This window comes from Ignavibacteria bacterium (assembly GCA_025612375.1).
Classification (GTDB): domain Bacteria; phylum Bacteroidota; class Ignavibacteria; order Ignavibacteriales; family SURF-24; genus JAAXKN01.
The window spans coordinates 1-57,671 of sequence record JAAXKN010000025.1 but is presented as its reverse complement, the minus strand read 5'-3'; the positions used below and the strand labels follow the sequence as shown (position 1 = coordinate 57,671).

The following is a 57,671-nucleotide window of genomic DNA, read 5'->3' as shown; positions in this document are numbered from 1 at the left end:
AGGGATCTGATAACGTATAGTAGTGACAGGGTTAAAGGGATTCGGGTAATTCTGCGACAAAGAATATTTTGAAGGTTTTACAGATCCTGCCACTTCCTGTACATCTGTTGCCCCGAAGCTTACATAAGCCCGTATCATATATATGGCCACAGAATCATTATTAGCCCCGTCCGACAGGAAATACCAGTTGGCAGGGTTTTCAGAAGGAGTAAAGTATGTGTAGCTATGGTACGGATCGGTCCCACTGTGCCTGGTAATCATCACCCCGGGTGCACCGGGATTATCTCCAAAAACAAATCCAACCGCAAACGGCTTGTCGGTTGATATATTCTTCTGCCTTAAGTCAACTCCTCTCCAGTTAGGCCATGGAACAGGATAGGGAACAGAAGGTGATAAGGTGGTAGATGCAGTAAGTGAGGCCAGCTTTTTTCCAAGCGGCGTGGGCCTTGACTTACCTGTTGACTCCCACACTCCGCCTTCTATGGAACCGGCTTTTCTTAATGCAACTCTTATCGAGTCCAGGTGTCCGCCCAGTACTGCGTCAAATGTGACACAGACTGTATCTTTTGGGCTGAATACATAGTATCCGGTCGGTTCTTCGTCATCCCACTTCAGCTCCATTTGGGAAGCGGCCGATCCGGTGGAAGTGTAAGAATAATTTACGGAAGCTGAGTTGTCACTGCTTTCAATAGGATTTATTACAGCAAATGTAACAGTCGTATACCCGGCTCCAAACTGGGGCTCACTGAATGGCGTTCCTAAGGCAACATTCTGAATTCTGCTGCCTGATGGCCCCGATTCGAGTGCCATAACTTTCAGGCTGCTGTTTGAGGAATTAAAAGTGATATTCAGATTCCTGCCGTTATTGAACGTTAGGTATTCTCCTGCCAGGTAGTGCAGGCTGCTGCTGGAGGAGACATTCGGATTGGCAAAAACAGTTCCTGTTGGCTTTGGCAGGTTTGGATAGACGTAACCATAAGCCGCATTCAGTGACCTGTTGTCAACAATATTGGCCATAATAAAATTCGTAAAGACGTCTGAAAGCTTAAGAGCTGATCCCATCTGTGCAAATGCATCGTTGAAGCATGCTGAGCCAACTTGCTTTGAATTAACGATCTTCTTAAAAATCCCCATCCCGAACTGATCTCTCAGGTAAAGGAAAAACCTGGATGCGCGCGAATAATCGATCAGCGTATTGTCATCATCTACTCCACGCCAGCCCATAAGGTAGTAGTTAGTCTCGTTGTTATAGCCGTACTGCCCGCCCTGTCCTCTTGCGGCAAAGCCTGCGTTAATTTCTGCAAGCATTGAGCAGCCTTCGTTTATAAAAGTGGGCTGCTTCGTGCCCTGGAGATGCCAGAATATCATGTGCTGGAACTCGTGCGCTGTTGTGGAAATTGCCTGGTAAATCCCCCCTTCGGTTGATAGGTCGCCAGGGTTTCCGTCCAGATAGTACATCTCGGCGCGGTTACTATATGTCATCCCGGTTTCATTTAAACTTGTGAAGTAACCGGCAATATAGCCGCCAGATCCATTGTAGCCGTCCTTTATGTCCTCAATTAGAATAATTATCCTTGGATCACCATCAACGTCATATGGGCTGCCGAAGGCAGTAGTATCGCTCTGAAAAATTCCCATATTGGGATTAGCCGGGGTCTTCTTGTCAAAATAAAGAGCTACAGAGTCAACCGCCGCCTGATTTACGCGGCTGTTCCAGATTGCATCCTCAACGAAAATATAGCAGTTTGTTCCTACTTTGCGGCATGTGGAAGGAACCTGATAGTAGCTGCCGTTGGGTGCGAAATCCTGCGACCACCAGGTATAATGTGAGTTTACAGTGAAGTTCCAGGGGCCAGTCTTGCTGAGCCTCATCTTTGCCATTTCATCGGGGTGCTGCTTAATGTATTCACTTACCATCCGCTCCTGCTCTTCAAGCAGGTGTGTCCCGTCTATCGGATAGCTCCCGCCGGTGTTCCTTTCTGACATGGGAAGCCTGACCTGGGCAAAAACAGGGGAAATAGCTAAACTGACCAACAGAAATAGTGTCGAAAAAAGTCGCATGTGTACCTCTTTGTCTGGGTTATAAATAGATGTAAATAATCACACAGCTGTATCCGGGTATAAAACATAATTATCGGCATTGTTCTCAAATTAACTAGACGGAACACCTTGTCTCAATCAGGGACTTTTTGGGGAAGCAGGCTTGCTCCTATGACTTTTAACGCCTTTCCATCCGGTGTCTCTACGGTACCGCTATAGGAAACTTCCGCAAAGTTTCCCTGGTGTTCCGACAGCTGCTTCTGTATATCCTTGCTGCAGTCAAGAAGGTAGACGGTTGTGGAATCAGTCTGAAGTGCCATATGTGTAAAAGGAGAATTTCCAACCACGAAAACCCTGCCCTTAATTGTCTTTACTTCCCCCGCGGCAGAGTCTTTTGACGATGAACACGAAGAAAAAATTATAAGAAGCACAAGTATAAATGCGTTAAATATTTTCATGACTTAAGCCCTGCTGCATAAAATTTCTATCTTAGAGACAATATAAAAAAAACAACTCTGAAATCCATATGGCGGGGATCAACATTTTTTCTATTTGTAGGAATTATTTTGCTTCCTGAGGAGGTCTTCTTTTTGGGAAAAAAGGCTGCCCTAGGCAGCCTTTTTTGTTTTTAAGGTGTCTGTTTTAATCTGTTTATCCTGTCTATCTCATCTTTAATTGATGTATCCCCGGGATAATAATTCTGCAGCCTCTGGAGGAGATTTACAGCCTTATCGTAATTTTTAAGGCTTACGTATAAGTCCTCCAGGATCCTGTAAGCCTCTATTGCCGCCTGAGGATTGGATGACTGGAGGTCAACTTCCCTGAGGGCTTCAGCTTCTACTTTAGCTGCCGTCTGGCGGAACCTGTCCTGTGCCCCGGCAGCCCTGTAAAGATTTGCTATATCGTAGAGGCTTCTGTAATCTATCTCAATTAAATCCTGCGGTATTGTCCTTTCCATCTCGTCCAGCGCCTTAATACACATAGGGCTGTTATGGGCAATGTTTGTGTAATAGTATGCCAGCTGAAGAAAAGGTATCCTGCAGCTTTGTATCATCCTCATGTGGGTCTCATCGTAGAATATCCCTTTTGTATTTATCCCGCGGAACTTAAAGCCCGGCTTGTAATCTTTTGAGAAAGAGGGATTCTGCTGCAGAAGCTGCTGTCGCATTACCGGCTCATTTACGGCTTCCATTCCCCTTAAGCCCCTGTCGGGCATGAGCCTTGAGGCCAGCCCTTCGGTCTGCAGGTAGTCGTCCAGCCCTATCTTCGCGTCTCTGGGCGTTGTGGCTGCAAAATATATCGGGCGCTGCCAGGCGTTTGAAGTAACGATGTCTTTTACTACAATATCCTGCACTCTAATTACCTTTACGCTGCCGTACTGAAGTGTATTGTTCATCCTGAAGGTGATTCTGCCTGTTCTTAACACTGATGTGTCTTTAACACCGTAGTCCTTAATTACCTGGGGGCTTACAGGTATTGAAACGTTCTGCGGCTGCCACTGCATAGGTTCAATGCCTTCAATCTGCTCGTCGCTAAGGCTGAATTTGACCTCCGGAGTTCCATAAGGCTTCGTGTGCTTCAGCTGCCTGATGTACCAGTCCGTATTTGCAAGGCTAAGGTTTACAATCCTGACGTCGCGCCTTATTCCTTCAACATACTGCAAAAACCAGAGGGGGAATGTATCGTTATCGCCGTTTGTAAACAAAATTGAATTAGTCTGACAGCTCTGAAGAAGGTTGTACGACATGTCCCACGGCACCCAGTCGCGCGAGCGGTCGTGTGTAAAATAATTTACCTGCAGCATACGCAAAGGTATAAACAAAAATGCCAGCGTTAGAAAACCGAACAAGGCTGCCTTTTCATACGTCCTGCCGCGCAGCTTCTCCCTTATTACTTCCATCACTTCTTTTACGCCTACAGCAATCCAAAGGCAGAAGACAAAAAGGGCTCCCGGATAAAAGTAATCTCTTTCTCTCGGCTGCGGCTCCTGCTGGTTCTGGTAGAATGCGATAAGGTAGCCCATGAAAATAAACAGTATCAGAAATGCCGAGGCCATTTTCCAGTCCTTCCTGAAATAAAAGTACAGGCCTAAAAGGCCAAAGATAAATGGAATGGCAAAGTAGTCTTTAACGCTTACGCCGGCATCCTGAATGTATGACTGGCGCCCGACAAAGTTCCATAAGAGGTACCTGTTATACATATGATTAATCTGGTACTTCCAGAGAAAATCCAGGTCACTCGAGTATTCGGTATAAATTGCCTGCTGGTGAGGCTCCGAAGAAAACCTCCTCTTAAAGGCAGGGAAGTCGCCATACTGCTCGCGCCCCAGATAAGAATCCAGCTCCCTGAAAGTCTCAGGGTCATTTTCATTCATCGGAGGCTCCTGTGTTGCCCTTATTATTATCATGGAATAGGTGGAAAAACCTATAAGGGCAAACAACAGGCACAAAGAGGACAGGTTTAACAGAGGCTTTTTGTTCTTAATTGTCCAGTACGAGAGGTAAGCCAGTCCGGCCAGAATAATTATATACACAATCATGTTAACAATCGGATCGGGCCCGAAAATCCAAAGCAGCAATGCCGGAAAACCTTTTACAATGCCCGGGTATGCGGCTGCCAGCACTACGGCTCCAATCATTAGAGGCATATAAAATGAGCTCCTGTTAAATATCCTGTCGCGGAATATGAACATGAAGATAACCGATATGCCGATCATGATCCATCTGAACTTTGAGTCGAATTCCTGGTAGGCTTCGGGCGAAGGTGCAGTTGTCCCGGTTTCAGATCCCCAGAGCCCGAGGGCCACAACCGTCATTATGGCCAGATGTATCAGAAGAATGTAGGCGCTTTTTTTATACATCACTTCATCTGTAACGTACTTTTTCATTACCACAACGCCTACAAAAGTTAAAATTGCCAGCATGCTCATCAGGTGCACGCCTGCTGAAATTCCTATTATGTAGGCCATCAGTATGATGTACTTCTCATTGTCCGGCGAATTGTATCTTTCATGCCAGAGCATCATAAGCCATACAACAAGAGAGTAAAGAAGTGTGCTTACGGCAAAGTAATTTGCCTCGAGCGCGTTGAACCAGAAGGTGTCGCAGAATGCATAGGCAAGAGCCCCAATGGCAGCGGGTATGTAGGTTAAAAGCGCCTCTGCCATATTCCTGTATTCCCGCCCCCTGTAGCTTTCAATTATCTTTACTGCAACCAGGTAAAGCAGCAACACGGAAAAACAGCTGGCAAGAACTGAAAATGAATTGATCCTTAAACCTATGCTCCCGGCAAAGGGGATCATAGAAAATACTCTTCCGATTATGAGCCACATCGGCCCGCCCGGGGGATGCGGAACCATTAGTGAGTACGACGCAGAGGCTATTTCTCCCGGATCCCAGAACGATACTGAAGGCTGTACGGTCAGAAAGTAAATTACTGCTGTAATTAAGAAAACCACCAGCCCTACTGTTCTCTGAAGTGTTTTGTTTTTCATTTGATTCACAGGATTGTGGTTTGAATTATGAATGTAAAATATTAAATTTAGCTGAATAAATCACTAATACCTTTTAGAACGGATGATTGAGCTTAGACAATTTACAAGGGAGGATTTCCACCAGCTTATAGACTGGATTACTTCCCCTATACTTTTATACCAGTGGGCCGGCACCATCTTTACCTTCCCGCTGACCACTTCCCAGCTTGAAAATTATATCCGCGAGGCTGAAAAGCCCGGCCCCCCAAGGCTTATTTTTACCGTCGGGGATGCTTTGACAAAAAAGAGCCTGGGGCACATTGAACTCAACAGCATAGACAGGAAAAACGGATCGGCCTGCATCTGCCGCGTGCTTGTGGGCCCAGAAAACTTCAGGGGAAAAGGGATCGGGCAGGAAATGATGAGAAAAATACTGGAAGTGGGCTTTGAGGACCTGAACCTGCATAGAATTGAACTCAACGTGTTCGACTTTAACACCTCAGCCATTGCCTGCTATGAAAAAGCTGGCTTCGTCCGTGAGGGATTCCATAGGGACGTGCGCAGAGTCGGCGACGAGTACTGGAGCCTCTACAGAATGAGCATACTTAAAGACGAATGGGAAAGAAGTAATAATTAACTGTTGAATAAAATCCCGTCCTCATTTACGTAAAGGTTTGAAAACTCGACATTAAACTTTTCATATTTCGCCTTTTTGTGCAGATTCTGCAGTATGACCCAGGCATAATGAAAGTAACCCTTTCTGAGCGCCTTCCTGTACTCCTTGAGCAAAAATTCTTTGTTCGTCATCTTTACTTTGTCTCCTGAAAAATGTCCCTGCCGGGCGGCTTATGCTGCCTTCAGGACATGATACAATCACTGTGTGGGCGACCCGGTCCTGTGTGTGTGTGGCGAAAGAGAAAACTTTCTGCAGCTTTTTCTTACTGACAAGGCTGCAAAATTATGTCCCGGTTTTAATTGAAGTTATAACAAGTTTAGTTTCTGGAGAGACTCCTTGAGCCATTTGTTCTGAAGCTCAAGATTGTAGTTCTCCTGCAGTTCACGGAAATACTGATTATGTATCTTTGTCTGTTTGCTGTTGAAACGTGCATAGACCAGTACTGCTCCCAGAACAAAGGAAATGACGACTGCCAGTATTAATGCTAAATACAGCATCTTGCCCTCCTTTTGTAATTAATGCATAAAATAAAAGTAATCGGTTCGGTATTCGTTCACCTGTGACGGAATTATCTAATGATAACAGATTCTGTACAATCAAAAATGTTTTATGCCGGATTCTGGCATCTTCTGCCAGAGGGAGAATTATGCTTCCGCGTGCCCTGTAATAATTATATAAAAAGATTTTTTGAAATTTCCTAATTTTTTTCTTATTCTGAATACTTTTATTATTCTCTTTTCACTCCTTAACAGCCCACGATGTCTCATCCTCATTAATTTATTTTCAGACAGAGGATTATTTGTAAAAAAATATTATCTTTCGGACTCAAAGAAAGCTTAAGAACCGATTTAATAAATTTCCCCAGTGTTTTTATGGAAGTGTTTTTATGAAAACAGAAAATACAGACATGCTGCCGGAATCCCAGAAAGAGGAACTGGAGCGTCTGCGTAAAAGGGTAAAGGATCTGGAAAATATTGAGGCGGAAAACAAGGTTATTCTCCAGGAACTGGCTTTTGAAAAGGACCTGCTCTTTTCTCTCATGAATAATATTCCTGATACTATCTACTTCAAGGATAAAGATTCCAGATTCGTAAGGGTAAACAGGGCCCAGGCACAAGTCCTCGGCTTAAATGATCCTGAAGAGGCTATCGGCAAGAGTGACTTTGACTTCTTTACAAAAAAACACGCCTCTGAGGCTTTCAAGGATGAGAAGAATATTATAGATACCGGCAAGGCCCTGATCTCAAAGGTCGAAAAGATCAGAAGGGCTGACGGCCAGTACCGCTATGTCTCGGCTACAAAGGTTCCGATTACTGACTACAGGGGCAACTATATAGGTATTGTCGGCATCTCAAGAGATGTTACAGAGGTCAGAAAGGCCGAGGATAAAATTAAGAAATATTCCGAGGAACTGGCTAAAAGCAATTCAAGCAAGGATAAATTCTTCTCAATTATTGCTCACGACCTCAAGAGCCCCTTTACTTCTTTATTGGGCATTTCGGACTTTTTGGCCTCGCACATAAATGAGCTGGCTATAGAGGAAGTTAAGGTCCTATCAGAAAGCATAAGCAAGTCTGCAAACGGGGTTTTCAGGCTGCTTGAAAACCTGCTCCAGTGGGCCAGGCTCCAGACCGGTAGACTTAAGTTCTCTCCGGAAATTCTTAAGCTTAACGATATCTTCTACTCGGTAATTGAGCTTTACCAGGACCAGATTCAGAAAAAAGAAATTATCCTGGAAAACCGCATCCCAGCGCAGATTATGGTCTTTGCAGATAAAAATATGACCGCTGCCGTAGTCAGGAACCTTGTTTCAAATGCCCTTAAGTTTACAAAGCCCGGCGGAAGAATTGCCCTGTTCAGTTCTGTGCAGAACGACATGGTAAACGTTTCCGTCTGCGACGAGGGCGTCGGTATACCTGAGGCAGTAAAAGAAAAACTTTTCCGGATTGATGAATGCGTCTCAACAGAAGGCACTGCAAAAGAAAAGGGCACTGGACTGGGACTGGTGCTCTCAAAGGAATTCGTGGAAAAAAACGGCGGAACCATCCGCGTCGAGAGCGTTCCGGGGCAGGGAAGTGAGTTTACTTTTTCTCTCAGGCTGGCCCAGGAATAGGGCCTCCCGTTTTTTTTAGTTTATTTCCTTCTGCATGGTGAAAATAAACCGGGATAAATTTATATTATATAACCACAATGCAGAAAGTTAAATGAAGGAATTCAGGCAGGGCTTTTTTATCGTATGGGCAGCTCTTAGCATTGCCGCGCTTTTTATACTGACTGTCCCCTTTGTTCTGCCTGAAAGCACTATATATAAAATTACTCCTGTATGTGAAAGTAAAAGGCTTGGCCTCGGGCAGTGCCCCTTGTGCGGCATGACTACGGCTTTTATAGAAATATCAAAGGGCGACTTTACAAACGCCTTTAATTCTAACCGCGCCTCTTTGGCGCTTTACTCTCTCCTGGTCTTAAACCAGCTAGTTTTTCTGGGGAGATTTGCTTTCAAAAAATTATATTTCAGAAAATTATTTATCAGACTCTGAAAAAACTAATAAAGCTTATAATTTATAAATGAGGTAAGAAATGCAGGTTATCAGTTTCGCATGGGGTGTTCTGGCTATAATCGGTTTCATAATCGGATTCTTCCCCTGTTTGGGTGCATTAAACTGGATCAATATCCCCTTTGCAATTATTGGGGGCGTTGTAAGTTATATTACAAGGAAAAATACAAAGCCCGGCCAGCCCAACCGCCCGGCAACTTTTGGATTGTATCTTTGCCTGGTGGCGGTATTCGTGGGGGCGATAAGACTTATTGCCGGCCTGGGAGTGTTTTAAGTAATTTTACTGGACCGGCAGTTACTTCGCTAATTTATACGCCATGTATCTGCCGGTTCTTAAAAACTGGTATTAAGGCTTCATCACGACTTTTACGCAGTTGTCCTCTTTATTTCTGAAAATTGCATAGCCGCGGGGCGCATCTTCAATTTTAATGCGGTGTGTAATAATCTGTGAGGGATCAATCTTTCCGTCTTCTATCATTTTTAACAGGGGAGCCATGTACTTCTGTACGTGTGTCTGCCCCATCTTAAGCGTCAGGCCCTTGTTGAATGCAGCCCCTAAGGGTATCTTGTCTGCTACACCGCCGAATACACCCGGAATTGAAACCACTCCTCCTTTACGGCATGCCTGTATTGCTTCCCTTAAGGCGGTTGGACGGTCACTCTCAAGACGCACTGCCTGCTTTGCACGGTCGTAAAAACCCATGAGTCCCGATCCATGCGATTCCATTCCCACGGCATCGATGCAGCAGTCAGGCCCGCGTCCGCCCGTCATATCTTTCAGCCTTTCAATTACGTTCTTATCCTCATCATAGTTAATTACCTCGGCCTTGCTCAGGCGTTCTGCCATCTGCAGCCTGTATGGCACCCGGTCTATTGCTATAACCCTGCCAGCACCAAGCAGGAACAGGCTCTGTATTGTCATCTGCCCTACGGGGCCGCATCCCCATACAGCAACGGTCTCACCCCCTTTTAATGCGCAGTTTTCAGCTGCCATGTAGCCCGTGGGGAATATGTCTGACAAAAAAAGTACCTGCTCGTCGGTAAATCCGTTATTGACCTTGATCGGGCCTACATCAGCATACGGAACCCTTACATATTCGGCCTGCCCGCCCGGAATTCCCCCGAAAAGGTGCGAATACCCATAGATACCGGCCGGGGAGTACCCGTAGACCTTTTCAGCCATTTTCCTGTTAGGGTTGCTGTTATCACACAATGAGTATTGCTGCTGCCTGCAGTAGTAGCACTCTCCGCATGAAATAGGGAAGGGGACTACAACCCTGTCGCCTACATTCAGCTTTTTTACGTCATTGCCCTTTTCTACAACCTCCCCCATGAACTCATGCCCGAATATGTCCCCCTTTTCAGTAGTTGGAATGTACCCATCGTAAAGATGCAGATCGGAGCCGCAGATTGCCGTCGAGGTAACTTTTATAATAGCATCTCCTGAATTCTTTATCTCAGGGTCCTTTACCACCTCAACCCTGATGTCTCCGGAACCGTGGAAAACAACCGCCTTCATATATTTCCTCCTTTATTCTTAAGACAAACGACAATTTATATTATTTAAGCCCGGTATGAATGGCAATTCCAATTAGTTTGCACCATGGGAAATGAAGATGCCGCTGTTTTTTGTAAGGCTATGCTGATAAGGTTGCCTTCAGGGAGTAATTGAAGAAATCCTGGAATATTCTATTAAAGCCGTGCCCTGCCGGTGTATGACTTTTTTTGTGGTGTTTTAAGGCCAAATTGGTGCTGCGGCTTTTTGCGGCCGGCAGCATCAACCGGACTTAATTACTTTGTGTCTGAGGATGTGGAAATGTTCTTCGGAATTGAAACCGATTTGCTCTTTGATGAACCTGAGCCATTGCCCTTGTTCTTATAGTCAGTCTGGTAGAATCCCGTTCCTTTGAAGATGGGACCTGCACCCGGGCCGATAAGCCTCTTGAGCTTGCCGTGGCATTGAGGGCATTCCTCAAGCAGACTATCTGTCATTTTCTGAAAATACTCAAATGAATATCCACATTCTGTGCATTTATAATCGTATGTCGGCATTATAAACCTCTTTTCAATATTTAATTACACGCAAAAATAGCGATTTTTCCCGTTCTATAAAAGTTAGTGAAAACAATTTGTACTGCTTATTGCAATAATATCCTAAATTTAGCTATTTTTGCCAATAACTTTTTTGCAGGATATATGAATCGTAAATTAATTGCGCTTTTGGTTTATACAACTTTATTTCTAAATGGTTGCCTTAATTATTATCAGGAAACAACCGTTAAAACTGACGGCTCGGGGAACATGTTCGTTCATTACTGGATGAAAACAACAAAAACACAGGATTCCCTCTTTGTCAAACAGGTCGGCATCTTCAATCCCGACTCCATTAAAAACGAATTTGCTTCAAAATACGCCAAAATAGATAAAATTGAGGTTTATGCAGACAGCTCCGATACAACTATCCATGCAAAAGTGGAATTTACATTTCAGCATCTGGACTCTCTGAACAATACCAAAGCCTTTAAGGACGCCAACTTTTCCATTAAAAACGGTGCAGCCGGACAGAAAATATTCTCACAGTTTATCCCTCCCGTGGCTACCGGCTTCGGCGTGGATGCAGGCTCCTTTACAGTGACTTATGTTTATTACCTTCCTGGCGACATTATTACACATAATGCCCAGGAAATCAGCAAAAACAGGCTTACCTGGCGCTATAAGCTCTCCGAAATCGGCATGGGTAAGACAATTACGGCTACATACAGGCCCTTCAAGCTGAAGGAAACCCCTGTCTGGATATATTCATTGGCATTTGCTGTTTTGCTAATTGTAATTATATTTCTTTTTAGAAAAAATAGATCCTAAAGTACCGGCAAACTCACACCGCGTGCCCGGATAGAAATATACACGGCCAAGGGGAATTCTAAGTCTTTGCGCAAAATTCATGCTCTATTGTTTTGTTGACTTACCCCGTGGTTTTCCGTATATTTAGAATTTCCTTTGTGAGATTTTTATAAACTTGACAGAAAAATGTCCGAAATAGAATTTAAAATATTCTCCGGAAGCGCCAACCCAAAGCTCGGAGAAAAAATTGCAGCTCATCTGGGAATGAATTTAGGCGATCTTGACCTTAAGAGATTCAGCGACGGTGAGATTTGGGTTAAATATAAAGAAAACATCAGGGGCCGGGATGTTTTCATTGTTCAGACAACTAACCCTCCGGCTGAAAACCTGATGGAACTGCTTATCATGATCGATGCTGCAAAGAGGGCATCGGCTAAGAGAATTACGGCAGTTATTCCATATTTCGGCTATGCACGTCAGGACAGAAAAGATCAGCCCAGGGTTTCAATTACTTCGAAACTTGTGGCCAACATGATCACTGTTGCCGGCGCCGACAGGGTAATTACAATGGATTTGCATGCGGCTCAGATTCAGGGTTTCTTCGATATCCCCTTCGACCACCTCTATTCTTCTCCTATTTTCTCCGGTCTGTTTAAGGAGAACAAGGATAACCTCGTGGTGGTTTCACCCGATATCGGCGGCATTAAAATGGCCCGTTCCTATGCCAGAAGGCTGAACGCCAGCCTCGTGGTTATAGATAAAAGAAGGCCTAAACCTAACTTTTCCGAAGTAATGAACATCATCGGAAACGTTGAAGGCAAAAATGTTCTGATAGTTGATGACCTGATAGATACTGGCGGTACGTTTGTTTCTGCCGTTAAAGCCCTTAAGGAGAAAGGCGCTCTCGAAATCTTTGGCGCTGTTACTCATCCCTTGCTTTCGGCTGATGCTGTGGATAGAATTGAAAAATCGGAAATTACAAAGCTCTATGTTACCGATACAATTCCTCTTGACGAAGCTGCGAAGAACGGAAGCAAAATTTCCGTGAGAACAGCCTCGGAAATCTTCGCCGAAGCCATTAGGCGTACCTATAGGAACGAATCAATCAGTTCGCTCTTTGAAATTGATAAAGGATAAGAAATTTTGAATTAATATCTTGGAGATGATATGGCAGAAATAACATTAAATGCCAATGAAAGACAAAAAAGTAATAAAGGCGCGAATAAACAGCTTAGAAGACAGGGATCAGTTCCGGGTGTGTTTTATTCAAAAGGCCAGGAACCTGTTTTAATCGAAGTGCCTGAATTGGCTCTTAAACCCCTTATCTATACTTCTGAGGCTCATATCGTCAGCCTTAAAGTCGGTGATAAAGAAGGACTTACATGCGTCCTTAAAGACGTACAGTTTGACCCTGTGACAGACAGAGTCGTTCATTTCGACCTGCACGGCATCAATACTTCAGATAAGATGGAAATCGAAGTTCCTATCCTTCTGGTTGGGAATGCTGCCGGTATTAAACAGGGCGGTGTCTTACAGCAGGTGCTCCATAAGCTGGACGTTGAATGTCTGCCTAAGGACATGCCTGAACACCTGACAGTTAATGTCGAAAAACTGAACCTCGGCGATTCAATCCACGTCAGAGACCTGAGCTTCGAAAACATAGACGTTCTTAATGCTCCTGATGCTGTTGTCGTTTCAGTAGTTACCCCGAGAGCTGAAAAAGAAGCTACCGAAGAGGCTGCTGCTGAACCTGAAGTTATCGCCAAAGGCAAGACTGATAAAGAAGAAGAGTAATTGCGGGCTATCTTTGCTATAGGAAATCCGGGGAGCCGTTATGAAAAGACCAGACATAACGTCGGCGTTATGCTCCTCGACTATTTCGCCCAAAAATTTGATCTCTCTTTTAAGGCTTCGAAGAAAAGCTATTATTTTGCCGAGGGGGAATTGAATGGCTCCCCCTTTATACTGATCAGGCCCAGCACTTATGTCAACTTAAGCGGTATTGCCGCAAGTGACTTTATTTCTGAACATAAGCTGGAGCTTGAAGATTTTCTGGTGCTTTATGACGACCTGAACCTCAGCCTGGCGCAGCTTAAGGTTAAGCTCTCGGGCGGCGATGGCGGCCATAACGGCATTAGTTCTGTTATTTATCATCTTGCTTCTGACAAGTTCCCCCGCCTGAGAATTGGCATTGGAAGGAATTTCTCTCAGGGGCAAATGGCCGATTATGTGCTGAGCACTTTCTCGGAAGAGGAATTTAAGGCTTTGGAGCCTGCCTTTATGACGGGAAGCATGATGCTCGAAGAGTACGTGAAAGGCGGCGTCAAAAATATGCTCGACTTTTACAGCATCCGCAGGCAGTCGGCCGATCCGGAAGGTAAGGACTCTGAGAAAGAAAATGACGCTCAATAGCCCCCTTTCCGCGAAATAAATTGTATATTGTATGAGTATTTAATAAAATTTATAGTTAACTAATTTAATAACTCCTGCTCTTGCCATAGGGGTGAGGGCCTTTAGTCCAAAGGAGGTGAATCAGGACAATGCAGAAGAATCATTACGAAAGCGCAGTTATTATTAACGCTGCCATCGAAGAAGAACAGATCGAGGCTACTATCAACAGGATTTCAGAACTCATCCGGGTAAACGGAGGAGAGATTCTTGAAGTTGAAAAGTGGGGTAGAAAAAGACTAGCCTATACTTTAGATAAGACAAAAAGCGGTTATTATGTGATCTTTAGGTTTACTGCACCAACAGATCTGATCGCAAAGCTCGAAAGAATGTACCAGCTCGATGAGTTTGTACTGAGATTCTTAACGATCGTTTTGGATAAGTTCGCTCTGGAATATATTGAGAAAAGTAAGGCCGCTAAGGCTCAGGAAGCTGAAACTGCTCAGGCAGAACAGGCTCCGGCTGAAGAACCGGCTCCCGCTAAAACTGAAGAAAAAACGGATAAGGAAGTACAATAAACTATATCGATAAGTATGGAGGATTTAAGCATGGGTGAATTAAAAATGCCTGAACTCAACAGCATATTGGTTGCAGGCAACTTAACAAAAGATCCAATATTCAGACAGACTTCAAACAATACGCCTGTTGTAAATTTTTCAATTGCTGCTAATCGTAAGTATAAGGACAGCTCCAATAACTGGCAGGAAGATGTCTGCTATGTGGGAGTTGTTGCCTGGAACAAACTGGCTGAAAGCTGCAAGGAAAGACTTAAAAAGGGCAGCGCAGTTCTGGTCGACGGCGAACTTCAGAGCAGAAGCTGGAAAACCGAAGACGGCCATAACAGAAGTATTGTCGAAATTAAAGCTAAAAGAATTCAGTTCCTCAATAAAGTCGGTAAAAATTCTCCGAACGAGGGCACATTTATCGATGCGGCTGAGGATGACTTGGCTTTTGAGGATAATTCTTTCGATAAGTTCTTATCAGATGAAGAATCGGAATTATTAAATAATCAATAATTTTTAAGTTGGTTGAGAATTATGAAAAATAAAAGAATCTGCAAGTTCTGCGAGGCTAACGTAACATATATAGACTATAAGGATGAAAAGCGACTGATAAAGTTTCTGACCGAACAGGGCAAGATCATTCCCAAGAGAATTACTGGTACTTGTACCAAACATCAGAGGGAACTGGTTACTGCCATTAAAAGAGCCAGACAAATCGCTTTACTGCCTTATGTTTCTGAAGCCTTAAAGTAATACGGAGGAATAATGAAAGTTATATTAAGAAAAAACTTCGAACAACTCGGTCAGATTGGTGATGTGGTTGATGTAAAAGATGGTTTTGCACGTAACTTTTTGATTCCCCGCAATATCGCTTTCGCGGCCCAGAAAGGCAACGTTAGAGCGCTGGAAGAAGAAAAGAAACAGCTGGCAAAGAAAAAGGTTAAAGAGCTGCAGGCAGCCGAAAACCTGGCCGCTGAACTTGAAAAAGTATCTGTTACCATCCCCGTTAAAGTCGGCGAGGAAGATAAAATATTCGGTACTGTTACAACTCAGATGATAAGCGACAGCTTAAAGGAAAAAGGACACGATATAGACCGCCGCAAGATCGAAATCGTTGAACCTATTAAATCTCTGGGTATCTACAGCGTCAATATTAAACTCCATCCGAGCGTAACGGCTGTTGTTAAAACCTGGGTTGTTCGCGAATAGTTGAATCGTGAACTATTTTTAAGGCCGGCTTTCTTAAAAGCCGGCCTTTTTTTATTTTGCTCTCTTCTTGTAAAATATTTACCTTATATATGCTTTTGCTATTGCTTTTACTGCGGAAATCTCTTTATGTTTGTAAAGTATTCGCCCGGAATTGTAAATAGCCGGACTTCTTCCGAATCCTTAAGTACTGTCTTGACTATTGCTTTTCTTTTGGTGATAATTAGCTGAGCCGTTTCAGCCTGGCCCCGGAGGTTTTTCCAAACCGATGGAATTCCTGCGGGAAATGTATAAAATGCCCTACTGACCGTTTTAAAATTAGAAAAGATTTTCTTAGTTTTCTTCAATTCTTTAAAATATAAAAGCCATGAATCCAGTAAGTACAAATATCTTCCTTCTACGGAGGTCTCTATGAAAAAATTGCTTCTGTTTTTTTCTTTGCTACTCACATTTTCTTTTCAAACTACTACATTTGGCGGCGCTCTGGGCACTACAGGTAAAATTGCCGGCAGGGTCGTCGATGCGGCAACACGCGAGCCGCTGCCTTTTGTCAATATAGTCGTCGTCGGCACCAGCATGGGTGCTGCCACCGATATGGACGGATATTACTCCATACTGAATTTAGCCCCCGGCACTTACAGCCTTAAGGCGTCAGCCATCGGATATAACAGCACGACTGTACAGAACGTTAAGGTATCTATAGACCTTACCACAAAAATTGATTTTGACTTAAGTGAAACAAGCGTTCAGCTGAACCAGGACGTGGTCGTTGTGGCGCAGCGCCCGCTGGTTACAAAAGACCTTACAGCATCAACTTCAGTCATAGGAGCAACTGAAATCCAGTCGCTGCCTGTAACTGAATTTCAGGAAGTCCTCCAGCTTCAGGCCGGCGTCGTTGGCGGTAACGTCCGTGGCGGCCGTTCTGGCGAAGTTGTTTATGCCATAGACGGTGTTCCTGTAACTGACGTTTATGACGGCGGTACCGTAGTTGACGTAAACGCCAACTCCATTCAGGAAATGCAGTTCGTCTCGGGCGCATTTAACGCTGAATACGGACGCGCCCTTTCAGGATACGTCAATATCGCAACCAAAGACGGCGATAACAACTTTACAGGTACACTTAATACCTACTTCGGCGATTACGCCAGCACGCATACAAATATATTCAGGGGCATAAATAAATTTAACCCCAATTCAATCCATAACTACGAGGGAAGCCTCAGCGGCCCGATCATCAAGAACGTACTCTACTTCTACGCCAATGCACGCTATATTTATTTCGGCGGCTGGCTTAATGGTGAAAGACGCTTCAACCCATGGAATATAACTGTAAATAACGCCACGGCAACAGACCCCAGCCAGAGATGGGTTGTTATGGGATACCCTACCGTCGTTAACCCGATTGACGGAAAGACCTATCAGGCCGCAGGCGACGGCAAACTCGTTTCAATGAACTGGAACGAAAAAATGTATGGGCAGGGAAAACTTACATTTAAGCCGCTTCCTGAAATTAAGCTGACTTATAACTATATCTATGACCACGTCAGCTACCAGGATTTTGACCAGGCCTTTACATTTAATCCCGATGGAAATTATAAAAAATTCCGCTGGGGCAATACAAACATTTTATCTTTAACACATACACTGGGAGCTAATACATTCTATACTGTCAACGGCTCATATTTCTTCAAGGAATTCAGGCAGTATGTCTACGAGGATCCTAACGACCCCAGGTATACAAACTCCGTTCTTTTATCACAGCAGCCGAACGATATACCTACTTTTAACACCGGCGGCACCCAGACACAGCACTTTAAGAGAACAACAGGTTCAACTGCCCTTAAGTTCGACCTTACTTCACAGATTACAAAATCACATCAGGTGAAAGTAGGTGCCGAGTTCAATAAACACAGATTAAGTTTTGATAACGTTAATCTGCTCGAGGAAACAGGACTTGAAAATCCTTCCGTAAGCGGAAATCCGTTTGCAAGATACCGTATCCCGGATATCAACAACCCTAACGAAAACACAGGCATTGACAGATACGTCAGAAATCCGATTGAATTCTCTTCTTACCTTCAGGATAAAATTGAACTTTCTGAACTTATTATAAATGTCGGCTTGAGACTGGATTACTTTAAGCCGGACGGAAAGGTGCTTACCGATCCTACTGATCCTGATATCTACAGGCCGAGAAATCCTGCAAACCTGGCTAAGACACTGGAAGAACGCAGAGCTTACTGGTATAAGGATGCTTCCTCAAAGGTTCAGCTTTCACCAAGACTTGGCGTGGCTTTCCCGATCACAGACCGCGGCGTAATACATTTTTCTTACGGCCACTTCTTCCAGATACCTAACTTTGATCTTTTATATACCAATCCGGAATATAAGTTCGTTGCAACAGGTACCGGTAACTTTGGCATCGCCGGTAACCCCGACCTCAGGCCTGAACAGACTATTTCAGGTGAAGTTGGACTCCAGCAGGCACTGACAGAAGACCTTTCGGTAGACATTACCGGATACTTCAGGGATATCAGGGACCTTGCCGGTACAAGAGCTGATGAAATAAGAATGTTCGGCGGCGCAGGAACCTACAGCCAGTACGTTAACAGCGACTTTGGATTTGTTAAAGGTATCATTGTTACGCTGACAAAAAGATTCTCTAACAACTGGTCTGCTACTATTGACTATACTTTAATGACTGCAAAGGGCAATGCTTCAGATCCTGCAGCTACACGTAACATGATCACAAGCGGACAGCGGCCTGAAATGCAGATCCTTCCGCTTGCCTGGGATCAGACACACACTGTAAATGCAACTATCAGCTATTCATCTCCGGATAACTGGGGCTTCAGCTTTATTGGCGAATATGGAAGCGGATTCCCTTATACCCCAAGACGCTCTATAAACGTTTCTTCGCTCCTTACAAACAGCGAGATGAAACCTGCAACATTTAATGTTGACCTGAGAGCCTATAAGGACTTTATCTTGTTCGAAAATTATAGATTGAGTTTCTTCGCACGTATTTATAACCTCTTCGACATTAAAAACCAGGTCGGTGTATATGACGACAGCGGAACGGCTGATTTTACTATCGATGAGTATAATTTCCGCCTGCAGAATAAACCGGCTATTGTTAATACACTGGATGAATATTATAATAACCCGACCATGTACAGCGAACCGCGCCGGGTTGAATTCGGAGCTTCATTCTTCTTTTAATTGTAAATGAAATTAAAATATTTAGCGGGATAGACATGAAAATAATGAAATTCTTTCCATTAGTTGCATTGGTTGCCCTTATGCTCCAATTGGATTCTTTCGCCCAGCAGATCGGCAGGGGCGACCCAACAGGAAGCTGGGCCAGAACGGGTGTGCATAATGGAAACCAGGTTAGAACAGTTTTCAGAAATTCAGGAGTTATTGCCCAGCCCGGTTCCGACGGCCCCAGAGGAGCCTGGAAATTTGACGATAATGGATATATTGGCGACGTTTCACCCCTTATGGGTGTGCGCCTGCCGATTAAAGACTGGAATAAAGACGGAATACTTGACACTATTCACTCTGTCGTTATTACCCCGGTCGACAGACCTGGAGGCGGCAAGGGCACCGGCGGCGTAAGCTGGACTTTTGCACCAATCCCCGGATTCTTAAATCAGTCATATAATGTTGTCGGTAAGGGTATTGCTTTCAGCGACAACCCGCAGACATGGCCTGCTTTCTGGCCGGATCATCCGGACTGGAAAGACTCACTGGGCAAGGCTGAATGGAACGGCTACTTCGGACGCGGACAGATTCATGCCGACCAGGAAAGCTTCTTTATGATGGATGACAACATGGACGAAAACATGTTTACGCTCTACGGATTCTTACCCGACAGCACCGATAATACAAGAAAAGGACAGGCCCTTCAGGTTAAGGTAAGAGGACTACAGTGGGCTAACCCGCTGGCTGAAAATACACTCTTCTGGGTTTATTCTGTTAAAAATGTCGGCACTACTCTCTACGACCAGACCGTCTTCGGCTTCCTTGTTGGTACCTACGTCGGTATTGAAGGAAATGAGTACAGCGATGACGTTTCCTACTTCGACGTCAGAGAGTCTATGACATATACATGGGATTTCGGTAACTATATTAACCCAATTGACAACCCTAGATGGAAGCCGAATCCTAGTGCCGTGGGTTACGTCGGCTATGCATTCCTGGAATCTCCCGGAAATCAGTACGACGGGATTGATAACGATGGAGACGACAATTCAGCCGTAAAAAAATACTGGAACTTTACGCCTGATGCTCCTTTCTTTACCGCCTCTGACTTCGATGCCAGGACAGTCAACGCGGGAGATAAACTTGTTAAAATTACAATTACCCCTTCGGGTGATTATGTTAGAGAGCAGTTTACAGTTCAGGCCGGTACGGATACTGTTTACTCGATGGGAAAAAGATTCGTTCTCGAACCGGGTAAGACTAAACTCGTTGAAGGCAACGTTGATCCTTCCACGGGTAACCTGAACGCAAATGCTTCAGACGGCTTTGATAACGACCTGGATGGACTTATTGATGAAAATTACCAGGTTGACTACAGACAGTTCAAAAAAGCACTGAAAAGCGGCGTGGTCTTAATAGACCAGGTTGCCCCGGTACAGTACAAGGAATTCTTAAACAGCCACGGCAGGCAGGATCTCATGATTGACGAGTCCAGAAATGACGGACTCGATAACGACGGCGACTGGAGCCGTGACCCCGTGACCGGCGAATGGATTTATGGAAACGGAAAACTCGTTGATGACGTCGGCGCCGACGGAAAAGCCAATACACATGATATGGGTGAAGGCGACGGCGTACCGACACCCGGAGAACCAAACTTTGACGTTACTGACGTTCATGAGTCGGATCAGATAGGCCTGACCAACTTCCAGTACTTTGCCCCTGCAAGTGGAATCCACATGAACAATAACGAGGAAATGTGGGGCAGGCTGCGTCCCGGCTTCTTTGACGTGCCTGAAATATTTGTCAACGGCCAGGCTACACGCGGCGAAGACGGCGACTTTGTATACGGCTCGGGCTATTTCCCGCTTCTGCCGGGTAATACTCAGGACTTCTCCCTTGCACTCTGTTATGGCGATGACTTCAAGGGAGTCTTAAAAACCAAACAGGTCGCTCAGATTATCTATAACGCAAACTATAACTTCCCGACCCCGCCCGACAGGCCTACACTGCGCGCTGTTGCAGGCGACCATAAGGTGACACTTTACTGGGATAAGGTTGCCGAAAACTCAATCGATCCTACTACAAAGGAAAAAGACTTTGAAGGTTACAAGATCTACAAGGGAACTGATCCTGACTTTACAGACGCAAAACAGATCTCTGACGGTACGGGACAGAAAAAAGGCTATGTTCCGCTCGTTCAGTTTGACCTGAAGAATAATATTACAGGATACTTTGTTGCTTCACCTCAGCTTTATACACTGAATAACGGTATGCCTTTCTATCTTGGTGATGATTCAGGTATTCAGAACACATTTGTGGATAATGACGTTGAAAACGGCAGAACATACTATTACGCCGTCTGCGCTTACGACAGGGGTAAGGCTATTGCCGACATATTCCCGTCGGAAAACAACAAGCCTATCTCCAAAAACGTTGAAGGCATCCTTACATATACTTCAAATACATTGTCTGTTGTTCCTAATGCTCCTGTTGCCGGTTATGTTCCTCCTAAAAACAGCGCTAAACTGGAACACACACTGGGCAGTTCAACAGTCGTACCTTATTACGCAACTATTGATCCTACAAAGATAAAAGATGCATCTTATGAGGTATTCTTTAACGACTCAACCGTAAAAGGTGTCAGTTTTGCATATGCGTACAACGTGGTTAATCTGTCGACAAAAGATACTATCATTTCGCATAACAAGAAGATGCTTGCAACAAACGGCGACATTTTTGACGGGCTCCAGCTTTCTTTCGACACAAGATACCAGACACTTGACTCAATTAAGATGGATGCTTCAAAGAGCGGCTGGAATAAAAACCGCCCCAATAATCTTGGCTTTAATGTTACTCCGGCAAACTACAGCGGCATTGTAAGTATTAATTATCCTTACGATTATATGCTGGTTTTCTCGGATGAGTACAAAGATTCATCAAACAAGCTCGCTTCCTACGGGTCAAAAGCTGTACCTGCCAAGACAAAGCTGAACTTTAAGGTTTTTGACATAACCGAACCGGCAAATCCGGTCAGAGTTCAGTTCGGTTTTGCCGATGCTGCCGGTGCAGCACAGGATACACTTTCAAAGCTCGACAGAATCTTTCTTTCCGACAGGGAAGGCAAGACAATTTCATGGTGGATTACATTCTCAAAAGATAGCACTTATGTACCCCGTGGAGGTGACACTTTGTTCGTCAGATTCACTAAACCTTTTACCAGCAGGGATAAATTTACTTTTACTACTGCAGCCGCTTCATACGATGCGGCGCTGGCAAAGACTCAGCTGAATGACGTAAAAGCAGTGCCTAACCCGTACATAGTTACAAATACGTTCGAACAGCCGCTGCCCTCTCAGATAAGAGGCCGCGGTGAAAGAGTAATTAACTTTATTAATCTGCCGCCTAATGCCAGAATTAATATCTATTCATCTGACGGCAGCCATATTCAGACACTCCAGCAGGATGGCGGTTACAATAGCGGCAGCCTGTCCTGGAATCTGAGAACTAAGGAAGGTCTGGATGTTGCCTTCGGCGTCTACTTCTACGTGGTTGAAGCTCCGGGCATCAGTGAAAAGAAGTACGGCAAAATAGCTATCATTAAGTAAATGAATTTCCATGAAATTCTACTGGAGTTTAAAAATGAATAAAAATATAATAAAAGTAATTATACTCGTCCTCTTCGGTACCAACATTCTTATGGCTCAGTCGAAGGTTGGTACCACTGCTGCAAATTTTCTTACTATTCCGGTAGGCCCCAGGGCTACCGGAATGGGCGGGGCTTTTGTGGCTGTTGCCAATGACGCAACAACTTCTTTCTGGAATCCCGGAGGGCTCTCACGCCTTTCGAAAAATGAATTCAGCGTCGTACACTCGGAATGGCTCGTAAATACAAACCTTAACTGGCTCGGCCTTGCAATTAAGCTAGATGACGATAATACTGTAGGCCTGAGCGTAAACCAGCTTGCTTACGGAAGTGAGGCCATTACAACGGTTGACCAGCCTAATGGTACAGGACAGACCTGGGACGCTCAGGATATAGCTTTCAGCCTGTCTTATGCAAGAAACCTTACCGACAGATTTTCTATCGGCGGCAGCGTAAAATACATTCAGCAGAGGATCTATAATGAAAGCGCCAGCGCTTTTGCTCTCGATATCGGCCTCTTGTTTACCACTCAGCTCAAAGGCCTCAGAATAGGTATGAATATCGCTAACTTCGGTACTGAAATGCAGATGGGCGGCAAAGACCTTCTGCAGCCCGTGGATATTGATCCTGCCCATACAGGCAACAACGATAACGTGGTCTCTGACCTTGGAACAGACAGCTGGACACTGCCTTTAATTTTCACCGTAGGCCTTGGAATGGACGCCATTCAGACTGAGGACTGGAAGGTTACTCTGGCTTCAGATGCCATTTACCCCAACAACCAGTCATCATATCTGAACCTGGGAACAGAAGTAACGTGGTCAAACCTTGTCTCTTTAAGAGTAGGCTATAACTCACTCTTTAAGACGGCAGCTGAAGAAGGACTGACCGCAGGTGTGGGACTTAACTACAACTTCGGCCCGCTCTCGGCAAGAGTTGACTACAGCTACATGAACTACGGAATATTTAAGCAGATCTCTAAATATGCGCTGAGTGTAAGCTTCTAAAATTCTACAGTATCTTAAAAAAAAGCCGGTTTTTATAAGCCGGCTTTTTTTTTGCTTAAAACCACCCATTCTTCTTCAGTAATGCAATTGGAGGTTCAGTTTTAGGAACAATTCCCGAATCCCTCATCTTCTCAAAAAAAAGCTCTCCCATCATCTGGTAGCCGTAAAGGTTTGGATGAAGATGGTCAGTCATTAGATCGTTTCCCGTGATGCCTGAAGGGCTGATGGAATCAAAAACTGAATCAATTTTAACCAGGGGAAAATTAAACTCACGCGCAAGCGACTTGATTACAGAATTCATCTCTTCAGGCGCCCTGAACCTCAGCATATCCAGGTCCCTTGCAAAGCGGAAGAGCGAATCGGCCTCGTCAGTCTTATTTAGTTTGAGCTTGCCTAAGGCCCTTATGAAAGTTTCTTCTGCTGAAGGCAGGTCCTTGCCTGAAGAGGAGATAAAAGGCGGCTGGTCCTTTAAGTTGCACACAAGTGTGCCCAGTACAACAGGTACGCCGGAAGATTGGGCCATGGACAGTATGTCGCGCAGGTTCCCCTCAAACTGCAGTACTCCCTCCTGAAACAAACGGGAGTTATATGGGATCTCCTGGTCGGAAGTAACTTCAGAGGAGACAATACCGAACTGCCTGTCGTGCCTGAACAGGCGGAAGATAACGGTTACAAAATCACTCATTAGTTCTACAGTCCTGAATCTTTCCAGGTAAAGCATGAGGTTGGTCAAATGCCTGCTTCGCCCGGGAGGCAGCGTTGAGGCAGCGCCAAGGGCGCCGTAGTACTCGTTATGCCCTGCATAAATAAGTATGACGTCAGGCTTCTGCCTGAGTATTCCAGGCATGAAATCCCTCAAGGCATAACTGTTTATTGCCATAATGCTCATGTTTATTACTTCAATTTTTGACCTATTGTACTCATCCTTAAGACGGCGCTCTAAATACCTGGAGAATGAAGAGGTGGGAAGATAGGGGAATCCTGCGGCACAGTTTTCACCCAGTATAAAAACACGGAATGAATTCTCAGGCTTTTTCTTGGAAAAAAGATCTTCAATAGGTTTTGGTACGGTGGTATTCCTGTAAAAGTACCTCTTTGCAATTTCAGGATTAAGCATAAGTTTACCCGGAATGACCTCAATAAACTGCTCATATGGGCGCCCGTAGCCCGAAAGACTGAGCAGGAGTTCTGTAGAGAAAAAGAACATAAAGGGGATTAGTATAAGAATAACATAAAAATAAGCTGGCGGCTTTCTGGAAGTGCCGGGAAGTCCCGCAGCGTCTGATTCCTGCGTCGTGGAATCAAAAGAAAATGCCCTTTTCTGCTTAAACATCATTTTCAGCAAAGACATAATTCACCGGAATCATTCTGGAGTTAAACAATCGTTTCCTGGCATGCCTCAATATTAAATAATATAAAGAAATGATATACGCTTCCAATTTTTTTACACCGCCAGGTAAATTTTCCTGCTTAAAAAAGCTGCCCCCGGGCGTTTATAGGGAAATTTTATTGTTGATATTGTTTCATAATCTACTATTTTTACGTACTCGTAATTATGTAGAATTTAACATGTATATCCTCGGAATATCAGCTTTTTATCACGATAGCGCCGCATGCTTAGTCTGCGACGGAAAAGTAGTTGCTGCTGCGCAGGAGGAACGTTTTTCGCGCAAAAAGCACGACTACTCTTTCCCCGAAAAGGCGGTGGAATACTGCCTTAATTACGCGAATATCAAAGGCAGCAGCCTCGATTTTGTGGCTTTTTACGATAAGCCTTTTCTTAAATTTGAAAGACTGCTGGAATCATATCTTGCCTCGGCTCCCAAAGGGATACGCTCTTTTATTAAGGCAATGCCTCTTTGGATGAGGGAGAAGCTCTGGATTAAAGACCTGCTGGAGAAAAAACTGGGTTATAAGGGAAAAGTAATCTTTCCCGAACACCACGAGTCACACGCCGCATCGGCTTTCTTCCCTTCACCCTTTCGTGAAGCCGCCTTCCTTACTGTTGACGGCGTGGGGGAATGGACCACGTCCAGCTACGGAACAGGACGCGGAAATAAAATTGAAATTATTGCCGACATGAAATTCCCACATTCGCTGGGACTCCTTTATTCGGCATTTACATACTATACAGGCTTTAAGGTTAATTCGGGAGAATATAAGGTCATGGGGCTCGCTCCTTACGGAGAGCCTAAATATAAGGACCTCATTCTTTCCGAACTCATGGACTTGAAGGAAGACGGCTCCTTTAAGATGAATATGAAGTATTTTAATTATGCGGCCGGCCTTACGATGACAAACGGCAGCTTTGACAAGCTCTTCGGGCGTAAACCCAGAAAGCCTGAAGGTGAACTTACACAGTTTGAAATGGATCTTGCCCGCTCGGTTCAGGACGTTACAGAAGAAGTGATGCTCAGGATGGGGCGCCATATCCACCAAGAAACAGGGATGAAAAAACTCTGCCTGGCCGGAGGTGTTGCGCTTAACTGCGTTGCCAACGGAAGGCTCTTAAAAGAAGGACCCTTTGAGGATATATGGATCCAGCCTGCCTCAGGCGATGCCGGCGGGGCACTGGGCTCAGCACTGTTCCTCTGGCACCAGTACCTATCAAAGGAAAGAACTGCCGACGAGATAAATGACCTTCAGTCGGGCTCATTCTTAGGCCCCGAATTTGGAAGTGAAGAAATTCTGGAATTCCTGGAAGGTAATTCCATACCTTATGAAAGGATTTCAAATGCTGAGGTTCCGGAGAAGGTCTCCGGTCTTATTAACGATGAAAAAGTAATCGGATGGTTTAATGGCAGAATGGAATTTGGCCCCCGCGCTTTGGGCGCAAGATCAATTATCGGGGACGCGCGTTCGGCCAAAATGCAGTCGGTGATGAATCTCAAGATCAAGTTCAGGGAAAGCTTCCGCCCCTTTGCGCCGTCTGTATTAAGCGAGAAGGCGTGCGAATATTTCGAAATTGACCGCCCCAGCCCTTATATGCTCCTTACTGCAAAGGTTAAGGAGGAACGCCGCAGGCAGATGACTGAAGATGAACTAAAACTCTTCGGCATAAGTAAGCTCAACATCGTCCGTTCCGATATCCCGGCCGTTACGCACGTGGATTATTCGGCACGCATTCAGACGGTGCATAAGGATACAAACCCGCTCTACTATGAGACAATAAAAAGATTTTATGAAAAATACGGCTGCCCGGTTATTGTAAACACCTCCTTTAATGTAAGAGGCGAACCGATCGTCTGCACCCCGATGGATGCCTTCAGGTGCTTTATGCGCACCGATATGGATTATCTTTTATTGGGGAATTTCCTGCTTAAAAAAGAGGAGCAGCAGCCCTTAATGGGCGACACAGAATGGAAAAAGGAATTTGAACTGGATTAGCCATGATATTACAGGAAATTAAAAACATAAAAAGCTCTGAAAGTGACCTTAAAAGGTTCGGTATTACAATGGGTATTACACTTATTGTAATTGCCGTGATACTTATAATAGGCAAATCCTATTACTACCCCTACTCTGCAATTGCAGGACTGGCTTTAATAGTCTTTGCTTATATGTTTCCCGTTGTTCTGAAACCTTTCCAGAAAGCCTGGATGGGTCTGGCTGTTTTGATGGGATGGATATCCACAAGGCTTATACTTTCAGTGCTCTATTACCTGGTAATTACTCCGATCGCGCTGATTGCCAGAGCAGCGGGGAAAAAGTTTCTGGATACAAAAATTGACAGGCAAAGAGTCAGCTACTGGAATTACAGGGCAATTAAGAATTATGACCCGGCCGGCTCGGAAAAACAATTTTAAGATTTGGAGTTTAAAATTATATGAGTAAAATATCAGTACTTGGTGAACTGTGGTCGTTTCTCAGGGTGCGTAAAAAATGGTGGCTTGCTCCAATTGTAATCTTACTTGTTCTTCTGGGCGGGCTGATTGTTATTACGCAGGGTTCGGCACTGGCGCCTTTTATTTATGCTCTTTTCTGATTAGGAATTCTTTTTTTAGCTTAAATGTGTGAGCTTAAAGCAAATGAGCTTAAATCAGAGGGGCCGGCATTTTTTTTAAGCCGGCTCTTCAAGCTTTCTTAGTTCCTGGAAAAGCTCCGGGTGCCTGAGTGTAAACCCTTCCTCCTGCAGCCTGCACGGCCTTACTTCTTTTTGCCTCCCCTTTGCGGCAGCTTTTTCAAAAGCAGGCAGCTGACTGTCCGAAATCATCTTTCTTTCAAGCGCATAATTTATTATGTCCTGCCAGCGGTATGGATGATTGTCGCTTATAACATATCTTTCTCCCGGCCGGAAATCCTCCAGAAGAAAATTACACGCCCGCGCAAGGTCCTCGGCGTGAATGAGGTTTACAATTCCTTCCGGGTCCTTTATCAATCCCTGCCTTATCCAGTTGAGCGGATTTCTTCCCTCGCCGTAAATGCCGGCGCTGTGGAGAACTGCAGCCCCTTTAAGGCGGAAGCTTTCCTCGGCTGCAGCCCTTTTGTTATATGGGTCCAAAGGGGAGTCGTCTTTAATGACTTTCAGATCTTCCTTAAATGCACTTGTAGTCCCAATTATTACTATCTTGTCTGTTAAGGTCCTAAGGAATGTGTCTAACTCCGCCGTGCTATCGGTCAGGGGGAATGAAATAATAATTCCTTCAGGTTTAGCCTTGCTCAGGTTATTCCACGTTTCGGGCAGCCCAGAGTCGAATATCACGCCTCTTATCTGGTGGCGCAGCTTTTCTTTTGATCGCGAGGTGTGTATCGAATATGGATACAGCCTCCTGAAATAGTCTCCCACATACCCTGAACCCAAAAATAAGGTCTTCATATTGTCATCTGTACTTTTGTTTTTACTTTCTCAAGTCATTATGTTTTAATTATTTCTTCTGCCTTGTAGCAGCCATCAGCTGTGCATAAAAGACTCTGGCCGCGTTGTAACCGGGACTAATTGCCAGGCACCTTTTTAACGCCTCAATTGCCTTACTATTATTTTTCAGGTTGAAATAGACCCCGGCCAGATTATACCACACCTGCGGATCATTCTGCGCATATTGAAGACTGCTTTCCAGATAATATAACGCTTCCTTATAATTTTTTCCATCCAGTGCCAGAAGTCCCAGCCATTTAGTTGAATAAGCTCCCGGCTTTAAGGCCTGGAGTTTCTTCAGGTATGGGATGGCGTCTCTGAAAAGATTTGCCTTAATCAGCATTTCAGCCGTGTATCCGTATGCAGTTTCATTGAACGGGCGCTCTTCTATAACTGCGTTCATCTCTTTCTTAAATGCCCCGAACTGCTTCTTCCTTAAGAAATATTCCGCGGCTTTGATGTGTGCGGGTTCCCAGTAGGTCTTTCTGTCAATTATCAGTCCTGCCAAAGTGTCCACAAAATCGTTAAACTTCAGGTTCTCCAGCAGATGATTGGGGCTTCCTTTGGGAACAAAAGGATACGACCCTAAAAGTATCCTGAGCCTTATGTCTGAAACCGTTGAATCCAGGCGTGTAAAAGGGAAATTTACCCTTAAGGTGCTGTCGGCCGTCTTTTCGCTTATTGCCTGGCTTCCTTTGGGAAGAAGGGAATGTTCCTTCATCGTTTTGTAGTACGACTCTCCCATCAGCTGGTAACCTTTTAAGTTGGGGTGCAGGTGGTCGACCATAAGATTATTGCCCGTAATTCCTTCAGGGCTTGCTGCCTCAAAGTCTTCTTCTACAGGTGCCACAGGGCAGCCGTATTCCCGTGAAAGCTTTCGTACAATATTATTTATTTCTTCAGGAGCTCTGAACCTTAGTGCATCAAGCTCCTTGGCCTTAATAAAGAGCTCCCTGGCCTTTTTGTAATCCCCCTTTGCAAAGGATTCCCGGGCTTCCTTGTAAACCTTGTCCGCCCGTTCGAGGCCTGGTTCATTTACGGAAATAAAAGGGAACTGGTCTTTCAGGTTGCTTGCAAGAGTTCCAAGAATAACAGGCACACCGGCTTTTTTAGCCATGTCAAGCATGTCGCGCATATTGTCTTCAAACTGCTTTAGCCCTGAAAGATAGGTCTCGGAATTATAGGCAATGAGGCTTTCGCCTACCATTTTTGACATAAGAGTTTCATTTGAATCATCTGCAGCATTCCCGGAGGAGCCATGGAATATTCCGGCAAAATACCTTATAACGTTTTTTACAAGTTCAAAGGTCTTGAATCTCTGCAGCCTCAGCATGAGGTTTATGAGGAAGCGTGATTTGCCTATGGATTCCGATGAACCCGCTCCAAGAGCCCCGTAGTACTCGTTGTGCCCGTTGTAGAATATTATGAGGTCGGGCTTCTGCTTAAGCACGTCCGGCATAAGATCCCGCATTGTATACGTGTTGACGGCGGTTATTCCGAGGTTTATTATTTCAATATTGTTCTTGGGGTAGAGCAGTGTAAGTTTTCTTTTCAGGTGCCGCGAAAAAGATGCGTTAGGAGCAAACGGCCAGCCCGCGGTGCTGCTTTCACCGAGCACAAAGACTCTGAAGGTAGAATCGTTTTTTACCTCCTTAAAACCGTCGGGTATAACCGAGGGAGCGGTTTTAATGTTGCTGAAGTATCTGAAAGGAATTTGGGGATTCATAAAAAGCATGTCGGGATAGTCGGCCGATATCTTTATGAATGTCTCTATATCCCTGCCGTAATGGAAAAGCCTCAGGCCCCCTTCAAGAAGTATAAAAAATACAACCGGTATGAGTACGGGAACAAAATAAAACCATACGGGATATTTTCTCCCGCTAATGGGACCGGCTTTTTCAGTCTCGCTGTTTTTTTTAACCGCTTCAGCTTTGGTTTTACTCTTTGCCGATTTATCTTTATTTTCGCTATTGCGTTTTTGCTCTTTGGAAATATTTTTCAAAATAGCTCCTGTGACGCTTTATATTAAATTTGTCAGGCAAATTGGCCTTTATGAATGAAACTGTTTTTGCCTATATTTTACTCTGAGAGGACGTAAAGTAAGACAAGTACAAAAAAAACTCAAGCACAATCCGTATCTGGTAAAATGGAAAAGAAAATTAAAATTAAAATTGATAAAAGCAAAAGCAGGATCCCCGTTCCGCAGAAACCGCCCAAGGTGGAGGAAGGGAAAAAGAAGTATAACAGGCGGAAGGTAAAACTGGATACAAAGGAACAAATTGAGACAAAAGGACACTGAACGTAAAATGGTAAAAGCTTCCGTTATTATTTCTTTTTATGCCAGGATCGACTACCTGAGGCTCCTGTTTGCAGGCTTCGAAAGACAGACGTTTAAGGATTTTGAAATTATTATTGCCGACGACGGTTCAAAAGAGGATGTGACGCTTGAAATTGAGAGGCTTTCTGCCGGGGCTTCTTTTCCCGTAGTACACCTCTGGCATGAGGATAAGGGCTTCCGCAAAAATAAGATCCTTAACAGCGCCATTTCTGCCTCAGCCTCAGACTACCTTATATTTGTTGACGGCGACTGTGTGCCGCACCGCAAATTTGTTGAAGAACACTTCATTAACCGCCAGGAAAGAGCCTGCCTTGCAGGACGCAGGGTTAACCTCTCGGAAAAAATTACAAAAATGCTCAGCTATCACTCCGTTAAAGACGGCTTCCTGGAGCGGAAACTCCCCATTCTGATCTTTGACGGGATCTTCGGAAAATCGTTCGACGTGGAAAAAGGTTTTTATTTTGAGTCGGAGAGCTTAAGACGTTTCTTCAACAAAAAGAAAAGAGGGATCGTGGGGTGCAACTTCTCGCTCCACAAGAAAGATTTTCTCTCAATAAACGGCTTTGATGAGCGCTATGAGAAGCCTTCAATCGGAGAGGATAGCGACGTTCAGTTCCGCCTGGAGCTTCAAGGCGTTGAAATTAAATCCATAAACCACATGGCAGTCCAGTACCACCTCTATCACGTTCTTCAGGCGCGCCCGGAAGAAAACCTGGAACTTTTCAGAAAAATTAAGGAATCAAAAGAATCCTTTACCCCATTCGGAATCCTCCGTCAGGAATCAAAGATTTAAGCTTTTCTGCATACTTTCCTTTAAAAAATCTGTTTTTTTGCTCACTCATGCTAAAAAATTAATTTTTTTCTTTATTTTTTCCCCTCGGAACTTGATATAAAAATCTGAAAACCTTATATTTGAAGGAGAAATCATAGAAATACTTAAATAATTAAGGCGGTATAGTGGACGAACTGGATCTCAGAATACTTAGAGCGCTTCAGAAAAACGGACGAATGAAAAGGAGCGCACTTGCCGAGCACATCGGACTTTCAATTCCCTCTGTCAGCGAAAGATTAAACAAACTGGAAGAAAACGGCGTTATTGAGGGCTATTACGCAAGGCTCAACAGAAAAGCCTTCGGCTTCGATATCATGGCCCTCATTACAGTTGTAATGGAATCCTCAAAACATTACAAAGAGCTGAGATCAAACGTGGAGAAGATGCCTCAGATTCTTGAGTGCTATTCGGCTCTTGGTGAAGGATCCCATATATTGAAAGTTGTAGTAAAGGATTCCGATTCACTTGAAAAACTCCTTACACAGATTCAAGCCTGGCCCGGTGTTACACGCACCGTTACAAGTTTCATACTTTCGACAATTAAAGAAACTTCAACGCTTGATATATAATATTTAATTAACGGATAAGATTGAAAAACAAATTATAGGAAAGAAGAAAATGGCAAAAGCAAAGCCCAGAGTTAGAACATCCAGGGAAAGGGTGTTTGATTTTATAAAGGAAAATGATATAAAATTTGTAGACTTAAAGTTCATGGATTTTCCGGGGCAGTGGCAGCATTTGACTGTTCCTGTTACACAGCTGGAAGACTCTTCATTTGATAACGGATTCGGATTCGACGCCTCCTCAATGCGCGGATGGAAGGCTATAAATGAAAGCGATATGCTCATTATTCCCGATCCTGAAACAATGTTCTTTGACCCGTTTATTGAAATCCCGACCATAAGCCTTACATGCGACGTTTACGAACCGGCAACAAAGGAAAAATATAACCGCTGCCCGCGCTCAATTGCACAGAAGGCTGTTGCATTCCTGCAGTCAACCGGTATAGCTGACACGGCTTATTTCGGCCCAGAGGCAGAATTTTTCGTCTTCGACGACGTGCGCTTCGATACTCAGCCTAACGGAAGCTTTTATCAGGTCGATTCAATTGAAGGCAAGTGGAATAGCGGCAGGGAGGAAAACCCTAACCTCGGCTATAAACCCAGGTATAAGGAAGGCTATTTCCCGGTTCCCCCTACAGACCAGCTCATGGATTTAAGAAACGAAATGGTTATGAACCTCATCAACTGCGGTATTGAAGTTGAAGCTCAGCACCATGAGGTTGCTTCAGGCGGACAATGCGAAATCGACCTCCGCTATCAGCCGCTCGTCAAGGCGGCAGACCAGCTTTTGATGTTTAAGTATATCGTCAAGAATACAGCCAGAATAAATAACCGTACGGTTACATATATGCCTAAGCCGATCGTTGGCGACAACGGAAGCGGTATGCACGTTCATACAAGCTTCTGGAAAGGCGGCAAGCCCCTTTTTGCCGGAACAGGATATGCCGGCCTTAGCGAAATGGGACTTTATTTTATTGGCGGACTCTTAAAGCATGCCGCTTCACTGCTTGCTTTTACCAACCCGACTACAAACTCCTATAAGAGGCTCGTACCGGGCTTTGAGGCTCCGGTTAACCTGGCTTACTCACAGCGCAACAGAAGCGCTTCGATCAGAATTCCTATGTACTCAACAAGCCCCAAGGCAAAAAGAGTTGAATTCAGGTGCCCTGATCCTGCAGCTAATCCTTACCTCGCCTTCAGTGCAATAATGCTGGCAGGCATAGATGGAATTGTTAACAGGCTGGATCCGGGAGATCCGCTCGATAAGGATATTTATGACATGTCTCCTGAAGAGTTAAAGGGTGTGCCTTCAACTCCGGGAAGCCTCGAAGAAGCTCTTAAAGCACTTGCCGAGGATCATGAATACCTCCTTAAAGGCGACGTCTTTACTGAAGATGTTATACAGGCATGGATCAAGCTGAAAATTGAAAAGGAAATCAGGCCGATGGCTCTTCAGCCGCATCCTTTTGAATTCCAGATGTACTATGACGTATAAATTTTTAGGAAGTATATATTTTTAAGCTGAAATGTGAATAGCTAACATACTCGGAGTGATGAACCGGGTTTTTATGGGCGGATAAAGTTATCCGCCCTTCTTTTTATTAGTCCTTAATAGTAGCTTATTTCGTGTATCCTGAGCGCCTTCGGGTACTGGCTCTTGATGCCGTTACTTACAACAGCAGCCGTTCCAAGCACATAATCGCCGTACTTTACAATCTGCTGGTCTTTTGTCTCAAGGCTGCATCTAATAATTCCGCCGTTCATGTAGTCTTTCAGCTGGCTGCCGCCTGTAAGATGAAAGATATTTTTATTTATGTACCTGTGGAAATACTGCGCTGCATATGAATGCAGGTGCGCCCTGTTGTTTTTATCTATAAGGCCGAACCGGGTACCAATCCTGTTGAAGAAGGAAAGGTTTTCATCCTGCCAGTCTTTGTGAATAAAGTAAATGTCGTTTTTATTGATTAAATAACGGTAGTCTTGCCACACCTCTTCATCAATGTCAAAGTCACGGCTTATGTCCTTAAGATAGCTCTTCATCATTTTGTCCGTGTGGCCTATGAGCTTCAGGTTATTTTCTACCTCCAGCGGCTTCGCGGGCTCTGTCCTGCCGGTCTTGCGCATTTTGATGATGAAAAATCCTTCCGAATCAACTTCCCAGGGGAGTATCCTTCTTGCCTTTGAAAGTTCACTCCTCAGCCTCTCCCCGTTATACGAAGTAAAGCCCTCGTTTGCTTTCAGCGGGAGCTCAATGTCCAGAACTTCAAGAGGATACTTGTTTAATGCGTGGTTTATTATGAGCTCGTTTTCTTCAGGCGTAAGTGTGCAGGTGGAATAGACTATTTCGCCTCCTACCTTGGCCATTTTTATTGCTGCTGCCAGTATCATGTTCTGCAGATATGCAATCTTCTCAACCCTTTCCTTAGACCACCAGTTGCTTACCTCCTCTTTCTTCTGCAGTACGCCGAGCGCGCTGCAGGGGGCATCAACAAGAATTTTGTCGAAATGGTGGTCGTAAAGGCGGCTTAGCCATTCTCCCTTATACTGTATAACGCCTGTATTTACAAGATTCAGCTTGTCTACGTTGTGCACAAGCATCTTGATCCTGTCCGTCTGCGGCTCATTTGTAATGAGTGTTCCTGTGTTGCCCATAAGTGAGGCTATCTGTGTGGCCTTGCTCCCCGGGGCAGAGCAGAGGTCGAGCACAACGTCCTGGCTTTTAGGGGAAAGCATTAAAGGCGGAATCATGGATGAAAGGCTCTGTATATAGTACTTCCCCAGATTGTACTCGAGGGTTTTACCTAAAATTTCTGCACCCTGCAATACTTTGTAGGCATCGGGTATGGCCTGTACTTTTTCAAGGCTTACGCCATAGCCCTCAAGCCTCTTTAGCAGCGCCTCTTCAGAGGGGTAAGGGTCGTTCAGCCTGATATATGTGGTATGCCCGGTTTTGATAAAATCAAAATACTTCTGGGCAACTTCCTTCCCGTAAAGGGAGGCGATGTAGTCTGTTATGTTCTGGCTTAATTCGATCAAGTATATTTATTAAAATCTTTTCAGGTTCAGTAAATTAAATACGCCGTTTGAAACGGCTACGAAGTTTTTCGACTGGGGTAGCTTTGTCTTAAATTCCGAATCCATCAGGCGTATGATGCCGTCCAGGTGCTTTTCGTAAGCCTTGACGGACTCTTTTATGCGGGCTTCATCCTTCGGAATCTTTAAGGCCTGCGGTTTGGTTCTGTTGCTGTATACAATATATTTTGCCTCCGGCAGGCTCTGAGCCATCAGGACGCAGCTGCCCCTGGAATCTAGTATCTCGTATTGTCCGAAGAGTTCCTCCCCCATAACGAGGTAAATTGATGGTATGGTGCGCTCTTCGCACTCCGCGCCGCTTAAGAAATCATCAGGAAAGTTCTTCAGCAGGCCGCCCTGGAGCCTGCCTGCCCAGTCGGCAGTAAATTCTTTTTCAGTCACTTTAGCCTATTATCATGTTTTTGCAATTTTACTAATTTTATCTCAAAAATGAAAGGAATAAACGCTCTTTGGCTTCCTTTTCAAAGGCCTAAAACCTAAAGAAAAATTTGAAATTCAGCCCTGAAATCGTCACCTTAAACTTAAGGTAAGAAGAAGTTGTCACTTTCCAGGGATAGGGAAATATTACCTTTGGAAAATTTCGGCTAAAAGCCTAAATTGTGTCACAAATTAAAGGATTTTCCACTGATAAATATCCTTTTATTTCAGGCCTGGAAGTAAATTATTCAACATAAATCCGGAAATTGGAGTCCTAAGGAATGAATGTATTAGTAACGGGCGGCGCCGGCTATATCGGTTCACACGTGGTTAGAATGCTCTTAAAACAGGGGCATTCTGTTGTTATTATTGATAACCTTTCAAGGGGCCACATTGAGGCTGTGCCTGAGGGAGTTAAGTTTGAAGAGGTAAATCTTCTTGATTATGACGGCCTTAAGACTGCAGTAAGCCGTCATGGAATTGACGCATGCATACACTTTGCGGCTTTTGCATATGTAGGCGAATCCGTAGAGAACCCGGGGCTTTATTATGTGAATAACGTTACAGGAAGCATTAACCTCATACGGGCACTTAATGAGAATAATATTAAAAAAATAGTATTCTCCTCCACATGCTCACTATACGGAAACCCCGAACACGTTCCTATTTCGGAAAAAGAGAAGCTGAACCCCATTAATCCTTACGCGAAAACAAAGTATTTTATTGAGCAGGTCTTAAGCGACTTTGACTCCTCATTTGGAGTGAAGTACGCGGCTTTAAGATATTTTAACGCCGCAGGGGCCGACTTCGAAGGCATCATCGGAGAAAGCCACGAGCCGGAGCCCCACCTGATCCCTATTGTGCTTCAGGCTGCTTTGGGCAAAAGGGAAAAGGTTATGATCTTTGGAGATGACTACCCGACTGAAGACGGTACATGCATAAGAGATTATATTCACGTCTACGACCTGGCAGATGCCCACATAAAGGCACTGGAATACCTTAATAAAGGCAACGGTTCTACGATAATAAACCTTGGGACCGGTACCGGCTACTCTGTAAAGGAAATCATTGAAAGCGCCCGCAGAATTACAGGCCGTGAAATTAAGGCCGTCATTTCCGCAAGGCGCCCGGGGGATCCTGCAATCCTCATTGCAGACAATAAGAAAGCCCGCGAAGTACTGCAGTGGATCCCTGAATACGGACTGGATGACATTATTAAAAGTGCCTGGCAGTGGCACCAGAACCCAAAATACTAAGGTAAATCAATCAGATTATTTAATAAACAGGTGAACTAAATGAAGGGAATAATTTTAGCAGGAGGGGCAGGCTCCCGCCTCTATCCTATTACAAGGGTCTATAGTAAGCAGCTTACTCTGATTTATGACAAGCCTCTTATTTATTACCCTCTTTCTATCCTTATGCTTGGAGGAATTAAAGATATACTCATTATTTCAAATAAGGAAACCATCCCTTTATTTCACCAGCTTTTTAACAGCGGGCACCACCTGGGCTTAAACATTGAATATGCCGTGCAGGAAGCCCCGAACGGTATTGCCGAGGCCTTTATACTCGGCGAAAAGTTCATCGCAGGCGACAGCGTTACGCTTGTTCTGGGAGACAATATATTCTATGGCAAAATGGATTTCCTCTATAATGCACTAAAACAAAAGGAAGGCGCTACGGTCTTCGGCTACCAGGTTAACGACCCTGAACGCTACGGCGTGGTGGAGTTTGACAAGGACGGCAAGGCTATCTCAATTGAAGAAAAACCCCAAAGCCCCAAAAGCAATTATGCCGTTCCCGGGCTCTACGTATACGACAACTGCGTGGTGGAAATTTCCAAAAACCTGAAGCCCTCGGCGCGCGGTGAGCTCGAAATAACGGACGTTAACCGCAAATATATGGAAATGGGAAAACTGAAGGTCGAAAAGATCGGCCGCGGCGTTGCCTGGCTGGATACAGGTACACCCGAGGCACTACTGCAGGCTTCCAACTTCTTCGGCGTCATTGAGGACCGGCAGGGACTTAAGGTCGCATGCGTGGAGGAAATTGCATATACAATGAAATTTATAGACAGGAAGGGATTTGAAGAGCTGATAAACAGCATCCCTAAATGTTTCTACAGATCTTATCTTGAAAAAATACTGAAGGAGAGCTAAAGCTAGTTAGCAATTATGAAAGTAACAGAAACCAGACTTAAAGGCGTTCTTGTAATTGAACCGGACGTATTCCGTGACGAGCGCGGATATTTCTTTGAATCATTCAGCCAAAAAAAATATAATGATATCGGAATAAATTACGAATTTGTACAGGATAATATTTCTAAATCCACCTACGGCACCTTAAGAGGTCTCCACTATCAGGTGGGTGAAAATGCCCAGGGGAAACTCTGCCAGGTTATACAGGGCAAGGTCCTGGATATTGCGGTGGACATAAGATTTAATTCCCCTACTTTCGGGCAGTACGTTGCAGTGGAGCTTTCTGATGAAAACCACAGACAGCTCTGGATTCCACCGGGCTTTGCACACGGTTTTTCAGTCCATTCATCCGAGGCTCTTTTCCACTATAAGTGTACGGCATTCTACAGCAAGCCCGATGAAAGGTCAATTATATATTGCGATGGTGACCTTAATATAGACTGGAAAATTGAAAACCCGGTTGTCTCTGAAAAAGACAAAAAGGCCATAGCTTTCCGGGATATCGAAAAAGATTTTTTGTTTTAGATTTTGTGTAAGATAAAACGTTTGTTCTTTTAAGTTTTTGATCCTTTGTGTAATATGAATTGAAGAGAAGAAAAATATTTTTTACTTGGAGGTAAAATGAATCTGGCAGTAATAGGCACCGGCTATGTCGGGCTTGTCTCCGGAACCTGCTTTGCTGAAATGGGTAATCAGGTGATCTGTGTGGATAACAACCAGGATAAACTTGAAAAGCTCCAGAATGCTGAAGTTACAATATATGAGCCCGGACTCGATTTTATTTTCTACCGGAACATTGCAAAGAAGAGGTTGTCTTTTACTGACGACCTTAAGCATGCCGTGGAAAGCTCCGAAATAATTTTTCTCTGCCTGCCTACGCCGCAGGGTGAGGACGGTTCGGCTGACCTGAAATATGTATTCGGCATCGCTGAGGATATCGGCAAAATTCTTGAAGCCTCGGGCGGCAGGGATTACAAAGTTATTGTAAATAAGAGTACCGTCCCTGTCGGCACGGCAGACAAGGTCCGCTCAATCCTGAAAAAGTTCGGCCTCGCCAGCTTTGACGTCGTCTCCAACCCTGAGTTCTTAAGGGAAGGTTTTGCAGTTGAAGACTTTATGAAGCCCGACCGCATTGTCGTTGGCTCCGATTCGGAAAAGGCCCTTGAGATGATGAAGATTCTTTATGAGCCTTTTGTACGCCAGGGGAACCCTATCCTTGAAATGGATACGGCAAGTGCCGAGGTGACAAAGTATGCCGCCAATTCATACCTTGCCATGCGCATCACCTATATGAATGAACTGGCTAACTTCTGCGAGAAAGTTGGCGCCAACGTGGACATGGTCCGCAAGGGCATGGGAACTGACACGCGCATAGGTAAAAGATTTCTCTTTGCGGGCATAGGCTACGGGGGAAGCTGTTTCCCGAAAGACGTCAACGCGCTTATTAAGACTTCCTGCGACTATGAATCGGAAATGAAAATACTTACCGTTGTAGATAAAGTAAATCGTGAACAGAAGCTGGTCCTGGTAAATAAAATTCTGAAACACTTTAACGGCGATATAAATGGCAGGCGCTTTGCTCTCTGGGGACTTGCATTTAAGCCTAATACCGACGATATGCGGGAAGCGCCTTCAGTGGTTGTTATAAAAAGACTTCTGGAACTTGGCGCCTCGGTTTCAGCATATGACCCTGCGGCAATTGAAGCCTCAAAGTTTTATCTGAAGAATTCGGTAACCTTTGCCGAAAATGAATATGATGCAGTTAAAAATGCAGATGCACTTATAATAGTGACGGAATGGAATGAATTCCGGAACCCCGATTTCACGATTCTTAAGAATACTCTTAAAGAGCCCGTAATATTTGACGGAAGGAATATCTTTACGCCGGAGAAGATGCAGGAACTAGGCTTTACTTATTACTCAATCGGAAGAAAACCCGTAACTGCAAAAATAGATTAGCCGCTCACAAAGAAGCCCTCCCCTGAGGGCTTCCAAATACCGTCGAACGTTAATGATTCAGCACATCCATATAATACTGCTCGTATTCCGGCACGATCTTGCTCTTTTCAAAATCCTCTACAGCACGCTGTCTTGAATTCTTTGCAAATTCCTCATACTTCCTTTCATTAGTTAGAAGATCAATTGCATATTTTGCCATCCTGTCCGTGTCCCCGATCTCAGCGATGTAACCGGTCTGGTCGTGTATTACAAGTTCAGGGATTCCTCCTACACTGGTGCTTACAACCGGCACGCTGCACGCCATGGCCTCAAGGGCTGAAAGCCCGAAACTCTCAGACTGCGAAGGCAGAAGGAAAAGATCCGACGCACTTAAAATCTCAACCAGGCCATCCTGCTTCCCCAGGAAAAACGTGTCGTTCTGCAGTCCCAGCTCTCTTGTAAGACGCTCACACTCGTACCTGTCGGGACCGTCTCCAACAAGAATAAGTTTACTCGGGACTTCCTTTACCACCTTTTCAAAAATCTTTATCGTATCCTGCACCCTTTTTACAGGGCGGAAGTTTGAGGTATGCACCAGCACCTTCTCCCCGTTTGGCGCAATGTGCTTCCTTAAGTTTTCACTGTCGACCCTCTTAAAAAGATTGGTGTCTATAAAATTATAAATTACGCTTATATCTTTTTCTATGTGATAGTTTGTAAGTGTCTTCTCCTTCAGAAAGCGCGATACGGCCGTAACGCCGCAGCTTTCTTCAATTGAGAATTTTACCAGCGGCAGAAACGAGGGCTCCAGACCTACGAGCGTAATGTCCGTTCCGTGCAGCGTCGTTACTACTTTGAGATCGGAATTGCCTTTTCTTAATATCTGCTTTGCCAGGTATCCGCTTACAGCATGTGGAATGGCATAATGCACGTGCAGAAGATCCAGTTTCTCATACCTTACTACTTCAACTATCTTGCTTGTAAGTGCAAGCGAATAGAGCTGAAACTCAAAGAGGGGATAATTGCTCATTTCCACTTCATGAAAATATATGTTCTCGACGAAGTTAGTCAGACGGTGCGGCAGTGCATAACTGATAAAATGTATCTGGTGGCCTTTGGCCGCAAGTGCCTTTCCAAGTTCTGTTGCCACAACGCCGCTTCCGCCATAGGTGGGATAACAGGTAATACCGATTTTCATTTAAGTAATTTCCCGAAAGTTTTGGATTAATTACATAATATAATCTATTTGTACTTATATAACATTCAAATTTTTAGACATGTTTCCGCCTTTTAAGCAATTTTCACTCTATTTGCATATATTTATCCCGTCGAAATTTAAGCTGCCTAAAGCATTAATTGCCGGGCAATTAATATTCCATATGTTTTTTTCACCCTATTTGAGATATTATGAAGTTACTGGTAATCGGACATTCGGTTGAGGATCATATCCACATAAAAGGCGGACATGAGGTTAAGCCGGGAGGAATTTTCTATTCCGTACTGGGACTTAAAAGCTTCCTTGAAGAAAAGGACGATATCATGCTATTGACCTCGATGGAAAAGGAATCTGAAAGTCTTTTTTCCCCCCTTTACGACGGCCTGAAAAAAGACTTTTTTCAGTATAAGGGCAGGATACCGAGAGTAAATCTTTTTATTCCGGATAACGCGGAAAGGTGTGAAAATTACGAGAACCTGGCTGAACACCTGGATATATCTGCCCTTAAGGAATTGAACTCATTTAACGGCATTTTGGTTAACATGATTACGGGATTTGACCTGAGGCTTGAGGACCTGAAGTCTTTAAGGAATGATTTCAAGGGCCCGGTCTATTTAGACGTCCACACACTTTCACGCGGACTCGGGGAAAATAACCAGAGGGAATTCAGACTGATACCCCATGCCATGGAATGGATTGCACAGGTTGATATTGTACAGGTAAATGAAAATGAGCTCAGGACTTTAAGCTCAAAGGAAAGTGAAATTGAAATTGCACGTGAGGTTCTTCATGCAGGGCTTAAATGCCTCATTGTTACAAAGGGAGAACTGGGAAGTAAAATATATAGCCTTGAGAATGGAGAATTAAAATCTTATTTTCAGTCCGCAATTAAAATAAACTGCGTTAACAAGGTGGGCTGCGGCGACATTTTCGGGGCCGCGTTTTTTACTTCATTTCTTAAAGGCAAAAGTCTTGCTGAAGCCGCCCGCATTGCTAACGCAGCTTCGGGTGTAACTGCCTCTTACAGTGAAATTAAGGATTTTCTAAAGTTAAAAAATGATACATTCGCACGATTTAATTAAAAACAGAATACTTGTTGTCGGTGCAAACGGAATGCTCGGGCAGCGGCTGGTGGATTATTTCTCCAGGCAAAGGAATGTGGAGCTCCTTGCTAGCTCCGTTGAGGAGGTTTCATATAACGATTCCTCCATTCCCTACATGCAGATTGACATGACGAGAAGGGAATCGGTAAAGAACGTGGTCTACGACTTCTACCCGGACTATATTGTAAATGCCGCGGCTTTTACAAATGTTGACCTATGTGAAAAGGAACGCGAGACTGCCTGGAAGGTAAACGTCAAGGGCGTTGAATACCTGGCTGAAACTTCACGCATCATCGATACTCACCTCATTCATATATCAACCGATTACATCTTTGACGGCAAAAACGGCCCCTATCCCGAAGACGCAAAGCCAAACCCCCTCGGATACTACGGCAGGACAAAGCTTGCAAGCGAAAACGCCTTGAGGCTCATCGGGGCTACAAATACAATTATCAGGACTAACGTCCTTTACGGCCCCGTTAAAAACGGAAGGCCCGACTTTGTTCGCTGGGTAGTGAATTCACTAAAAGAGGAAAAAGAGATAAGAATTGTAACCGACCAGATCAATAACCCGACCTATATAGACGACCTGGTAGATGCCATCAGCCGCATTGTTGAGTTCCGCCGCCAGGGAATCTTTAACATCGGGGGAAAGGAATTCCTCTCCCGCTATGACTTTACGCTGCAGATTGCGGACTTCTTCAGGCTTGACAGGAATCTTGTTAAGCCGATTAAGACGTGCGACCTGAACCAGACGGCACAAAGACCGCTGAAATCTGGCCTCGTCATTCTTAAAGCCGAAACCTCATTGGGCTACAAACCCCATAGCATACAGGATACGCTGGTTAAAATGAAAAGAGAGCTTGACCTGTGACCTGACTTGAAAAAATGTCCTTCTTTCTAAGCAGTCACCGTTAGTCTTTCAGTATAGTTATAAGTATATCTAATTTTTAATTTCGGAGTCCGGTAATGAAAAAGCCGTTTTCATTTATCACTTTGTTATATTTTACAATATCCGTTTCCTGTCTTTATTCCCAGCCAAGTTCCCTTACGGTAGAGGACCTTTATACCAACCGCGCTTTCTATGGCAGCAGCCTTAAGGGCGTGCAGTGGTTCGATGGCGGCAATAAATTTTCATACCTGGCCAGTAAGGACGCCGCAGTTTCAATCTATCAGCACGACGTTAAAAGCGGAGAGGAAAAGGAAGTTGTCTCAGGAAACGACCTGAAGCTCGAGAGCGGCGATAAGCCTTTCCAGATCCAGAATTATACGTGGTCGCCTGATGGACGCTACTTGCTTTTTACCGGAGTCCTCCCTGCCCGCAGGACTAAATCCGGCGGCACCTTCTATATCTACGACACAAAGGACAAGAGATTCTTCCTTCTTGCACAGTCGGACAAGGAACAGTCAAACGCACAGTTTTCTCCCGACGGCAAAAAAATCGGCTTTGTACGCGGGAATAATATGTTTGTAGTGGATATTGCAACAGACAGGGAAAAACAGCTTACATTTGACGGGAGCGAAACTATTCTTAATGGTCACTTCGACTGGGTTTATGAGGAAGAGTTCTCAATTATTGACGGATGGCAGTGGTCACCAGACAGCAGAACAATTGCATTCTGGCGCCTTGACCAGTCACCGGAGCCTGAAGTTGAGCTCGTCAACTACGACTCGCTTTATTTTCAGGGCTACAAATACAGATACCCAAAGCCGGGAGCCAAAAACGCAATTGTTAAAATAGGAGTTGTAAATACTGAATCCGGAAAAACCCAATGGATGGACTTAGGGAAAGAGACCGATATTTATGTTCCGCGCATTCAGTTTACGGCTGATCCTAAAATCCTGTCCGTCCAGAAATTAAACCGCCTTCAGAACCACCTGGAACTTCTTTTCTGCGACGTTAATACGGGCAGCTCAAAACTCATCGTGGAAGAAAACAGTCCTGAATCGTGGGTGGACGTTCAGGATGCCCTCACATTCCTTAAGGATAAGAAAACATTCATCTGGGCCTCAGACAGGGATGGGTTTAACCACCTTTATCTTTATGACTATTCGGGTAAGCTCCTGAACCAGATTACAAAAGGAAGTTTTGTTGTGGATAATGTTTTGGGAGTTGATGAGGCTTCAAAAACAGTTTTCTATACTTCAAATGAAAGAGGCCGCCGCTTCCAGGATCTTTATTCAGTGCCGGTGACAGGAGGCGAAGGGAAGCTATTGACAGAGCAGGAGGGAAGCCACACTGTAAACCTCTCTTCAAATGCAAAATACTTTATCGACAGGTATTCCAACGCCAATACACTTTACAATACATACCTTTTGGGAAGCGACGGCAAAAGGATCACAACACTCGTCTGGAGCGATATGAATGCCCTGAAAGATTACAGCCTTTCCCCAGTGGAATTCTTTACCTTTAAGGCTTCAGACGGAACGGAGCTGGATGCGTCGATGATAAGGCCGCGCAGCTTTGACAATACGAAAAAGTACCCGGTAATTGTTATGAATTATAACGGACCGGGATCGCAGCAGGTTAGCGATTCATGGAGCCGTGACGGCCTGTGGCATCAGCTGCTTGCTGAAAAAGGATATATCATTGTTACAATGGACTGCCGTATTACAGGAGGCAGGAACTCTGAGTATAAAAAGCTGGCCTATAAAAACCTGGGCCACTGGGAAGTAAACGACCTTACCGAAACGGCAAAGTATTTAAGCAGCCTTCCTTATGTGGATGGCGGCAGGATAGGTATCTGGGGCTGGAGCTACGGCGGTTATTCATCGGCCTCAGCCATCATGAGGGCGCCTGAGTACTACAAGGCGGCAATTGCAGTTGCCCCTGTAACAAGCTGGAGGTTTTACGACGATATCTATACAGAGCGTTACATGTCGCTTCCCGAACTGAATCCGAAAGGATACGAGGAAAGTGCGGTACTGAACTATGCTGAAAACCTCAAGGGAAAGTTTCTTTTGATTCACGGGACAGGGGATGACAACGTGCATTTCCAGAATTCAGTTGAGCTTGTAAACCGTTTAATTGATGCAAACAAGCAGTTCAGGGTAATGTATTACCCCGGGCGTGACCACAGCATTTATGGCGGCATGACAAGAATACAATTATATAACTTAATGACTGACTTTTTCCTAAATAATTTGTAAATTAGCAGCACAGAAAATTTTAAGTTTTCTGTGCCCATATGGGTGCTTAGCTCAGCGGTTTAGAGCGTTCGCCTCACACGCGAAAGGTCATAGGTTCAAATCCTATAGCGCCCACAATAAAGCCCTGAAACCAAACCGGTTCCAGGGCTTTTTGTTTTTAGGAATTGTTCCTTTAAGTCTTCACATAAACATTAGAAAAAGGGACCGGAGGGCTTTCCCCCGGAAGCTCCCGGTCCCTTTCCCTTTTCGTGTAGCCGGAAAGGAGACTTACTTAATAAGCATCATTTTCCTGGTTACTATGCTGTTCTGGAAGCTGATCCTGTAGAAATAAACTCCGCTTGCTACTTTCGAGCCGTCAAAGCTTACTTCATATCTGCCTGCCCTTAACTGTCCGTCAACCAGCGTGGCTACCTTCTCGCCCAGCATGTTGAAAATGTTCAGGCTTACAGGCCCTGCCTGAGGTATGCTGAATCTGATAGTTGTAGTCGGGTTGAACGGGTTAGGATAGTTCTGAGCCAGGTCGAAACTTTCAGGAGTTTCCTTTACAAGTTTAACCGATGTCGGATTAGGCGTAAATGTCTTCCCGATCGGAGCCGTCGGGCCTCCTGTCAGGCTTACATAGAGCGTGTTGTTGAACAAAGCCGCAATGTTGCCTGCCGCGGCCGTAGTGTCGTTTAGCATCATCCATACGCCGTTTGTAGAGCCTCCGTTAAAAGTCTGAGGCATCTGGAATAAGGATGCTCCGCCCTGTCCGTTTGTAAAGTTTCCGCCGTTGCCTTTGTAGCCCGCAACGGAAATGTCATAGATCAGCCCGGCATCTGTAAGAACAAACATGCCGTTGCCGTATCCCTTCGAGGCTGTCTGGTTCTGTCCTGCCGTAGCTGAATCAAATACCGCAATAAAGCCTGTTCCGCCGTTGGGCAGTATCTGGCCTCTTATTGCTCCATTCGGATTTGACGCGGTGAGTAAATTTACATAGAGGTTGCCTCTGAGCAGGGATGTAATAAGCTGATCGGTAAGAGGTGATGCGCCGCCCGTCCTGCGCCATACGCCTATAATAGTATTGCTCGTATCAAATCCTGCTGTCTGCAGGTCACTGACAACTGTGCCTGTTACTCCAAAGGGAGCGTGCTCAATACGCACTCCTGTGACCTTTAAGCTGTCCACGGTTATCTTGTATGTCAGGCCCTCATTGGTAAGTATGAAGTTGCCTGTTCCCATTGCCTTTTCCGTTGTGGCCGGTACTGCCTGATTTCCTTCAAGATGTGTGGTGAAATCGGTGCCGGAGGCAGGTACGAGCTGTCCTCTTATTTCACCTGCAGGATATCTGCGCGTGTGAACGTTGACGTAAATATTCCCTTCCAGAAGAGCGGTAATCATATCTGTTGTCATGCCCGAACCCTGTTCGGGCGTCAGATCCCAGGTGCCCTGTGCCGTAAATGTGGAGTCAAACGTAATTGGATGTACAATGGGGCCGCTTACGCCCATAGGCGCCATGTGGAAATGAGCCCCGGCTATGGAATCAATTCCGGCTATAGTAATATAGTACTGCAGCCCTGAGGGAGTAAGGATGAAATGTCCGCCTCCGGTCGGGTGTATCATGTGCCTCGGGGTTTCCTGCGGACCTGAGAGAAGGGCTGAGAAGTTTGTCTGCTTGTGCAGCATTATAACACCCCTTAGCGTGTCGTTTCCGGTCTCAACAACAAGAGAAACTTTCCCTTGAATCAGGTCTGCTATTTGTGTGCCGGCAAGGGGAGTAGTTTCATAAGCCTTTTTTGAGAACCATACGCCTGAATACGTAGTGTCGCTGAATTTCGGTATGTCTTTTAGCTTTTGATTTGTTGAAGTATTTGCAAAGTATATGTTGTTTACTGATGTTCCTCTTATGTTAATATGATAAACAAGCCCGAAATCCGTAAGCGTGTAAGTCCCGCCTCCAACAACTCTTTTAGTTGAATCAGACTTCCCGCCTGTTTGTCCGCCCTGTGTGCTCCTGCTGCTCTTCAAAGGTGATGAGAAGCCAAAGCCTGCCGCATGCAGTATCTGTCCTCTTATTTCACCACTTGGGTACGTTGGTGAATGGACGTTTACATAAAGGCCTTCTGTAAGCAGCATGGTCAGCAGATCTTTGTTAAGCGGATTCGACTGATCGCTTTGCTTCCACAGGCCCATTGCAGTGTGGCCGCTGAATGTAATGGGAAATACAATGGGACCGGCTATTCCAGGCATGCCCTTATGAATGTGGGAAGCCTGTATATCAATACCCTGAACTGAAATCTGGTAGATTAGTCCCAGGTCAGTAAGCAGGAAGGATCCAACGCCGCTGGCCTTTGAATTTTTAACGCTGTCGGTTTCCTGGGGAGCTGTAAGATGGGCTACAAATCCTGCCCCTGTAACCGGGTGAATATGCCCTCTGATCCGTCCTGAATCAAGCACGGCAACAACAAATATTTTGCCCTGGAGAAGTGCGTCCACTACCTGCTGGGTCAGTGCCTGGCTGCCTCCTGCATTCAATGTGCCGGAGTATGAATTACCAGTAATTCCGCTGGTTACAGATAAGACTGTCGTACCGGTATCTCCAATTGTTCCCAGATTAAAATAAATGGCTCTGAGCCTTACTGAATCATTTTGGGCAGTGCCGCCTCCGCCGGTCTGAGAAGTGTCATTACCGGGGGTTCCTCTGCCGACAGTGACTATGTAGTTTAGCGTCATATTGTTCGTGCTGTCGCTGTTAAGAACAACTATGGCCGTACCTGTGTAACCCCTGTCAACGCTGTCAGTTTTGCTTCCACTCTGAATCTGCTGTGCCTGAGAGAGCCTTGCTGCAAAATATGTCTGCGAGTAGGCTGTCATGGAAGAAATGAGCAGAAATAAAACTGACGCAATAAGTCCTGAGATTTTCCTCATATATTTCTCCTCGTATTGATTTTACTATACCATTTCCTTTTTAGTGAGTGATCAACAATATACTATGGCCTTTAATGCTGCCAATCAAGTCAGCCTGTGCATTCATTATGCATTTGGATGCGTACGTATCATTTAAATTTTCAGGGAGGAAAAAAAGAGTACAAAACCGGAATGAACGCACCGTTTTTGTAAATGAGCGAGAATAAAGCTACAAGGAATTGACTGGCTTAAAAGAAGAAAATCTGATACTATAAAGAAGATCTGGTTCGGGTTAAAATGTTCAGGGGAGGAGGGTTCTTGGAAAGTATCTTGGTTATTGAATCAAATTCAAGGTTCCTTAATGTTGTTTCAAAAGTTCTGGAGGATGCGGGATATAATGTGTTTACGGCTTATAACGGGCCTGACGGACTGAAACTGGCAGCCGCAGAACTCCCATGCCTTATTCTTTGCAATATGGTGCTCTACGGAATGAGCGGCTATGAAGTACTTGAAAAGATTTCAGCCGACAGCCTGACCGGGGCAATTCCATTCGTTTTCTTTACATCGGACTATAACATAGATGCTCTGAAAAAGGGAATGGAACTGGGCGTCGATTCAATAATATTCAAGCCTTTCAGTGTAGAGGAGCTCTTAAATGTGGTAAGGGTTAAAATAAACAAGCTTCATCTTGCTGAAAGACGTGCCGTTACCGGATACACTGCACTTCCTGCCCCGGCAGTGCAGAATAGGACTAATGATACAATCCTGCTAAACATAAACAGGAAAAAGAAACTGGTAAGGAAAAGCGATATAGAATATATAAAGGCCCTCGGGGCTTACTCAGCTGTTTATCTGCTTGATAAAGGGCGGGTTATGGTAAGAAAGCTTTTGAAAGAATGGGAGAATGTACTGCCCGGCGAGGAATTTATAAAGGTGAGGCGCTCTGCCATTATAAACGTAAACTATATTAAGGATCTTGAAAAATGCAGCGCCCGCTCGCTCAGGATTGTAATGCAGCACAGCAATGAAAGTTTCATTACAAGCCAGAGGTTTTCAGTTAAGGTTAAAGCCCGTTTTACACAGGTATGAAATTTTTTTTTAATAAATGACCTCGTGCGGTCGATCCATATTCCTCTATTGGGGCAGTCAACGGCTTGAGGGAAAAAGCAATTTCAGGCCTTAAGTTACACGGGCACTTTTATTACCATCTTCTTTACACTCTCAGGGCTCTCTGCCATTATCTGCGGCATGTGGCCGTCGTGCGGAAAGAAAATGACAAAGTAATTTTCATTTAATGTAATAAAATCGGCTTTGCCTTCCAGCTTTCCGAAATCCTTTTCTTCATTGAACTCCAGCTCGCGCGCCGAGTCTTTATTGCATATTCCTATCTTTTCTTTTCCGCGGAGTATGATCTGTATATCAATATACTTTTTGTGAAACTCTATAAAGCCTTCTGAAATATCTTTTGTCTTGTATTCATCCACATTTGCAAACGCTCCATCCTCATTTACAAAATGTCTGCCGGCCGGGAGGGCGGCTATATTTACCACACTAAGAAAACCTGACACGCTGCTAAACTGCGGATGAATTGATACATAGTTATAAAAGTTCGAAATTGAATCGAATACCATTTTCCTTACTCCTTTATCCATTTTGTCATCAGATCCCGTTCCTCGGCCTTAAAGCCTGCTTTAACATATACCTTTTGGGCACGAACGTTTGTCTTTGCCACTTCAAGCCTTATTGCATGAATGCCCCCTTCAAGACAGATTTCTTCAATTTTCTCCATGGCCGATCCTGCAATTCCACGCCCCCTGAAGCCTTCCCTAAGGTACAGTTCGTCAATTAAAACAAAGCGCCCGTGGAACTCCAGGCTGTAGCAGTTGGTCATAACCACATACCCTGCCACTCTGTCCCCGGCATAAATTATCTGCACCGTCCCGAAGTTACTGTTTCCCAGAATCTCCTTCACTGCCCTGCGCTGAAAATGAGGGGCAAACTCCAGGTGCTCAATTTTATAGAACTCCTGCATAAGGGTTACTACAAGCTCCAGGTCCTTAAGGCCCGCAGGGGTAAGTTTTGAATCCATATAAAAACATTTTTGTTTTTGAAAAATTCTGAACAGCCGCATTTAATTTACTTATAATTGACCTGATATTCCATCAAACAGGGATTTGCAGGGTAACAACATGCAAAAAAATCAAATTGAATTTCTGGCTAAATCGTAGGATATTTACCACTACTTGTAATTCTTATGTTTTTCGGACAAGGCAAAAAGAATAGTTGGAAATGAACTCTAAAACTTTCAGGAAACATAAATCTTTATGCGGATTCAAGGGAGTACTGGTAGAGGGACGGAATTTAGTCTGGAAGATTTAACAAGGTTAAAATAAGAGCTGGTTATGAAAGTTCGTGATAGCGGAATGCCTGAAGAACAGTTGTGGGAAAGCTTTTTTAATCCGGAGCTGATAATTGAAAGACTTTTCGGAAGCCGCCTAGATGGAAATGCTGCGGAATTCGGCTGCGGCTACGGCACGTTTACACCTGAGATTGCCCGCAGGACCAATGGCCGCCTCTATGCCTTTGATATTGAAGAGGAAATGATCCAGAAGGTTAAAGGCCGGGTAAAAGATCTTTCAAATGTGGAAGTCCTCTTAAGGGATCTTGAAAACGAGGGGACGGGACTTGAAGACGAATCTGTGCAGTCGGTTGCGCTTTTTAACATACTGCACGGGCACGATCCTCTGAGGCTTCTTAAGGAAGCCTATAGGATAATGCCAGAAGGAGGAAAGATCGCCGTAATCCACTGGAACTATGACCCGTCCACTCCGCGCGGGCCCGAGATGTCCATCAGGCCTAAACCTGAAGATATTCAGCTATGGATGAAAAAGGCCGGCTTCGGGGTCTCGCCGGTAATAGATCTTCCTCCATACCACTATGGGATAACAGGCATTAAGGTCAAAAGTAAGGGGAGCAGCAGACTGTAAATTATTTGCAAATATTTGCGATAGTTTATATAGTTTTATTGGAGAGTTAGTTAATTTTGTATCTGTATTTCAATTGATATTTCCCCTGAAGAAGGAGGTCTTTTTAGTAATGAAAAATATCGGCCACATCACAATCCTGGTAAGGAACTATGATGAAGCTATTCAGTTTTATACAGACATCATGGGCTTTCAGCTCATTTCCGATAATGATTTTGGAAACGGTTTCAGATGGGTTACAGTAGCTCCCCAGAAGCAAAGCGATACGGCAATAGTCTTCGTGCTGGCAGATACCGAAGAAAAACGCAGCAAGATCGGCGTGCAGGCTTCTGACCACGTTTTTATGACGTTTATTACAGATAACTGTATGAGAGACTACGAAAGGATGAAAGCAAAGGGAGTTAACTTCCAGGGTTTTCCAACTGAGAGCCCCTGGGGAACTGAAGTTGTTTTTGAGGATCTTTACGGAAACAAGTTCGACCTCGTTGAACCAAAAGTCTAAACATTCTGACATTTCACGGGCAGTTGGAGAGACACTTTCTCCAGACTGCCCATTACCTTTTCCTATACCATTACCTTCTAAAAATCCCCGTGAAATAAATTGTAAGTTTTTACCTGTATCCTATAGTAAAACGCTGTTTTTTATGTTTCGGCTTTTCCAGCTCGTCTATCATTGCTATGGCATAATCCTGCACTGAAATTCTGCCCTGCCCCTTATCATCCAGTACCGGCTCATCGCCTCCCAGAGTGAATTTCCCGGTGCGCTCGCCAGGGAAAATATTGATTGCCGGGCTGAAGAATGTCCAGTCCAGATCATTTTCATGTCTGAACATATTAAGAACGTCGCGCAGTGCCATGGCTCCCATTTTCCAGTCCTTCGGAAAGTCCTCGCGGTCCACAAGAGGGCGCCCCGGTTCCGGTTCAAGGCTTCCGGCACCACCAACGACCAGAATGCGCTTCAGGCCGGCCTTTTTTACGGCATTGATGATCGACTGATAGCCATGAATTGTGTCATCAAAGATCTTTGGATTTGTCCAGCCCGGGTTATAAGCGCTTATTAGTGCATCCTGCCCGCGCAGAATTTCTGAAAGCTCATCTGTATTAAATATGTCGCATTTTTTTGCTGTGAGCTTCCGGTCCTGGACTTTAATGAGCGAAGTGTGTCTTTCAATTGCTGTTATATGATGCCCGCGCATTAAAGCTTCATTTAATATAGCTGAACCCACAAAGCCGCTTGCCCCTATAAGTGCTGATTTCATCTGAACCCCCATTGTGTTGTGACGATATAAATAAAATAGAAGATTCTGACTGAATAACAACGTACTTTCTTTGTATTTGTTAAATTGACAGCTGGGCCCTTAGCCCGAATGCCCACAGATCATCCCGGCCGGTTTCCGCATCCAGGTTCCTGATCCACTGTATCTCCCGGGAGCTGAACGCCTGCTAGCTTATAATGAAATTAACCGGATGTCTTATTAGGCATTGACTTTTAAGATCAATTCAGCTTTCATTAATACAATGCTTTGCTGAATTCATCTTGACTGGTCCGATAGATTTTGAAGCATTATCCCTGTACGGCCGGACTTTTCCTGTTAAACTTATTACTGGTTCAGATTGGGCAAAGGCATTAAAATAACAGAACAGTAATATGAAGGAGGAATAGTTTATGAGAATGTTGATGAAAGTTTGTATGAATACAGAGACGACCAACAGAGCTGTAAGAGACAATACTCTGCAGACGACAATAATGTCCGTTGCAGATATGCTAAAGCCTGAGGCTATGTATTTTTTACCTGAAAATGGAAGGCGTACCGGATACTTTTTCTTCGATATGACCGACTCGTCTTTGATGCCGCAGATTTCTGAACAGTTGTTTATGGAATTCGGTGCTGAAATATATTTTTATCCTGTTATGAACAAGGAGGACCTGCAGAAAGGCCTTCAAAATGCGATGAATACAAGAAAGAAATAGATAATTGAGGCTGCAGGAACATTATTCCTGCAGCCCTTAAAATAAAATTCCTTTAACCCTGCCTGCGCTAAAGAGCTATTTTTTCCTGGCCGGGTACTGCCTTTCCGTTTGAAAGATCGAGTGCATCTGCAAGTTTGATCTTTTCATCTGTATCCTGGTGTACCAGATACTTGTCTGTAACCTTATCAATAAAAAGTATCCCGTCCAGATGGTCAATTTCGTGCTGCAGGCAGCGCGCCATTTTGCCGCTTCTTTCAATTACAATTTCATTCCCGTTGCGGTCCTGGTATTTCACCTTGACGGTTTCAGCTCTGGGAACATTGCCTATAAAACCCGGAAATGAAAGGCAGCCTTCATAGTCTGTCTGTTCGCCCGATGAGGAGAGTATTTCAGGGTTGAGGAGTTCCAAATACTCGTCTTCATAATCAATTACTACAATTCTTTTAGAAACCCCTATCTGCGGAGCTGCAATTGCGGCGCCATCCTCGCTGCGGAAAAGTGTATCTGTAAGTGCGTCTACCAGTTCATGCAGTTTGTGATGAAAAACGGTTACCGGTTTAGCTGTCTCGCGCAGTACGGGCTCACCGAAGCGCACAATTTTATATTTACTCTTTTTTGTTATTCTTTTCTTCATAAACCTTGCTAAATATTTGAACACAAAAATAATCAGAAATCAAACAAATAACCACAGAACCCGCCGGGGAGTTCCTTATAGACCGGCAGATGAATAGTAGTTAGAAATTCTTTTCGGTGGATGTGAACCGTTTTCCTTTTTCATGATCTTATCAAATTCATTTTTAAGACTGGTCAATAGAGTAAAGTACTTCTTCAGAATATTCTCTGTGATCTCATCAGCAATCTGCAGATTATATATGTGTGCAGTCCGGTTTCTGTCCTTAAGCATCTGCATCCAATCAGTCCCATTGATTATAAGGCCCCTGTTAAATGCAAGCTGAATGGCATCGCGGCTGCCCTGAAGCCCTGCTTCACCCTGGCTCTCATAAAAATCTTTCAAAGTATTCCAGGCAAGTTCATATGTATATTCGAAGGCTTTAACCAGCCCCTGCTTTTCCAGCTCGTTTAGATTACCATGAATAATAAACTTTTCCAGCTGCGATAGTGCTTTTTTATAGTTGGAAAAGCGCTGCTGCCACCTGATATCTTTTTCCATTTTAATACTACAATGTTAAATTATTATCACCTTCAAATTATTCAAAAAAAAGTATATTTTCATCACTAAAGATTCCAATTCATGAATTTTGAAGCAGCAGTTATAAAGGATAAAACACTGTTTTATATCATGGAATATTTTCACTATATTATGGCACTCAATAGCTGACGCTTCCTCCATTACCAGATAAAACAAGGAATTCAAATGGCTAATAAACTGATACTGTTTCTCCTGATCCTAACCGGCGCGGCCATCTGCCAGCCTTATCCCGACCAGCACTACTTTTTTGAAAAGGACAGTCTTGTAAAGAAGATTGAATCCATGAGCGGAATGAAAATTGGTCCTGACGGCAAGAGCATCGTCCTCGAGGACAATGTTACTGAGGGTTATACAATCTTTTCTCCCGATTCATCAAAGTATCCTTTCAATGAGGGGCTTCCCTCATGGAACGGGAAAGTCCCCAATGATAACAGCAGCTTTAAGGTGCTGATGCGTTTTTTCAAGGGCAGCTGGTCCGGCTGGGTTACAGTTGGATATTGGAAAAACAACATATGGCCGTCCTATGGCAGCACAAGCTTTACAGGGGGCACAGTTAATATAGACGAGGTCGATTTTACGTCATATTTTACAAAATGGCAGTTCCAGGTTGTTATGAAAAGGACCGCTGCAAGCCAGCCTTCGGCAACCCTTCACAAGCTTAGTTTCTTCCTGAGCGACAAGCTTACGACCTCAAACGTAAATATTACCAATATTGTAAAAGATAAGCCTGCGGCTATATTTATCCCGACCGATCATTTTTACCAGTATGCGCTCGATCCTGTCATCGGGGGAAGCATTTGTTCTCCTACTTCCACCTCCATGGTCCTCCGCAGCTACAAGATCATGGTTGATCCGCTGCAGTTCGCAAAAAACAATTATGACCCTTATTGGGAAATATACGGTGTGTGGCCCAGAACGGTCCAGAATGCGGTTCAGAACGGGCTTAGCGGCGCTGTTACCCGCTACCGTACCTGGAGCCAGGTCTATGACATACTTGCAGCCGGGGGCCGCGTTGTAATGTCTGTCGGCAAACCCTTATATTCAGGACACCTTATAATGGTAGCCGGCTTTAATGCAAACGGGGATCCCATTGTTCACGACCCTGCAAAGAGTAACGGGTATTCTTACGTTTTTAATAAGACGGATCTTTCAACCTCGTGGTTCGCAAAAGGCGGCGTGTCATATACTTTCTTCCCGGGAGACAATATGACTTCGGTTGAGTCAGATGAACCCGTACAGTCGGTTCAGGAATTTACTCTGGCTAACTATCCCAACCCGTTCAACGGGCAGACGACAATAAGCTTTGAGACTCCGGAAGGCGGCTACACCAGGGTTACAGTTTACGATATAACCGGGCGTGAAGTTGAAAGGCTTTATGACGGCATGATGCAGGCGGGAAAACATACGTTCAGGTGGAATGCAAATTCACTTCCCACCGGAAATTACTTCATCCACGCCGTATGCGGCCAAAACAGTAAAACTTTCAAGGCATTATTACTGAAGTAGTCCTGTCATTTTAATTTTTACATGGGGCGAGCGGCGGCTCGCCCTTTCTCTTATATAGTCTTCTAGAAAATAGCCGCACCAATATTAATCTGAAACTCACTGCTCCTGTAAAGCATTTTCTGGTTCCCCGGATCTCTGGTATACCAGTTATCGAAAAATTTTTCTCCGGCAGGCATATCGTAATGAAGTTCCAAGCGCTGGGAAAGGTCGTAATTATATCTTGCCTCAACGAGAAGTTCAACCGGAAGAAGATTGCCAGTAGAAATACCTGCGCCAAATGTGGTTCCGAAAACGAATCTCCTGTATTTGGATGATAATCCGACCTGGATTATATTGGGCTGATATTTCAGATTGCTTAGAAAGTTGTTTATCCCAGACTGAGCATTTAAGATCAGGTCAAACTTTGGTCCCAGAAAAATATAAGGCACAAAACCCGATCTCCACAGATTTAGCCTTGCAACAGGAGCCGCCTCAAGCATGCTTAATTTCTCTTTGGACTGGCCGCTGAAAAATGTAACTTCCGAAAAATCGTCATGAATAAGCTTTGGAATCAGGATTGTATAGTTTGCCTCCGAGCCTTCAGAGATAAACGACAGTTCGCCATTTATTGAAAGCTGGCGGGTGCAGGGATAGTTATAATATATTGTAAGGGCAAAGCCAGGTGTCCCTTCACCGCCCAGGTGAGTGAAGCCACTGTTATGTCCCTCCTGTTGCTTTAGTTCGAAATTAAAACCCGATTGCCTGGCTATTTTTATTCCCAGCTTATTCCGGTAATTATAATTAACCATGCTTCCTGCAGTAAAAGATTCATCAAGAATATAAACTTCATCCTTACCTACAATTATGCCCACAATACCGCCTGCCAGAAATCCCAAAACAGCCCCGGGCAGAAAATCCGGAGGGTCATTCACATGATAGCCTGAATTGGATGCTCCCCCCCACTGAAGCAGGTAATTGGTAAGAATTCCGCCAATAGTCATGCCCGCAAGTACCCCCATGGAAATATTGTTTCCCCAGTGATGTGTAAACGTTACGGCCTTTACTTCATTAAGCGGAACGGCATGCTTCTCTATGGACATGGAGTTGGGGTCAAAAGCAAATCTGTAACTGACCGTTTCCCATTTTATTGAATCCTCTGCAATCTTTGGCTCGTCTATGCTAATAATGGAATCGTTCTTCATGATGAGCCCGGCTGAGCCGGAGTTCTCATTAACTCCCTTATAAAAGCCCTCCTTTGAGTGAAAATCATTTTTAACATAGAGTGTTGAGCATCCGGTAATGAAAAGTACCAGAATGCAGGGGAAAAGGGGAAGCAGTTTGACCTTCATATTATTCACCCTAATTACTTTTAGATGAGAAATAATGATGTACTGCAATATACTTCTGGGCTTATTCAGTGGCAAGCCTGCATTTCGAAATTTCAGGCGCGTTAAGTACGGGTTTGTGGCACTAAAAATAGGATTGCTAAAATGTCAGCCGCTCATAAATTAATTGATGAACTAATTTAAGAAAGGAGAGACTTATGCCCTTGTATATGGATATACATAAACATGTTGACGGCCTGACAGCCCAGGCAGTCGGCGAGGCACACAAAAAAGATCTGGAAGTGCAGAAGGATTATGGGGTAAACTACCTGAAATACTGGTTCAACGAAAAAGATGGAACAGTATTCTGCCTCTGTGAAGCCCCGGATAAAAAGTCTGCCGAGGAAGTCCACCGCAAAGCCCACGGCCTTGTTGCAGATGAAATAATTGAAGTAAAAGAAGGAATAGTCTAAATGGTTCAGGTCCGGTTAATGCTGCAGGCCTG

55 protein-coding genes and 1 tRNA gene (1 of these 56 running past the window's edge) are annotated in these 57,671 nt (G+C 44.5%); 36 read left to right on the top strand and 20 right to left on the bottom strand.

Features of this window, described 5'->3' with window-relative positions; genetic code table 11:
* From HF312_14330 to HF312_14320, 3 genes are all read right to left on the bottom strand, one after another.
* Nucleotides 1-1,986: the 5' portion of a T9SS type A sorting domain-containing protein gene (locus HF312_14330; protein MCU7521395.1), read on the bottom strand. It extends 192 nt beyond the left edge of the window; only the first 1,986 of its 2,178 coding nucleotides appear in the window; it begins with the start codon at nucleotides 1,984-1,986; the stop codon falls past the left edge of the window.
* 188 nt (nucleotides 1,987-2,174) lie between these two features.
* Entirely contained in the window at nucleotides 2,175-2,498 is a 324-nt protein-coding gene (locus HF312_14325) for a hypothetical protein (GenBank protein MCU7521394.1), read from the bottom strand.
* Between the two features lie 170 nt (nucleotides 2,499-2,668).
* Nucleotides 2,669-5,533, bottom strand: a complete 2,865-nt coding sequence (locus HF312_14320) for a DUF2723 domain-containing protein (protein ID MCU7521393.1) — start codon at nucleotides 5,531-5,533, stop codon at nucleotides 2,669-2,671.
* Between the two features lie 82 nt (nucleotides 5,534-5,615).
* Between HF312_14320 and HF312_14315 the strand changes: the two genes are divergently transcribed.
* Complete coding sequence (locus tag HF312_14315) at nucleotides 5,616-6,149, top strand: GNAT family N-acetyltransferase (protein ID MCU7521392.1); 534 nt, start codon at nucleotides 5,616-5,618, stop codon at nucleotides 6,147-6,149.
* Here the strand turns inward: HF312_14315 and HF312_14310 are convergent.
* Together HF312_14310 and HF312_14305 are read right to left on the bottom strand one after the other, a co-directional pair.
* A complete protein-coding gene (locus HF312_14310; protein ID MCU7521391.1) occupies nucleotides 6,146-6,319 on the bottom strand; it encodes a hypothetical protein in 174 nt (57 codons plus the stop codon). The genes HF312_14315 and HF312_14310 overlap by 4 nt on opposite strands.
* 174 nt (nucleotides 6,320-6,493) lie before the next feature.
* Nucleotides 6,494-6,685, bottom strand: a complete 192-nt coding sequence (locus HF312_14305; GenBank protein ID MCU7521390.1) for a hypothetical protein — start codon at nucleotides 6,683-6,685, stop codon at nucleotides 6,494-6,496.
* A gap of 389 nt (nucleotides 6,686-7,074) precedes the next feature.
* Between HF312_14305 and HF312_14300 the strand changes: the two genes are divergently transcribed.
* From HF312_14300 to HF312_14290, 3 genes are all read left to right on the top strand, one after another.
* Nucleotides 7,075-8,301 carry a PAS domain-containing protein gene (locus HF312_14300; protein MCU7521389.1) on the top strand — a complete coding sequence of 409 codons (1,227 nt, stop codon included), beginning with the start codon at nucleotides 7,075-7,077 and terminating at the stop codon, nucleotides 8,299-8,301.
* Nucleotides 8,302-8,392: 91 nt separating this feature from the next.
* A complete protein-coding gene (locus HF312_14295; GenBank protein ID MCU7521388.1) occupies nucleotides 8,393-8,725 on the top strand; it encodes a DUF2752 domain-containing protein in 333 nt (110 codons plus the stop codon).
* A 40-nt stretch (nucleotides 8,726-8,765) separates the two neighbouring features.
* Nucleotides 8,766-9,017: a hypothetical protein gene (locus tag HF312_14290; GenBank protein MCU7521387.1), complete on the top strand. Its 252-nt coding sequence runs from the start codon at nucleotides 8,766-8,768 to the stop codon at nucleotides 9,015-9,017.
* A 72-nt stretch (nucleotides 9,018-9,089) separates the two neighbouring features.
* Here the strand turns inward: HF312_14290 and HF312_14285 are convergent, their stop codons facing one another.
* Together HF312_14285 and HF312_14280 are read right to left on the bottom strand one after the other, a co-directional pair.
* Entirely contained in the window at nucleotides 9,090-10,262 is a 1,173-nt protein-coding gene (locus HF312_14285) for a glutathione-dependent formaldehyde dehydrogenase (protein ID MCU7521386.1), read from the bottom strand.
* 272 nt (nucleotides 10,263-10,534) lie between these two features.
* The gene (locus HF312_14280) at nucleotides 10,535-10,795 is read right to left on the bottom strand and encodes a zinc ribbon domain-containing protein (protein ID MCU7521385.1); all 261 of its coding nucleotides are present in this window, start codon (nucleotides 10,793-10,795) and stop codon (nucleotides 10,535-10,537) included.
* A 144-nt stretch (nucleotides 10,796-10,939) separates the two neighbouring features.
* On the opposite strand from HF312_14280, the gene HF312_14275 reads away from it, so the two are divergent.
* The 11 genes from HF312_14275 (at nucleotide 10,940) to HF312_14225 (ending at nucleotide 23,601) form a co-directional block, all read left to right on the top strand.
* The gene (locus HF312_14275; protein ID MCU7521384.1) at nucleotides 10,940-11,605 is read left to right on the top strand and encodes a hypothetical protein; all 666 of its coding nucleotides are present in this window, start codon (nucleotides 10,940-10,942) and stop codon (nucleotides 11,603-11,605) included.
* A 165-nt stretch (nucleotides 11,606-11,770) separates the two neighbouring features.
* Nucleotides 11,771-12,721: a ribose-phosphate pyrophosphokinase gene (locus HF312_14270; GenBank protein ID MCU7521383.1), complete on the top strand. Its 951-nt coding sequence runs from the start codon at nucleotides 11,771-11,773 to the stop codon at nucleotides 12,719-12,721.
* Nucleotides 12,722-12,751: 30 nt separating this feature from the next.
* A complete protein-coding gene (locus tag HF312_14265; GenBank protein MCU7521382.1) occupies nucleotides 12,752-13,378 on the top strand; it encodes a 50S ribosomal protein L25 in 627 nt (208 codons plus the stop codon).
* Nucleotides 13,379-13,996 carry an aminoacyl-tRNA hydrolase gene (locus HF312_14260; protein ID MCU7521381.1) on the top strand — a complete coding sequence of 206 codons (618 nt, stop codon included), beginning with the start codon at nucleotides 13,379-13,381 and terminating at the stop codon, nucleotides 13,994-13,996.
* Nucleotides 13,997-14,124: 128 nt separating this feature from the next.
* The gene (rpsF, locus tag HF312_14255; GenBank protein ID MCU7521380.1) at nucleotides 14,125-14,550 is read left to right on the top strand and encodes a 30S ribosomal protein S6; all 426 of its coding nucleotides are present in this window, start codon (nucleotides 14,125-14,127) and stop codon (nucleotides 14,548-14,550) included.
* Nucleotides 14,551-14,580: 30 nt separating this feature from the next.
* Nucleotides 14,581-15,048 (top strand): single-stranded DNA-binding protein, encoded by a 468-nt coding sequence (locus tag HF312_14250; protein MCU7521379.1) that lies wholly within the window; start codon nucleotides 14,581-14,583, stop codon nucleotides 15,046-15,048.
* Between the two features lie 21 nt (nucleotides 15,049-15,069).
* Nucleotides 15,070-15,288, top strand: a complete 219-nt coding sequence (locus HF312_14245; protein MCU7521378.1) for a 30S ribosomal protein S18 — start codon at nucleotides 15,070-15,072, stop codon at nucleotides 15,286-15,288.
* A 12-nt stretch (nucleotides 15,289-15,300) separates the two neighbouring features.
* Nucleotides 15,301-15,744, top strand: a complete 444-nt coding sequence (locus HF312_14240; GenBank protein ID MCU7521377.1) for a 50S ribosomal protein L9 — start codon at nucleotides 15,301-15,303, stop codon at nucleotides 15,742-15,744.
* A gap of 408 nt (nucleotides 15,745-16,152) precedes the next feature.
* On the top strand, nucleotides 16,153-18,963 hold the full coding sequence (locus HF312_14235; GenBank protein ID MCU7521376.1) for a TonB-dependent receptor: 2,811 nt from the start codon (nucleotides 16,153-16,155) through the stop codon (nucleotides 18,961-18,963).
* A 35-nt stretch (nucleotides 18,964-18,998) separates the two neighbouring features.
* Nucleotides 18,999-22,556: a hypothetical protein gene (locus tag HF312_14230; GenBank protein ID MCU7521375.1), complete on the top strand. Its 3,558-nt coding sequence runs from the start codon at nucleotides 18,999-19,001 to the stop codon at nucleotides 22,554-22,556.
* Nucleotides 22,557-22,590: 34 nt separating this feature from the next.
* Nucleotides 22,591-23,601 (top strand): UPF0164 family protein, encoded by a 1,011-nt coding sequence (locus HF312_14225; protein ID MCU7521374.1) that lies wholly within the window; start codon nucleotides 22,591-22,593, stop codon nucleotides 23,599-23,601.
* Between the two features lie 55 nt (nucleotides 23,602-23,656).
* On the opposite strand, the gene HF312_14220 is transcribed toward HF312_14225, so the two are convergent.
* Entirely contained in the window at nucleotides 23,657-24,952 is a 1,296-nt protein-coding gene (locus HF312_14220) for a hypothetical protein (protein ID MCU7521373.1), read from the bottom strand.
* 218 nt (nucleotides 24,953-25,170) lie between these two features.
* Between HF312_14220 and HF312_14215 the strand changes: the two genes are divergently transcribed.
* The 3 genes from HF312_14215 to HF312_14205 are packed head-to-tail and all read left to right on the top strand — an operon-like array spanning nucleotide 25,171 to nucleotide 27,586.
* The gene (locus HF312_14215) at nucleotides 25,171-26,988 is read left to right on the top strand and encodes a carbamoyltransferase (protein MCU7521372.1); all 1,818 of its coding nucleotides are present in this window, start codon (nucleotides 25,171-25,173) and stop codon (nucleotides 26,986-26,988) included.
* Nucleotides 26,989-26,990: 2 nt separating this feature from the next.
* Nucleotides 26,991-27,407: a hypothetical protein gene (locus HF312_14210; GenBank protein ID MCU7521371.1), complete on the top strand. Its 417-nt coding sequence runs from the start codon at nucleotides 26,991-26,993 to the stop codon at nucleotides 27,405-27,407.
* Between the two features lie 20 nt (nucleotides 27,408-27,427).
* Nucleotides 27,428-27,586, top strand: a complete 159-nt coding sequence (locus tag HF312_14205; protein ID MCU7521370.1) for a hypothetical protein — start codon at nucleotides 27,428-27,430, stop codon at nucleotides 27,584-27,586.
* Between the two features lie 75 nt (nucleotides 27,587-27,661).
* Here HF312_14205 and HF312_14200 read toward each other — a convergent pair whose 3' ends face one another.
* Nucleotides 27,662-28,417 (bottom strand): hypothetical protein, encoded by a 756-nt coding sequence (locus HF312_14200; protein ID MCU7521369.1) that lies wholly within the window; start codon nucleotides 28,415-28,417, stop codon nucleotides 27,662-27,664.
* Between the two features lie 49 nt (nucleotides 28,418-28,466).
* Nucleotides 28,467-30,458 carry a tetratricopeptide repeat protein gene (locus tag HF312_14195; protein ID MCU7521368.1) on the bottom strand — a complete coding sequence of 664 codons (1,992 nt, stop codon included), beginning with the start codon at nucleotides 30,456-30,458 and terminating at the stop codon, nucleotides 28,467-28,469.
* Between the two features lie 144 nt (nucleotides 30,459-30,602).
* Between HF312_14195 and HF312_14190 the strand changes: the two genes are divergently transcribed.
* From HF312_14190 to glnA, 4 genes are all read left to right on the top strand, one after another.
* Entirely contained in the window at nucleotides 30,603-30,755 is a 153-nt protein-coding gene (locus HF312_14190) for a hypothetical protein (protein MCU7521367.1), read from the top strand.
* Between the two features lie 7 nt (nucleotides 30,756-30,762).
* Nucleotides 30,763-31,587, top strand: coding sequence for a glycosyltransferase (locus HF312_14185; GenBank protein ID MCU7521366.1), 825 nt, complete (start codon nucleotides 30,763-30,765; stop codon nucleotides 31,585-31,587).
* Between the two features lie 161 nt (nucleotides 31,588-31,748).
* A complete protein-coding gene (locus HF312_14180; protein MCU7521365.1) occupies nucleotides 31,749-32,195 on the top strand; it encodes an Lrp/AsnC family transcriptional regulator in 447 nt (148 codons plus the stop codon).
* A 49-nt stretch (nucleotides 32,196-32,244) separates the two neighbouring features.
* Nucleotides 32,245-33,684: a type I glutamate--ammonia ligase gene (gene glnA, locus HF312_14175; protein ID MCU7521364.1), complete on the top strand. Its 1,440-nt coding sequence runs from the start codon at nucleotides 32,245-32,247 to the stop codon at nucleotides 33,682-33,684.
* Between the two features lie 113 nt (nucleotides 33,685-33,797).
* On the opposite strand, the gene HF312_14170 is transcribed toward glnA, so the two are convergent.
* Both HF312_14170 and HF312_14165 read right to left on the bottom strand, forming a co-directional pair.
* Complete coding sequence (locus HF312_14170; protein ID MCU7521363.1) at nucleotides 33,798-35,225, bottom strand: NOL1/NOP2/sun family putative RNA methylase; 1,428 nt, start codon at nucleotides 35,223-35,225, stop codon at nucleotides 33,798-33,800.
* Nucleotides 35,226-35,234: 9 nt separating this feature from the next.
* Nucleotides 35,235-35,663, bottom strand: coding sequence for a hypothetical protein (locus HF312_14165; GenBank protein MCU7521362.1), 429 nt, complete (start codon nucleotides 35,661-35,663; stop codon nucleotides 35,235-35,237).
* A 317-nt stretch (nucleotides 35,664-35,980) separates the two neighbouring features.
* Here HF312_14165 and galE point away from each other — a divergent pair, with 317 nt between their 5' ends.
* From galE to HF312_14145, 4 genes are all read left to right on the top strand, one after another.
* Nucleotides 35,981-36,955, top strand: a complete 975-nt coding sequence (gene galE, locus HF312_14160; GenBank protein MCU7521361.1) for a UDP-glucose 4-epimerase GalE — start codon at nucleotides 35,981-35,983, stop codon at nucleotides 36,953-36,955.
* Nucleotides 36,956-36,994: 39 nt separating this feature from the next.
* Nucleotides 36,995-37,858, top strand: coding sequence for a glucose-1-phosphate thymidylyltransferase RfbA (gene rfbA, locus HF312_14155; GenBank protein MCU7521360.1), 864 nt, complete (start codon nucleotides 36,995-36,997; stop codon nucleotides 37,856-37,858).
* A gap of 15 nt (nucleotides 37,859-37,873) precedes the next feature.
* On the top strand, nucleotides 37,874-38,422 hold the full coding sequence (rfbC, locus tag HF312_14150) for a dTDP-4-dehydrorhamnose 3,5-epimerase (GenBank protein ID MCU7521359.1): 549 nt from the start codon (nucleotides 37,874-37,876) through the stop codon (nucleotides 38,420-38,422).
* A gap of 96 nt (nucleotides 38,423-38,518) precedes the next feature.
* Nucleotides 38,519-39,856 (top strand): UDP-glucose/GDP-mannose dehydrogenase family protein, encoded by a 1,338-nt coding sequence (locus tag HF312_14145; GenBank protein MCU7521358.1) that lies wholly within the window; start codon nucleotides 38,519-38,521, stop codon nucleotides 39,854-39,856.
* 49 nt (nucleotides 39,857-39,905) lie between these two features.
* Here HF312_14145 and bshA read toward each other — a convergent pair whose 3' ends face one another.
* Nucleotides 39,906-41,033, bottom strand: coding sequence for an N-acetyl-alpha-D-glucosaminyl L-malate synthase BshA (gene bshA, locus HF312_14140; GenBank protein ID MCU7521357.1), 1,128 nt, complete (start codon nucleotides 41,031-41,033; stop codon nucleotides 39,906-39,908).
* A gap of 209 nt (nucleotides 41,034-41,242) precedes the next feature.
* Here bshA and HF312_14135 point away from each other — a divergent pair, with 209 nt between their 5' ends.
* The 4 genes from HF312_14135 (at nucleotide 41,243) to HF312_14120 (ending at nucleotide 45,418) form a co-directional block, all read left to right on the top strand.
* Nucleotides 41,243-42,133 carry a carbohydrate kinase family protein gene (locus HF312_14135; GenBank protein ID MCU7521356.1) on the top strand — a complete coding sequence of 297 codons (891 nt, stop codon included), beginning with the start codon at nucleotides 41,243-41,245 and terminating at the stop codon, nucleotides 42,131-42,133.
* Nucleotides 42,108-43,028 carry a dTDP-4-dehydrorhamnose reductase gene (rfbD, locus tag HF312_14130; GenBank protein ID MCU7521355.1) on the top strand — a complete coding sequence of 307 codons (921 nt, stop codon included), beginning with the start codon at nucleotides 42,108-42,110 and terminating at the stop codon, nucleotides 43,026-43,028. Before HF312_14135 ends, rfbD begins: the two co-directional genes overlap by 26 nt.
* Nucleotides 43,029-43,123: 95 nt before the next feature.
* Complete coding sequence (locus HF312_14125) at nucleotides 43,124-45,304, top strand: S9 family peptidase (protein MCU7521354.1); 2,181 nt, start codon at nucleotides 43,124-43,126, stop codon at nucleotides 45,302-45,304.
* 40 nt (nucleotides 45,305-45,344) lie between these two features.
* Nucleotides 45,345-45,418, top strand: a tRNA-Val gene (locus HF312_14120).
* 153 nt (nucleotides 45,419-45,571) lie between these two features.
* Here HF312_14120 and HF312_14115 read toward each other — a convergent pair.
* The gene (locus tag HF312_14115; GenBank protein MCU7521353.1) at nucleotides 45,572-48,211 is read right to left on the bottom strand and encodes a CHRD domain-containing protein; all 2,640 of its coding nucleotides are present in this window, start codon (nucleotides 48,209-48,211) and stop codon (nucleotides 45,572-45,574) included.
* Between the two features lie 297 nt (nucleotides 48,212-48,508).
* On the opposite strand from HF312_14115, the gene HF312_14110 reads away from it, so the two are divergent.
* Nucleotides 48,509-49,279 carry a response regulator transcription factor gene (locus tag HF312_14110; protein ID MCU7521352.1) on the top strand — a complete coding sequence of 257 codons (771 nt, stop codon included), beginning with the start codon at nucleotides 48,509-48,511 and terminating at the stop codon, nucleotides 49,277-49,279.
* A gap of 95 nt (nucleotides 49,280-49,374) precedes the next feature.
* Here HF312_14110 and HF312_14105 read toward each other — a convergent pair whose 3' ends face one another.
* The gene (locus tag HF312_14105) at nucleotides 49,375-49,842 is read right to left on the bottom strand and encodes a DUF386 domain-containing protein (protein ID MCU7521351.1); all 468 of its coding nucleotides are present in this window, start codon (nucleotides 49,840-49,842) and stop codon (nucleotides 49,375-49,377) included.
* Nucleotides 49,827-50,279: a GNAT family N-acetyltransferase gene (locus tag HF312_14100; protein ID MCU7521350.1), complete on the bottom strand. Its 453-nt coding sequence runs from the start codon at nucleotides 50,277-50,279 to the stop codon at nucleotides 49,827-49,829. Before HF312_14100 ends, HF312_14105 begins: the two co-directional genes overlap by 16 nt.
* 313 nt (nucleotides 50,280-50,592) lie before the next feature.
* On the opposite strand from HF312_14100, the gene HF312_14095 reads away from it, so the two are divergent.
* Together HF312_14095 and HF312_14090 are read left to right on the top strand one after the other, a co-directional pair.
* Nucleotides 50,593-51,177 (top strand): methyltransferase domain-containing protein, encoded by a 585-nt coding sequence (locus HF312_14095; GenBank protein MCU7521349.1) that lies wholly within the window; start codon nucleotides 50,593-50,595, stop codon nucleotides 51,175-51,177.
* Nucleotides 51,178-51,286: 109 nt separating this feature from the next.
* Entirely contained in the window at nucleotides 51,287-51,676 is a 390-nt protein-coding gene (locus HF312_14090; protein MCU7521348.1) for a glyoxalase, read from the top strand.
* Between the two features lie 109 nt (nucleotides 51,677-51,785).
* Here HF312_14090 and HF312_14085 read toward each other — a convergent pair whose 3' ends face one another.
* Nucleotides 51,786-52,433 carry an NAD(P)-dependent oxidoreductase gene (locus HF312_14085; GenBank protein MCU7521347.1) on the bottom strand — a complete coding sequence of 216 codons (648 nt, stop codon included), beginning with the start codon at nucleotides 52,431-52,433 and terminating at the stop codon, nucleotides 51,786-51,788.
* Between the two features lie 407 nt (nucleotides 52,434-52,840).
* Here HF312_14085 and HF312_14080 point away from each other — a divergent pair, with 407 nt between their 5' ends.
* On the top strand, nucleotides 52,841-53,146 hold the full coding sequence (locus HF312_14080; GenBank protein MCU7521346.1) for a hypothetical protein: 306 nt from the start codon (nucleotides 52,841-52,843) through the stop codon (nucleotides 53,144-53,146).
* Nucleotides 53,147-53,213: 67 nt separating this feature from the next.
* Here the strand turns inward: HF312_14080 and def are convergent, their stop codons facing one another.
* Nucleotides 53,214-53,768 (bottom strand): peptide deformylase, encoded by a 555-nt coding sequence (def, locus tag HF312_14075; GenBank protein ID MCU7521345.1) that lies wholly within the window; start codon nucleotides 53,766-53,768, stop codon nucleotides 53,214-53,216.
* An 87-nt stretch (nucleotides 53,769-53,855) separates the two neighbouring features.
* Nucleotides 53,856-54,317, bottom strand: coding sequence for a nucleotidyltransferase (locus HF312_14070; GenBank protein MCU7521344.1), 462 nt, complete (start codon nucleotides 54,315-54,317; stop codon nucleotides 53,856-53,858).
* 204 nt (nucleotides 54,318-54,521) lie between these two features.
* On the opposite strand from HF312_14070, the gene HF312_14065 reads away from it, so the two are divergent.
* Complete coding sequence (locus tag HF312_14065; GenBank protein MCU7521343.1) at nucleotides 54,522-55,862, top strand: T9SS type A sorting domain-containing protein; 1,341 nt, start codon at nucleotides 54,522-54,524, stop codon at nucleotides 55,860-55,862.
* Between the two features lie 62 nt (nucleotides 55,863-55,924).
* On the opposite strand, the gene HF312_14060 is transcribed toward HF312_14065, so the two are convergent.
* Nucleotides 55,925-57,190, bottom strand: coding sequence for a PorT family protein (locus HF312_14060; protein ID MCU7521342.1), 1,266 nt, complete (start codon nucleotides 57,188-57,190; stop codon nucleotides 55,925-55,927).
* Between the two features lie 194 nt (nucleotides 57,191-57,384).
* Here HF312_14060 and HF312_14055 point away from each other — a divergent pair, with 194 nt between their 5' ends.
* Nucleotides 57,385-57,639 carry a DUF4242 domain-containing protein gene (locus tag HF312_14055; protein MCU7521341.1) on the top strand — a complete coding sequence of 85 codons (255 nt, stop codon included), beginning with the start codon at nucleotides 57,385-57,387 and terminating at the stop codon, nucleotides 57,637-57,639.
* The last annotated feature ends 32 nt before the right edge of the window (nucleotides 57,640-57,671 follow it).

Bases quoted from the DNA above. Each gene is read 5' to 3' on its own strand.
- HF312_14290 (MCU7521387.1), top strand. From the start codon at position 8,766: ATGCAGGTTATCAGTTTCGCATGGGGTGTTCTGGCTATAATCGGTTTC.
- HF312_14055 (MCU7521341.1), top strand. From the start codon at position 57,385: ATGCCCTTGTATATGGATATACATAAACATGTTGACGGCCTGACAGCC.
- HF312_14070 (MCU7521344.1), bottom strand. From the start codon at position 54,317: ATGGAAAAAGATATCAGGTGGCAGCAGCGCTTTTCCAACTATAAAAAA.
- galE (MCU7521361.1), top strand. From the start codon at position 35,981: ATGAATGTATTAGTAACGGGCGGCGCCGGCTATATCGGTTCACACGTG.
- HF312_14135 (MCU7521356.1), top strand. From the start codon at position 41,243: ATGAAGTTACTGGTAATCGGACATTCGGTTGAGGATCATATCCACATA.
- rfbC (MCU7521359.1), top strand. From the start codon at position 37,874: ATGAAAGTAACAGAAACCAGACTTAAAGGCGTTCTTGTAATTGAACCG.
- HF312_14325 (MCU7521394.1), bottom strand. From the start codon at position 2,498: ATGAAAATATTTAACGCATTTATACTTGTGCTTCTTATAATTTTTTCT.
- rfbA (MCU7521360.1), top strand. From the start codon at position 36,995: ATGAAGGGAATAATTTTAGCAGGAGGGGCAGGCTCCCGCCTCTATCCT.
- HF312_14220 (MCU7521373.1), bottom strand. From the start codon at position 24,952: ATGTCTTTGCTGAAAATGATGTTTAAGCAGAAAAGGGCATTTTCTTTT.
- HF312_14090 (MCU7521348.1), top strand. From the start codon at position 51,287: ATGAAAAATATCGGCCACATCACAATCCTGGTAAGGAACTATGATGAA.
- HF312_14295 (MCU7521388.1), top strand. From the start codon at position 8,393: ATGAAGGAATTCAGGCAGGGCTTTTTTATCGTATGGGCAGCTCTTAGC.
- HF312_14305 (MCU7521390.1), bottom strand. From the start codon at position 6,685: ATGCTGTATTTAGCATTAATACTGGCAGTCGTCATTTCCTTTGTTCTG.
- HF312_14215 (MCU7521372.1), top strand. From the start codon at position 25,171: ATGTATATCCTCGGAATATCAGCTTTTTATCACGATAGCGCCGCATGC.
- HF312_14240 (MCU7521377.1), top strand. From the start codon at position 15,301: ATGAAAGTTATATTAAGAAAAAACTTCGAACAACTCGGTCAGATTGGT.
- HF312_14200 (MCU7521369.1), bottom strand. From the start codon at position 28,417: ATGAAGACCTTATTTTTGGGTTCAGGGTATGTGGGAGACTATTTCAGG.
- bshA (MCU7521357.1), bottom strand. From the start codon at position 41,033: ATGAAAATCGGTATTACCTGTTATCCCACCTATGGCGGAAGCGGCGTT.
- HF312_14065 (MCU7521343.1), top strand. From the start codon at position 54,522: ATGGCTAATAAACTGATACTGTTTCTCCTGATCCTAACCGGCGCGGCC.
- HF312_14250 (MCU7521379.1), top strand. From the start codon at position 14,581: ATGGGTGAATTAAAAATGCCTGAACTCAACAGCATATTGGTTGCAGGC.
- HF312_14100 (MCU7521350.1), bottom strand. From the start codon at position 50,279: ATGGATTCAAAACTTACCCCTGCGGGCCTTAAGGACCTGGAGCTTGTA.
- HF312_14205 (MCU7521370.1), top strand. From the start codon at position 27,428: ATGAGTAAAATATCAGTACTTGGTGAACTGTGGTCGTTTCTCAGGGTG.
- HF312_14230 (MCU7521375.1), top strand. From the start codon at position 18,999: ATGAAAATAATGAAATTCTTTCCATTAGTTGCATTGGTTGCCCTTATG.
- HF312_14115 (MCU7521353.1), bottom strand. From the start codon at position 48,211: ATGAGGAAAATCTCAGGACTTATTGCGTCAGTTTTATTTCTGCTCATT.
- HF312_14125 (MCU7521354.1), top strand. From the start codon at position 43,124: ATGAAAAAGCCGTTTTCATTTATCACTTTGTTATATTTTACAATATCC.
- HF312_14185 (MCU7521366.1), top strand. From the start codon at position 30,763: ATGGTAAAAGCTTCCGTTATTATTTCTTTTTATGCCAGGATCGACTAC.
- HF312_14315 (MCU7521392.1), top strand. From the start codon at position 5,616: ATGATTGAGCTTAGACAATTTACAAGGGAGGATTTCCACCAGCTTATA.
- HF312_14225 (MCU7521374.1), top strand. From the start codon at position 22,591: ATGAATAAAAATATAATAAAAGTAATTATACTCGTCCTCTTCGGTACC.
- HF312_14300 (MCU7521389.1), top strand. From the start codon at position 7,075: ATGAAAACAGAAAATACAGACATGCTGCCGGAATCCCAGAAAGAGGAA.
- HF312_14105 (MCU7521351.1), bottom strand. From the start codon at position 49,842: ATGGATAAAGGAGTAAGGAAAATGGTATTCGATTCAATTTCGAACTTT.
- HF312_14270 (MCU7521383.1), top strand. From the start codon at position 11,771: ATGTCCGAAATAGAATTTAAAATATTCTCCGGAAGCGCCAACCCAAAG.
- HF312_14320 (MCU7521393.1), bottom strand. From the start codon at position 5,533: ATGAAAAACAAAACACTTCAGAGAACAGTAGGGCTGGTGGTTTTCTTA.
- HF312_14245 (MCU7521378.1), top strand. From the start codon at position 15,070: ATGAAAAATAAAAGAATCTGCAAGTTCTGCGAGGCTAACGTAACATAT.
- HF312_14280 (MCU7521385.1), bottom strand. From the start codon at position 10,795: ATGCCGACATACGATTATAAATGCACAGAATGTGGATATTCATTTGAG.
- HF312_14235 (MCU7521376.1), top strand. From the start codon at position 16,153: ATGAAAAAATTGCTTCTGTTTTTTTCTTTGCTACTCACATTTTCTTTT.
- rpsF (MCU7521380.1), top strand. From the start codon at position 14,125: ATGCAGAAGAATCATTACGAAAGCGCAGTTATTATTAACGCTGCCATC.
- HF312_14285 (MCU7521386.1), bottom strand. From the start codon at position 10,262: ATGAAGGCGGTTGTTTTCCACGGTTCCGGAGACATCAGGGTTGAGGTG.
- HF312_14080 (MCU7521346.1), top strand. From the start codon at position 52,841: ATGAGAATGTTGATGAAAGTTTGTATGAATACAGAGACGACCAACAGA.
- HF312_14265 (MCU7521382.1), top strand. From the start codon at position 12,752: ATGGCAGAAATAACATTAAATGCCAATGAAAGACAAAAAAGTAATAAA.
- HF312_14275 (MCU7521384.1), top strand. From the start codon at position 10,940: ATGAATCGTAAATTAATTGCGCTTTTGGTTTATACAACTTTATTTCTA.
- HF312_14060 (MCU7521342.1), bottom strand. From the start codon at position 57,190: ATGAAGGTCAAACTGCTTCCCCTTTTCCCCTGCATTCTGGTACTTTTC.
- rfbD (MCU7521355.1), top strand. From the start codon at position 42,108: ATGATACATTCGCACGATTTAATTAAAAACAGAATACTTGTTGTCGGT.
- glnA (MCU7521364.1), top strand. From the start codon at position 32,245: ATGGCAAAAGCAAAGCCCAGAGTTAGAACATCCAGGGAAAGGGTGTTT.
- HF312_14190 (MCU7521367.1), top strand. From the start codon at position 30,603: ATGGAAAAGAAAATTAAAATTAAAATTGATAAAAGCAAAAGCAGGATC.
- HF312_14145 (MCU7521358.1), top strand. From the start codon at position 38,519: ATGAATCTGGCAGTAATAGGCACCGGCTATGTCGGGCTTGTCTCCGGA.
- HF312_14310 (MCU7521391.1), bottom strand. From the start codon at position 6,319: ATGACGAACAAAGAATTTTTGCTCAAGGAGTACAGGAAGGCGCTCAGA.
- HF312_14210 (MCU7521371.1), top strand. From the start codon at position 26,991: ATGATATTACAGGAAATTAAAAACATAAAAAGCTCTGAAAGTGACCTT.
- HF312_14095 (MCU7521349.1), top strand. From the start codon at position 50,593: ATGAAAGTTCGTGATAGCGGAATGCCTGAAGAACAGTTGTGGGAAAGC.
- HF312_14085 (MCU7521347.1), bottom strand. From the start codon at position 52,433: ATGAAATCAGCACTTATAGGGGCAAGCGGCTTTGTGGGTTCAGCTATA.